Origin of the sequence: uncultured Algoriphagus sp. (assembly GCF_963974365.1) — a bacterium.
In the GTDB taxonomy this organism is placed as follows: Bacteria; Bacteroidota; Bacteroidia; order Cytophagales; family Cyclobacteriaceae; genus Algoriphagus.
On record NZ_CAXBBX010000001.1, the window covers coordinates 519,045 to 576,715 of the forward strand.

At 40.4% G+C, this 57,671-nt stretch carries 41 protein-coding genes (2 of these 41 cut by a window edge); 25 read left to right on the forward strand and 16 right to left on the reverse strand.

The window, feature by feature from the left end:
- Window positions 1-1,255, forward strand: the 3' portion of a protein-coding gene (locus AACZ87_RS02005) for a hypothetical protein (RefSeq protein WP_339864340.1). It extends 950 nt beyond the left edge of the window; the window shows 1,255 of its 2,205 coding nt (coding positions 951-2,205); its start codon lies beyond the left edge, outside the window; the stop codon is at window positions 1,253-1,255.
- A gap of 23 nt (window positions 1,256-1,278) precedes the next feature.
- Here AACZ87_RS02005 and AACZ87_RS02010 read toward each other — a convergent pair whose 3' ends face one another.
- Window positions 1,279-3,798, reverse strand: a complete 2,520-nt coding sequence (locus tag AACZ87_RS02010) for a DNA-binding transcriptional activator (protein ID WP_339864342.1) — start codon at window positions 3,796-3,798, stop codon at window positions 1,279-1,281.
- A 635-nt stretch (window positions 3,799-4,433) separates the two neighbouring features.
- Here AACZ87_RS02010 and AACZ87_RS02015 point away from each other — a divergent pair.
- The 11 genes from AACZ87_RS02015 to AACZ87_RS02065 all read left to right on the forward strand — a co-directional run bounded on the left by AACZ87_RS02015 (window position 4,434) and on the right by AACZ87_RS02065 (window position 20,319).
- Window positions 4,434-6,692, forward strand: a complete 2,259-nt coding sequence (locus AACZ87_RS02015) for a TonB-dependent receptor (protein WP_339864344.1) — start codon at window positions 4,434-4,436, stop codon at window positions 6,690-6,692.
- 107 nt (window positions 6,693-6,799) lie between these two features.
- On the forward strand, window positions 6,800-7,732 hold the full coding sequence (locus AACZ87_RS02020; protein WP_339864346.1) for a DUF4625 domain-containing protein: 933 nt from the start codon (window positions 6,800-6,802) through the stop codon (window positions 7,730-7,732).
- Window positions 7,733-7,782: 50 nt separating this feature from the next.
- Window positions 7,783-8,250 (forward strand): DUF4625 domain-containing protein, encoded by a 468-nt coding sequence (locus AACZ87_RS02025; protein WP_339864348.1) that lies wholly within the window; start codon window positions 7,783-7,785, stop codon window positions 8,248-8,250.
- Window positions 8,251-8,410: 160 nt separating this feature from the next.
- Window positions 8,411-9,118 (forward strand): hypothetical protein, encoded by a 708-nt coding sequence (locus AACZ87_RS02030; protein WP_339864350.1) that lies wholly within the window; start codon window positions 8,411-8,413, stop codon window positions 9,116-9,118.
- A 504-nt stretch (window positions 9,119-9,622) separates the two neighbouring features.
- Complete coding sequence (locus tag AACZ87_RS02035) at window positions 9,623-10,309, forward strand: sigma-70 family RNA polymerase sigma factor (RefSeq protein WP_339864352.1); 687 nt, start codon at window positions 9,623-9,625, stop codon at window positions 10,307-10,309.
- 298 nt (window positions 10,310-10,607) lie between these two features.
- A complete protein-coding gene (locus AACZ87_RS02040; RefSeq protein ID WP_339864354.1) occupies window positions 10,608-11,654 on the forward strand; it encodes a FecR domain-containing protein in 1,047 nt (348 codons plus the stop codon).
- Between the two features lie 42 nt (window positions 11,655-11,696).
- Entirely contained in the window at window positions 11,697-15,071 is a 3,375-nt protein-coding gene (locus AACZ87_RS02045; protein WP_339864356.1) for a TonB-dependent receptor, read from the forward strand.
- A gap of 13 nt (window positions 15,072-15,084) precedes the next feature.
- Window positions 15,085-16,716 carry a RagB/SusD family nutrient uptake outer membrane protein gene (locus AACZ87_RS02050; RefSeq protein WP_339864358.1) on the forward strand — a complete coding sequence of 544 codons (1,632 nt, stop codon included), beginning with the start codon at window positions 15,085-15,087 and terminating at the stop codon, window positions 16,714-16,716.
- A gap of 35 nt (window positions 16,717-16,751) precedes the next feature.
- Complete coding sequence (locus AACZ87_RS02055) at window positions 16,752-17,879, forward strand: SusE domain-containing protein (RefSeq protein WP_339864360.1); 1,128 nt, start codon at window positions 16,752-16,754, stop codon at window positions 17,877-17,879.
- 22 nt (window positions 17,880-17,901) lie between these two features.
- Window positions 17,902-19,056, forward strand: a complete 1,155-nt coding sequence (locus AACZ87_RS02060) for a glycoside hydrolase family 76 protein (RefSeq protein ID WP_339864361.1) — start codon at window positions 17,902-17,904, stop codon at window positions 19,054-19,056.
- 87 nt (window positions 19,057-19,143) lie between these two features.
- Complete coding sequence (locus AACZ87_RS02065) at window positions 19,144-20,319, forward strand: glycoside hydrolase family 76 protein (protein ID WP_339864363.1); 1,176 nt, start codon at window positions 19,144-19,146, stop codon at window positions 20,317-20,319.
- Window positions 20,320-20,502: 183 nt separating this feature from the next.
- On the opposite strand, the gene AACZ87_RS02070 is transcribed toward AACZ87_RS02065, so the two are convergent.
- Window positions 20,503-21,219, reverse strand: a complete 717-nt coding sequence (locus tag AACZ87_RS02070) for a TVP38/TMEM64 family protein (protein ID WP_339864364.1) — start codon at window positions 21,217-21,219, stop codon at window positions 20,503-20,505.
- A gap of 95 nt (window positions 21,220-21,314) precedes the next feature.
- Window positions 21,315-21,644 carry a carboxymuconolactone decarboxylase family protein gene (locus tag AACZ87_RS02075; RefSeq protein ID WP_339864366.1) on the reverse strand — a complete coding sequence of 110 codons (330 nt, stop codon included), beginning with the start codon at window positions 21,642-21,644 and terminating at the stop codon, window positions 21,315-21,317.
- A 436-nt stretch (window positions 21,645-22,080) separates the two neighbouring features.
- On the opposite strand from AACZ87_RS02075, the gene AACZ87_RS02080 reads away from it, so the two are divergent.
- From AACZ87_RS02080 to AACZ87_RS02100, 5 genes are all read left to right on the forward strand, one after another.
- Window positions 22,081-23,334: a YdcF family protein gene (locus tag AACZ87_RS02080; protein WP_339864368.1), complete on the forward strand. Its 1,254-nt coding sequence runs from the start codon at window positions 22,081-22,083 to the stop codon at window positions 23,332-23,334.
- A gap of 1 nt (window position 23,335) precedes the next feature.
- Window positions 23,336-24,193, forward strand: a complete 858-nt coding sequence (locus tag AACZ87_RS02085; protein ID WP_339864370.1) for a hypothetical protein — start codon at window positions 23,336-23,338, stop codon at window positions 24,191-24,193.
- Window positions 24,194-24,212: 19 nt separating this feature from the next.
- Window positions 24,213-27,476, forward strand: a complete 3,264-nt coding sequence (locus AACZ87_RS02090) for a TonB-dependent receptor (protein ID WP_339864372.1) — start codon at window positions 24,213-24,215, stop codon at window positions 27,474-27,476.
- Window positions 27,477-27,498: 22 nt separating this feature from the next.
- Complete coding sequence (locus AACZ87_RS02095) at window positions 27,499-29,037, forward strand: RagB/SusD family nutrient uptake outer membrane protein (protein WP_339864374.1); 1,539 nt, start codon at window positions 27,499-27,501, stop codon at window positions 29,035-29,037.
- Window positions 29,038-29,345: 308 nt separating this feature from the next.
- Window positions 29,346-29,699 carry a hypothetical protein gene (locus AACZ87_RS02100; RefSeq protein WP_339864376.1) on the forward strand — a complete coding sequence of 118 codons (354 nt, stop codon included), beginning with the start codon at window positions 29,346-29,348 and terminating at the stop codon, window positions 29,697-29,699.
- A 295-nt stretch (window positions 29,700-29,994) separates the two neighbouring features.
- Here the strand turns inward: AACZ87_RS02100 and AACZ87_RS02105 are convergent, their stop codons facing one another.
- The 3 genes from AACZ87_RS02105 to AACZ87_RS02115 form a co-directional block, all read right to left on the reverse strand.
- A complete protein-coding gene (locus AACZ87_RS02105) occupies window positions 29,995-31,830 on the reverse strand; it encodes a PQQ-binding-like beta-propeller repeat protein (RefSeq protein WP_339864378.1) in 1,836 nt (611 codons plus the stop codon).
- A gap of 88 nt (window positions 31,831-31,918) precedes the next feature.
- The gene (locus AACZ87_RS02110; RefSeq protein ID WP_339864379.1) at window positions 31,919-33,625 is read right to left on the reverse strand and encodes a RagB/SusD family nutrient uptake outer membrane protein; all 1,707 of its coding nucleotides are present in this window, start codon (window positions 33,623-33,625) and stop codon (window positions 31,919-31,921) included.
- A 12-nt stretch (window positions 33,626-33,637) separates the two neighbouring features.
- On the reverse strand, window positions 33,638-36,889 hold the full coding sequence (locus AACZ87_RS02115) for a TonB-dependent receptor (protein WP_339864381.1): 3,252 nt from the start codon (window positions 36,887-36,889) through the stop codon (window positions 33,638-33,640).
- Window positions 36,890-37,388: 499 nt separating this feature from the next.
- Here AACZ87_RS02115 and AACZ87_RS02120 point away from each other — a divergent pair, with 499 nt between their 5' ends.
- From AACZ87_RS02120 to AACZ87_RS02135, 4 genes are all read left to right on the forward strand, one after another.
- A complete protein-coding gene (locus AACZ87_RS02120) occupies window positions 37,389-38,024 on the forward strand; it encodes a response regulator transcription factor (protein WP_339864383.1) in 636 nt (211 codons plus the stop codon).
- A gap of 181 nt (window positions 38,025-38,205) precedes the next feature.
- Window positions 38,206-39,063, forward strand: coding sequence for an N-acetylglucosamine kinase (locus AACZ87_RS02125; RefSeq protein ID WP_339864385.1), 858 nt, complete (start codon window positions 38,206-38,208; stop codon window positions 39,061-39,063).
- A 27-nt stretch (window positions 39,064-39,090) separates the two neighbouring features.
- On the forward strand, window positions 39,091-39,903 hold the full coding sequence (murQ, locus tag AACZ87_RS02130; RefSeq protein ID WP_339864387.1) for an N-acetylmuramic acid 6-phosphate etherase: 813 nt from the start codon (window positions 39,091-39,093) through the stop codon (window positions 39,901-39,903).
- A gap of 120 nt (window positions 39,904-40,023) precedes the next feature.
- Entirely contained in the window at window positions 40,024-44,157 is a 4,134-nt protein-coding gene (locus tag AACZ87_RS02135) for an AAA family ATPase (RefSeq protein WP_339864389.1), read from the forward strand.
- 354 nt (window positions 44,158-44,511) lie between these two features.
- On the opposite strand, the gene fabF is transcribed toward AACZ87_RS02135, so the two are convergent.
- The 9 genes from fabF to AACZ87_RS02180 all read right to left on the reverse strand — a co-directional run bounded on the left by fabF (window position 44,512) and on the right by AACZ87_RS02180 (window position 52,926).
- Window positions 44,512-45,750, reverse strand: a complete 1,239-nt coding sequence (fabF, locus tag AACZ87_RS02140; protein WP_339864391.1) for a beta-ketoacyl-ACP synthase II — start codon at window positions 45,748-45,750, stop codon at window positions 44,512-44,514.
- Window positions 45,747-46,160, reverse strand: a complete 414-nt coding sequence (locus AACZ87_RS02145; protein WP_339864393.1) for a PaaI family thioesterase — start codon at window positions 46,158-46,160, stop codon at window positions 45,747-45,749. Before AACZ87_RS02145 ends, fabF begins: the two co-directional genes overlap by 4 nt.
- A gap of 14 nt (window positions 46,161-46,174) precedes the next feature.
- Complete coding sequence (locus tag AACZ87_RS02150; protein WP_339864395.1) at window positions 46,175-46,390, reverse strand: DUF2798 domain-containing protein; 216 nt, start codon at window positions 46,388-46,390, stop codon at window positions 46,175-46,177.
- A gap of 35 nt (window positions 46,391-46,425) precedes the next feature.
- On the reverse strand, window positions 46,426-47,172 hold the full coding sequence (locus AACZ87_RS02155) for an SDR family NAD(P)-dependent oxidoreductase (RefSeq protein ID WP_339864397.1): 747 nt from the start codon (window positions 47,170-47,172) through the stop codon (window positions 46,426-46,428).
- A 62-nt stretch (window positions 47,173-47,234) separates the two neighbouring features.
- A complete protein-coding gene (locus tag AACZ87_RS02160; protein ID WP_339864398.1) occupies window positions 47,235-47,828 on the reverse strand; it encodes a TetR/AcrR family transcriptional regulator in 594 nt (197 codons plus the stop codon).
- Between the two features lie 283 nt (window positions 47,829-48,111).
- A complete protein-coding gene (locus AACZ87_RS02165; RefSeq protein ID WP_339864400.1) occupies window positions 48,112-49,635 on the reverse strand; it encodes an NAD(P)/FAD-dependent oxidoreductase in 1,524 nt (507 codons plus the stop codon).
- Window positions 49,628-50,908 carry an AMP-binding protein gene (locus AACZ87_RS02170; RefSeq protein WP_339864401.1) on the reverse strand — a complete coding sequence of 427 codons (1,281 nt, stop codon included), beginning with the start codon at window positions 50,906-50,908 and terminating at the stop codon, window positions 49,628-49,630. Before AACZ87_RS02170 ends, AACZ87_RS02165 begins: the two co-directional genes overlap by 8 nt.
- 3 nt (window positions 50,909-50,911) lie before the next feature.
- A complete protein-coding gene (gene acpS, locus AACZ87_RS02175) occupies window positions 50,912-51,277 on the reverse strand; it encodes a holo-ACP synthase (RefSeq protein ID WP_339864403.1) in 366 nt (121 codons plus the stop codon).
- On the reverse strand, window positions 51,274-52,926 hold the full coding sequence (locus AACZ87_RS02180) for a C45 family peptidase (RefSeq protein ID WP_339864405.1): 1,653 nt from the start codon (window positions 52,924-52,926) through the stop codon (window positions 51,274-51,276). The genes acpS and AACZ87_RS02180 overlap by 4 nt, the downstream gene beginning before the upstream one ends.
- Window positions 52,927-53,000: 74 nt before the next feature.
- On the opposite strand from AACZ87_RS02180, the gene AACZ87_RS02185 reads away from it, so the two are divergent.
- The 4 genes from AACZ87_RS02185 (at window position 53,001) to AACZ87_RS02200 (ending at window position 56,762) form a co-directional block, all read left to right on the forward strand.
- Complete coding sequence (locus tag AACZ87_RS02185) at window positions 53,001-53,597, forward strand: hypothetical protein (protein ID WP_339864406.1); 597 nt, start codon at window positions 53,001-53,003, stop codon at window positions 53,595-53,597.
- A 67-nt stretch (window positions 53,598-53,664) separates the two neighbouring features.
- Window positions 53,665-54,945 (forward strand): NAD(P)/FAD-dependent oxidoreductase, encoded by a 1,281-nt coding sequence (locus AACZ87_RS02190; RefSeq protein WP_339864408.1) that lies wholly within the window; start codon window positions 53,665-53,667, stop codon window positions 54,943-54,945.
- Between the two features lie 823 nt (window positions 54,946-55,768).
- Window positions 55,769-56,236, forward strand: a complete 468-nt coding sequence (locus tag AACZ87_RS02195; protein ID WP_339864410.1) for an N-acetyltransferase — start codon at window positions 55,769-55,771, stop codon at window positions 56,234-56,236.
- Window positions 56,229-56,762, forward strand: coding sequence for a hypothetical protein (locus AACZ87_RS02200; RefSeq protein WP_339864412.1), 534 nt, complete (start codon window positions 56,229-56,231; stop codon window positions 56,760-56,762). Before AACZ87_RS02195 ends, AACZ87_RS02200 begins: the two co-directional genes overlap by 8 nt.
- 47 nt (window positions 56,763-56,809) lie before the next feature.
- Here AACZ87_RS02200 and AACZ87_RS02205 read toward each other — a convergent pair whose 3' ends face one another.
- Window positions 56,810-57,671: the 3' portion of a 1-acyl-sn-glycerol-3-phosphate acyltransferase gene (locus AACZ87_RS02205; protein ID WP_339864414.1), read on the reverse strand. The gene runs 2,942 nt beyond the window's last position; 862 of the gene's 3,804 nt are visible here — the last part of the coding sequence; its start codon lies beyond the right edge, outside the window; its stop codon occupies window positions 56,810-56,812.

Sequence of the window (57,671 nt, forward strand, 5' to 3'; positions counted from 1 at the left end):
GCCTAGGGATTGGGCGGATTACAAGAAGAACTATCAGGCCACATTTGCAGCACAATTACTTTATCCTATGGTAGCGGATTATGAAGTAATGCCTTGGCCAGATCGAATTTATGAGGGTTTATATAGGACTAGTGCTGACAGTGATGAGAAAGCACAGATTCCACGCTTTTATTCTACCCAGATGCAGGTAATGATCAACACACTTAATGATATGCCTCTTTCTGATAACAAAGTCAGCGGATCGCAGGGTATTGGGATTTTGATGTCCAACTCGCTAATGTTTCAGCGTTTCCCCACTCATCAGGGATATGATGATCCTCAGTTGTCAAATTTTTATGGGCAGGCTTTGCCTTTGTTGAAGAGAGGGGTTCCTGTAAAAACAGTTCATATAGAAAATGTCTCATTTTCAAAGACTCTCGAAGAAGTAAAGATTCTTATCATGTCTTACTCCAATATGAAACCCATGGAAAAAGACGCACACGTTCACTTAGCCGACTGGGTTAAAAATGGTGGTGTGCTTGTTTATATCGGAAAAGATAATGATCCTTTCCAAACTGTACAGGAATGGTGGAATACCAATGGGAATAATTTTAATGCTCCATCTGAGCATTTGTTCGGGGAACTTGGCTTGAAAGCACCTTTTCAGGAAGGGAAATATGCCTATGGCAAAGGAAAAGTGGTTATTATGCGCAACGATCCCAAAGAGTTTGTTTTAAAGGAAGATAATGACTTGACTTTTGTCAATACTATTAAGGAAATGTATGATTCGGGTGCGAAATCTGAAAAACTGGAATTTAAAAACCATTTTTCCTTAACTAGAGGACCATATGAAATCATCTCAGTAGTAAATGAGAACGAAGATCAAGCTCCTTTTATAGCAAAGGGAAAGTTTATTGATTTATTTGATCCTGAGATTCCAGTGTTGGATGAGAAACAGGTGAGTCCTGGTGAGCAGTCATTTCTTTTCAATATCCAACGGGTAAAGAATCCTCAAGTACCTCAGGTTTTGGCTACAGCGGCGAGAATTTATGAAGAGATATCTACTGAAAGTGAGTATTCCTTAGTAGCAAAGAGCCCGGAAAACACTACTAATGTGATGAGAGTACTTTTACCTCACAAGCCAGAAACTGTTGAAGTCATTGATCCTACAGGACAAGTTTTGACATCGGAAACTTCCTGGGATGAATCCAGCAAAACTTATTTCTTGAGTTTTGAGAATTATCCCGATGGAGTTAAGGTGAAATTTAGCTGGTGATTTGTAAGTGATTGAGTTGGTTCTTAAGAGGAAAGTCTGGCATAGGTTCTTTGAAACTCCTTGCCAGTGACTCTTTTATACTCAATTGCAAAAGTTCTGAAAGCTATTATTGATTCCTCCTGCATTTTGAGTTTCTGCATGGCTTTGATTTGGTAGACCAAAGCTGTTTCGTTTAATGGGTCGATATGGAAAAGGGCTTCACTCAAAGATATGGTGTTCTGATAGGACTCGATAGCGTAGTTTTTTTCTATTTCCAGAAGGAGTACTGGTTCGAGTTTGGTTTCAGCATCTTCCTTAAATGAATCAAAAAGAGGATCGTCAGACAGGTATAAAAATTTACCTTTTGAGACAATCTGGGTAAACTCATCTCTGTGTTCATTTATTTCATGCGAAGTAATGATCTGTAGGAAGCGAACATAATCGCAATAGGCTTCTTCATGGAAAATAAGTTTGTAATGCCCTTTTTCGTGGATTAATTCCAGTCCTTCCAGTTCGCTAAGCGTTTTGCGTAGGTTATTAATGGTGACACCACGGGAGTTTTTTACTTTGTCAGCAGGTCTATCTGGCCAAAGAAGATGACTCAGATGCTGAGAGGAAATACCATCTTCAGTAATGCTATATTGTAGAATTAGGCAAAACACCTGCTTAAGTTGGGTACTGAACATGTAGGTGATGTCCCTGTTTTTGCTGTCACGAACAGTGAAATTCCCGAAAAGCAAGATGGAATTTGGCTTGGATTTCGGTTCTATCTTTAGCGGGTGAGTATAGTGCTCAACTTCATCTGCAGTATCGATAGATTCTGATGATTTTGTTCGCAATTTCTTGTATAAAATGAAACCCAAAACTATCGCTCCTGCTCCAATGATAAGGGCGATGAAAGGGATTTCACTTTTTTGTTTCTCAGGAAAATTTGACAATTCACCTTTTGTAATTGCAGGAAAAGCCAGTGAATATACTTTAAGATCTGAGGAAATGTCATCTTCGAACTCCTGAACTATGGCATAAAGATTATTGAGGCCTTTATCAAAATAGAGATTGGCATTTGTGGTTATTTTGTCCGAACGGATTGGAATGGAATCCCCCAGGATTTCATAGCTGCCATCTTTTATAGAAAAACGATAAAGTCGAAGTGATGATTCTGAGAAATGTTCAGGGTAGCAAAGGGTGTATAAGCTGGAATCATTCAAAAGGACCATTCCTCTTACCGGCACTATATTGTCATTTTCCCAAGGAACTTCCCATAGCTTTGTAATCCTATTGTTGTTGAGGTCAACCTGGTGCAGGTCGTAGTAATATTTCCTTCCTACAGATTGTTCCCCAGACTCATTTCCCATCCCTCCAAGGATATATAGCTTATTTTGCTCAGGTTGGTAGCCTACTGAGGAAAAGTATCGAGGTGAAATCGCATCACCTGCAAATTCCTCTTCCAATGTCCAGGTTTTTTGGTTTAAATCGAAAGTGAAAAAGCTTTTACTATACTTCATATTTCCAAACCCTCCAAAAATCGTGTAGGTAGAATCGGTTTGATTTAGATAGGAGCCGTGATGATGAAGTTGTGTAGGAAGTTGCTCATAGCTTTCTTCATTCCATTCATAGGAATCAAGATCAAGACTGGCTACAGTAGGTTTAGAATTAGGGGTTTCATAATAGACCTCATATGAATACAGTTTATTTGAAACCGTATCAATAAAATTAGTACCCAAAATCAATTCAATAGGGCTTTTCTCTTCAAATACTTTCAACTCCGTCAGCCCGGATCGTACATTATAGGTCCAGATAGAATCTTCATTATAGTAATATATTTCCTTTTTTTTGGGGTTGTAATTTGCACCGGCAATTGCCTGAGATTTATAGGAAATTTGATGTTTCCAATGATAGGCATAATTTTTAAGCCAGTCAGGATTGTCGACCTGACCATAGGGTTTACCAGAGATGTCATGGACGACGGTGCCTTTGTCTTCAAGTAGTGGAAACCTATAGGTGTCTTTGCCGGACACGGATAGGTCTTTAATAGCAAATGAAGGGACATCTATTATATGATCGCTTTTGCCGAATAGAATAACTGGACTATAAGAGCTGGAAAGGCGTAAATTTTCGGCTGAGTAGGTTTTATTATCGATCGATAAAATGATGGAATTTTGAGCTAACCCAAACGCAATTTTAACATCAAACCATTGCTTGTTAAGCAATTGATCCCGGTCTAAATTCGCTTCTATGAGATTACTTTTGCCTTCTTCATTAAATTTGAAAATTAACTGATCTCCCTGTCCATCATAAAACAAATTGAAGATCCTGTCATTTTCTTTGTTTTTGATTCTTAAAATATATCCAATCTCTGTAGCGGGACTAAGCGAAAGATTAAAATCAATTTCAAAATGATCAGAGAATTCTACTTGATTGTTTCCAAAAACATCATAAGAGGTACGTTGATTGATTGCATGCTCACTTCCGTTGAATTTAAGTCCTCCAGTTTGAGTGGACTGCAAAAGAATTAAACCAAAAACTAATGGGAATAGGAAGTTAATTTTTGTGAGTATTGGCATTGAGATTTGTGAATCAAACTCCGCTAGGGGTTAATGATCGTTGGGTTTATAGTATAAGCTAAAGTTCACTTGCAATACAAGTGTAGTAATTCTTTATAGCATATTTTTTATTTCAATGAATTTAAGCAGGGGACAATTCAATTGGTATGTATTGAATCCTTCAATTCAAAAATAGCCTTTTCATAATTAATTTGAAGTGCTGAAATTCTAAAATTTGGGGCTTTAAACATTAATTGCGCACAGCTAATTGAAGGACTTTTATAAGAGTAATGTAAAATCATTTGTTTAAACCAGCTACCATATCCGAAATTGAAACCTTAACTAATAACAGACTAGCAAGGCCCAAGGAATCTGAATGGTTCTTGGTATTTTAACTTTTGATCATTTTATCCTAACCATAGAATTTTTTTTGCTTTACATATAATGGGGTGATTGTAGTCCTTCAGAATTATTCTTTTTTAGTTTGTGTATAAGTTTTTAGCTCATTCATTCGGTTTATGTTTTAAGGTGCAAAAGAGGGTTTTACACTGAAATCCGCACAATTTTCTTTTTTTGGCCAAGTATTTTTCAAATGCAACATTGTTTCATAAACGAGGGTTTGTATATTTGCAATATAGTTGCAATTACACATCCTTATGATTTTACTTCTACTCGCTTTTGCGGGCATTTTTGAATCTTACCTACTTATTAACTCAAATATTGCCTGTTTGAAATGTGGGCAAATTATTGATTTTGAGTTCATTGATTTATCTCATTATAAGCCAAATCTTGCTCAGGATACCATCCAGAAAGACACACTTTCCCAAATCCTTGACTTGGAAGAGTTTCTTATTGTAGACCAAGCGACCCAACTTCGGAGGGAGGAATCGAATAGTATCAACCTCATCAAACAGGAATTTATCCGGGAAAACAGAGGTGGGAGCCTCATGAAATCACTAGAGCGTATACCGGGAGTGAGTACAATAGGTATTGGTGCGGGAGCTTCCAAGCCTTTGATCCGTGGGCTGGGATTCAATCAGGTGTTGGTCGTGGAAAACGGTGTGAAGCACGAAGGGCAGCAATGGGGAGCAGATCATGGGCTGGAAGTGGACCAGTTTGCTGCAGATCAGGTGATCATTATCAAAGGTCCGGTTTCCTTCAAATACGGTTCGGATGCAATAGCCGGAGTCGTGGATATTCGAGAAAAACTTGTCCCTTCCGAGGATGGCTTCGGTGGTTCAGTAGATCTGGGAGTAAGGTCCAATAATGCCTGGCTCGGTGGATCTGTTCATTTATTTGCAAGGAAAAATAACTGGTTTGCTGATGGGAGACTTACCTATGCATCATATGGAGATTTCAAAGTGCCTTCTGATTCAGTTTTTGTATATGATTTTGGTGTGGCTCTTCATAATAATCAGGTAAGAAATACTGCAGGAAATGAGTTAAACTTCTCCGGTAGAGTAGGCTTTATAGGCAAAAAGTTACGCAATACTTTTTCAGTGAGCAGGGTAAGCACGAAATCAGGATTTTTTGCCAATGCACACGGTCTGGAACCACGTCAGGTGGATGCTGGCCTCCATGATCGCTCGAGTCGGGATTTTCTTTTGCCGTACCAGGAAGTTCATCATCTCAAACTCATCAATAAGCTCACTTATATTGCTGGTATTAACTTCCTTGAAGTTGACTTGGGCTACCAGCGAAATGATCGAAAAGAGTGGAGCCAATATGTCAACCACGGCTATATGCCTCCTGTTTATCCCTCGGAAATGGCCTTTCCTTCCTCCTTGGAAAGAGCTTTCGACAAGGAGGTGTTTTCAGGTAGCATAAAAGATGACTTGTTTTTTGATCAACATACCGTGTCCTTCGGGGCTAGCGTTGAGTCCCAACGTAATACTATCGGAGGGTGGGGGTTCCTCATTCCGGCCTTTCAGCAATTCAGCTATGGGCTATATGCTATTGAGAAGTATAAACTGAATGATCGTTGGCTTTTTACCGGAGCAATTCGCTATGATCATAGCAAAATTCAGGTGGAAGCATATCAGGATTGGTTTCAAAGTATAAAAGGTCCTGAGCACGGAACCGATGCGGATTATTTATATCGTGCCGAGGATTTCAATAGAGAGATTAACAGCGTGGTCTGGTCGGTGGGCTTTAATTTCGTTCCAGGGGATCTGAGTTTCAAAGGTAATTTGGGTACAAGTTTCAGAATTCCAATTGCTAAAGAACTGGCGGCAAATGGTGTGAATTATCACTATTTCCGCTATGAAAAAGGGAATGCGGACCTATCGCCGGAACGATCGTTTCAATTGGACTTAGGAACAGAATTAAGTAAAGATAGATGGAAAATGTCCTTCAGTCCCTTTCTGAATTATTTTCCAAATTATATCTATCTCAACCCTTCCTTCGAGCATGATTTTCTTTATGGTGCAGGCAACCAGGTATTCAATTATACCCAGAGTGAGGTGTTCAGGTATGGCGCCGAACTCAGTATTATTCACCAGCTGACCCAAACGATCAGCATGGAGTTGCTTTCAGAGTATGTCTATAGTCGTCAGCTTTCCGGAGACAAAAAAGGCTACTCATTGCCATTCTCTCCTCCACCATCCGTCTTGCTGAATGCTACCTACAAACCTTCAACTACGGGCTTTTTCAAATCTCCTTATTTAGCATTGGATTATAGATTGACTGCGAGACAGGAAACTATAGTCCCCCCTGAAAAAATAACAGCAGGATTTCAGTTGGTAAACCTCAGATTAGGATCGGAGCTTTTGCTTTTCAATCGAAACATACAGACAGATATCCAGGTCCAAAATGTCTTTAATACCCGCTATCTCAGCCACACAAGTTTTTACAGACTCATTGACCTGCCCGAAGCAGGCAGGAATTTGACACTTTCCATGCGATACCAATTTTAACTATAGTTCAATTACATGAAATCGAGCATGAGGAAGAACGTCACACAGAGAGATGATTATACCCTTGCGAGATTCCATATGGCCTTTAAAAAACCAATTATAATCATATGAAAACCAATATCAGCTACTCACTAATTTGTGTCCTTCTTATCCTATTTATAAGTTCCTGCGAAAAAGATCCCGAGCCCGTATTATCTAGTCCTTCCCTCAGCAATTTTGAAGTAGGTTCTGGAAATAACCAGATAGGCGTTATTGGCCGGGATTTTCACCTCAATGCAGATATAGTGGCAGGGGACAAGATTGATCTGGTTCAGGTCATTATAGCACCAATTGCCGGAGAATCTTATGCTGGCAGCTGGAGATTTGAGTTGTCTTGGGAGCAGTTTAAAGGGTTGAAGGACACCAACGTGCACCAACACTTTGATATACCATTAGATGCATTTGAAGGTAAGTATGAGTTTACAATTCGTGTGACAGATGAGAATGGGACTTTTTTGGAAGAGCGTGTGGAAATACAGCTTGTGGATCCTTCCAATCTTGAAGTAGACCCCAAACTATACCTTTGGATGATTACTACTGATCAGGGAGATTTTCACTATGTGAATGAATCCCTGGAGAACCCGGAAGAAGTGGAATTTTCCAAAGGCGAAATTCTAAACTCAGATGCAACGATAAAGCATGTGAAGGGAGACGGGAGAATTTACCTTTTACTCATTAAAAAAGATATTAACCACCTACCTGAATCGGTAGCGGATATTGATTTTTCTAAAGTTATAGTATACGATACCTATTCTCATACAAATCAAGAGGATGTCGATTCCTTCAGTAATGTAATCTATGATGGAGTTGGAGGGTATTTACGCGCTTCTCCTAAACTTACTATTGGTCAGAATACTGATAACAACACGCCAAGCAGTGATCTTACCCTTGGGGAACGTGCGTGGCAGTCCGGAGGATACTACTTCGGCGTGGTTTATACCAATTCCACTTTTGACATTAGCCTTCACCATTATTTGGAGGTAAAAGTGACAGGAATTTGAGCCTGCAGATCATTAACCCATCATTCCACTTATAATTGATTAAGATTCCTATGAAATTGAGAATTCTTCCTGTTGCCCTAGTAGCAACCTTACTCTTGTCCTGCAATGAAGATGAGACTCCTGCCATTGATCTGGAATATCCTGAAATTGTGGTTACGGAAAACTCCTTTCCAGTTCAATGTAGCATAGTGGAGCGAGGAGATATAATGCATTTTAAAGCGTTTTTTACAGATAATGCTGAGCTAGGAAGTTATAGTTTAGATATCCATCACAATTTTGATCATCATACACACAGTACAGAGGTGAATGATTGTGAAATGGATGCTGAGAAATCTCCAGTAAATCCCTGGTTATTGATTGATGGCTTTACCATTCCTGCAAATCAACAATCCTATACCGCCACAATGGATCTTAAAATACCTGAGGATGTAGACATCGGGGACTATCACTTTATGATTAAGTTGACTGATAAAGAAGGTTGGCAAACCATTCAGGGAATCAGTATTCAGATTGAATAAGATGGGTGAAAACCACTTTTCCACCCATCAGGATTATAGTTGTTCTCAATTTTTATTTGCAACATTATTGCATTAAATCATTTCGTTTATGCAACAATGTTGTATCTTTAGATATCAGATCTGAAGTATTTAATTCAAACATTTTACCAGTAAAGTATTTATGAAACAGTACAACACCAGATGGTTTCTACCTGTGCTATTTGCCGCTTCTTTAGTGACATTTTCTTGTTCGGATGATGATCCTGAACCAGTGCCGCTAGAGGGAATCGCAAAGTCCAGCCTTATTTTCACTCCGATAACTGGCGGTGAGGATTTGAGTGCGCATGGTGATCATTTTCATGGAATTACCACAGCTATTGAAGGCGAATCTTCCACGATAGAATTTGACGTAGATGGCAATGCCGTATCAGGGGGACATTTACACCTGGATCCTGATGGGATTTATAAAGTAGAATTGCAGGCCTGGGATTATAAAGGCAATAGAGTTGAGGGAGACTTTCTTAAGGATAAAGCGACTGCAGATCTATATAAAACTTTTCTTTTGGGAGGAAATCTTCTTTTGAATACAGAAACTGTGGATGAATCCGGTGCGATATTTCAGCCACGGGATTTAACTTATGGTGACGGAACTGAGGTTAATGGAAAATATGAAACTACGGGTGTGCTTAGTTATTTTACAATAGGTGAATCCAATGAAGGTGGTACTATCGTAGTTTCTTATGTGTTGAGGGAGTTTAGCAATCCAGAAACCAAAGGCACAGTTGAGAGAATTGATTGGAATGCAAGTGATTATTCAACGCGATTCCCAGGGGAAGATGTACTTAAGTTAAATTTCGAGATTCATGCTGAGGATGAGCATGATCATTAAAATAATTAATAGGAAAGTTGGTTAGAATAAAGAAAAGCTGTCTGGGATTCTCAGACAGCTTTTTGCATGAGGTAGTTTTTTCCTTTTAGTTGAATTGTTTCATCACTGATTAATTGTAAATAATAACTTTTTCAGCATCTGACGCTTTAAGGTGATCCAAGCGGTTAGTGCAAATCGGGCCAGCTACTTCACGGAAGGTTGGAAAATTATGGTGGTTTGATAAAAATAACATCATGTATTTTTGTCTCGATGTTGTCTTTAGCCTCTTTACTTAATTCACTCACAATTAGTAGCATCCACTGTAAGTTTTACTTTCTAATCTCATTGTAAGGATTGCGGTGACTGAGAATCAACAACTACGGTGTAGACTATTAGCGTTTATCCAGTAGTCCATTGGGGTGATTTGGCAATAGAATTAAAAATACTACTTTTGAAATAGACACTTTAGGTATCCATTGGTAGATTACATTCTGTGTATTCATAAATGCAATTTCCTATCCCAGCATGACTCATAAAAACCATTTTGATGATTTCTCTACTTCTGAGAGAAGTTCGAAAGAATCGGTGCAATTGCATGCTATGGAAACGGGGCAATCCCTGAAGGAAGAAGATTCGGATTCTACAATTTGGTCAGCGTTTGTTCAGGGAAGTGAGTATGCACTTTCTTTACTATTTGAAAGATACGCGGATAAACTTTTTAATTATGGTAAGCAATTTTCAAGTGATACGGGATTAGTTAACGATGCTATACAAGATGTTTTTTATCAATTAATAAAAACAAAAGACAGGTTGTCAAGTGCACAATCTGTCAAACATTATATCTTCAGTAGTTTTAGACGTAGACTTTTGAGGCTGTTAAAACAACGCAAGAATATTGTTTTTGATGAAAACATTGGATTAAGTGGGAAATTCCAACTTAGTTTCACTCCTGATTATCATAGCATAAGTACTCAGTTTACTGTGGATCAAAAAGTGCTGTTGGAAAATGCATGCAACCAACTTCCGGCAAGACAACGCGAAATTCTGGCTTTGTATTTTTTTGAGGGCTTGTCCTATAAGGAGATTGCTGATATTATGGAATTTTCTCAAGTTAAATCTGCCAGAAAATTGTTGTATCGGTCGTTAGAAGGTCTCAGCGAACTTCTCGGAAAGCACCGGGATTTATTGAGTTGTTTTTATTTTTTTATTTAGGGATGGACCTGTAGGAAGACTACATTTTTTGCCAGGTATTATTCGGAGATGACTTTTTTACTCTGCTCAAGCAACTTCAAATCTTTGCCTAATCTTGATTTTGAGATTTAGTTACCATCTAATCTTTTCTTTTGATTTTTTAAAGCGAGTAGTTTAAAAACATCAGTTGTTAAGGTTTTATCAAAACTAAATTCGTGAAATATCATATTTTTTTTAGCACTTGTGGGGTCATTTTATAAGAGCCTGTCTCTATATAGGTCACAGTCATAAATCAATAAAACCCCATCTTTTACAGGGAATGGAATTTAAACCTAAAAGTGAAGCAGATTTTTTGAAGCACCCATTATTCATGAAATGGGCAGTTAATCCGAATCCTGAACTTAATCGATATTGGTCCGAATGGGTCGAAGCGAACAGAGAAAGGAAGGAAATGTTGTTGCGTGCCAAGGAACTAACAAAGACGATTGAGTGGAAAGACAAGTATCATATGGATGAAAAGGATTTCAGCCAGATGCGGAATAAGTTATTGGAGTTTAATTCGAAATGGGAGAGTCAGAAGGAATTAAAGACTTTTTCAGGTAGGGGTAGAAAGAATTACTCGAAGTGGTGGCCTGTAGCTGCCTCCCTGCTGATTGCCGGAGTTCTTTTACTCAATTATATAGGTTCAGTTGACAATCGTAACATGGCTGAAAATGTTCAACCAGAATGGGTTGTAAAGTCAACTCAGAGGGGAATGAAAAAGGTTTTCCATTTGCCTGACGGCTCTACCGTTACCCTAAATTCAGCAAGTGAAATAAGATATTTAGATGATTTTTCCTCTAAACGAACAGTAGAACTTATTGGCCAAGCATTTTTTGAAGTGGAAAGGAATGAGCAATTACCCTTTACTGTCAAAAGTGGGGATTTAAGCACCACGGTTTTAGGGACCTCATTTGATGTAAGTGCTTATCCAGATGAAGATCAGCTTCATGTGGCAGTAGTAACAGGAAAAGTAAAGGTGGATACTGAAAATGGCGTGTCAGCTACCATACTCCCCAGCGAAGCAACTTACTACGATACCCAGAGCAAGTCTCTGAAAAAAGGCGGATATGATTACAATCACCTTCTAGGCTGGAGGCACCGCATCCTAAAGTTTGATGAGGAGCCTTATCCTCAAGTCTTTGAGCGCCTTTCCAGATGGTATAACGTAAGGTTTGAATTTTCTCCAAGTCTAGAATTGAATGGAAAATACAGTGGGGAATTTCAAGATGAAAGTTTGGAAAATGTCCTAAATGGTATGCAATATTCTCTGGGGATCTCCTATGAGATCAGAGATGGAACTGTGAGAATTTCTAAAAAAAAATAGCTCGTAAGAGCCCTCATATATAACCTAAACAATCCCAAAATAATGAAGCAAAAATTACAAAGCATGAGGGGAAAGCTGTTAGCCCGGTATTTACTCTGTCTATTTTTTATGACAGGGGTATTTACCGGTCCAATACAGTCCTTCGCCAGTCAACAAAATGACTTGAAAAGTGTCATTATCAGTATTTCGCTGACAGATGCAAGTCTTGAAAAAATTCTCAAGACCATTGAGAATAAAACAGAATTCAGATTTGCCTATGATATGAATCTGATTACTAATTCCTCAAGGGTGACACTGGATGTTCACGACCAAACATTACTCTCGGTTCTGGAGGAACTTTCAGTCAAAGCCAAACTGTCCTTCAAACAAATCAATAACACCATTCATATTTCGCGATCTCCGGTAGCTGAAGCAAAAGTCACTTCGGTAGAAGCAAAAGTGGGTGTTCAGGTGACAGGAAAAGTCGTGGATGAATCTGGTTTGCCATTACCTGGTGCATCCATAGTTATCGAGGGTCAATCGGTAATTGGTACCGTCACAGATTTAGACGGAAATTATTCCATTCAGGCAGAGCAAGGGGATGTACTGGTGTTTACGTTTGTGGGATATGAAACCCAGAAAGTTACCATTGGGACACAAACTGTGATAGATATTACCATGGGTGTAAACCTGTCTTCTCTGGATGAGGTGATTGTTGTAGGATATGGCACACGTAAAAAATTAGATTTAATAGGTGCTGTAGATCAGGTAGGTAAGGAAGCGCTGGAAGGAAGACCTGTAGCCACGATGAGTCAGGCACTGCAAGGTGTCTCAGCGAATCTCATTGTGCAACAGCGAAATTCAGAACCAGGTGCAGGAGTTAATTTAAACATACGAGGCATCAGTACTTTGGGGGACAATTCACCCCTGGTAGTAATCGATGGGGTAATTGGCGGGGACATTAATTTGCTAAATCCTTCGGATATTGAAAGTGTCTCTGTTTTAAAGGATGCGGGCAGCGCTGCCATTTATGGCTCTCGTGCCAATAATGGCGTTGTGTTGATTACTACAAAACAAGGACAAAGGAATTCCAGACCTGTGGTTACTTACAACGGTCTGGTAGGTGTAAATACCCCGCAGTTTTTTACCGAGCCTGTTCATGGCTATCAGAATGCAATGCTGAGAAATGAAGCTGCTTTCAACGCAGGAAGAAGTGAAGCTATATTCAGCCCTGAGGAGATCCGTCAAATTCAGGAAAATGGCGATACGGAATGGTTTGCCAAAGAAATTTTTGACAATGCACTTCAGCAAAATCATAATGTGACAGTATCCGGAGGAGGTGAGAACAGTACTTACCTAGTGTCCGCTGGATACACAGATCAGCAAAGCAACTATGTCGGACCGGCAAAAGGCTATAAACGTTTTAATTATAGAATGAACCTGACCAACGAATTTGGGAGGTTTAAACTTAGTTCCCGACTGGCGTATACCCGAAGGCTTATCACAGATCATTCTTCTTCAAGTGGCACATTGATGGCCGATGCCAACCGGGTACCGCTTTACTACACACAGAAAGATTCTCTTGGTAGTTATCTAACCAATGATGTACTACAGGAATTTAATCCTTTGGGGATTTTGGAAGAAGGTGGATTCAGGCAGCATATTGATGATAATGTATTTGGGAACCTCAGTGGTGAATTTCGTTTTACCGATCACTTGAAACTGCGTGGAGTATTTGGATTTAACATGTATTCAAATAACCAATATGGAAGGGTTATTCAGGTAGATTTTTATCCTAGAGGGGTCTATGGTGGCAATCGTAATACAAATGACGAGAGCAGAAAGGGAATGGATCTAAATACCCAGGTAATGTTGGATTACGGAAAGGTGTTCAATGAAGTCCATGACCTCAGCTTCCTGCTTGGTGCTTCTAATGAGAATCATACAGATAGGGGAATTGGGATATACAAAACCTTTACAGATCCGGATTTGGGAACTCCAGTTACAGAGACTATCATCAGCCCAGACTCTTATAATTCAAATCAGAGTTCTTCTGAAAACAGTCTTTATTCCGCATTTGGTGGCGCTTATTACAATTACAGCGAAAAATACTTCGTCGAATTTAGTTTTCGCTATGATGGTTCTTCCAAATTTAGAGAGGGTGAAAGGTGGGGATTCTTCCCTTCGGCATCTTTGGGCTATAGATTGTCCGAGGAGGCTTTCATGAGTGGGTATAAGGAAAGGTTCGGAGATTTTAAAATACGAAGTTCTTATGGAGTCCTTGGAAACCAGAATGTAGGTAACTATCAATATCAGACGACATTTTTTACCTATCAAAATGCGTATGGATTCAATAATTCGGTAGTCGGCGGAACTGGATTTAATTATGCGAATCCAAATATTCAATGGGAGCGGGCAGCAACTTTCAACATAGGAGCTGATCTTGATTTCCTGGATGGTGCATTGACCTTGAGCCTGGATTATTTCAATAAGGTAACCTCAGATATTCTAGTCCCTCCGGCTGTACCAGGAGTATTTGGAACTTCCTTGCCAGATTTTAACAGTGGAAAAGTAGGCAATAGAGGGTGGGAGGTTACTACTACCTATAGACATAGAGGACAGCATTTCAATCATTCCTTCACTTTTAACCTAGGTGATTCCAAAAACGAGGTGTTGGACTTCCAAGGTAACGAACGTTTAACAGGACTGGAGGAACTTCAAGTCCTCCTGAAAGAGGGATATCCTTTCAATTCCTATGTGGGTCTCAAGCGTGATGGTTATTTCCAAAATATTGATGAGGTAGAAAGTGGGCCGAAACCTGAAGGACTGAATGTCCAGCCAGGAGACAATCGATATGTGGATGTAGATGGCAACGGTATTATCAACGATGACGATAAATATGTTTTTGGCAATCCATTTCCGCGGTTGACTTTCGGTCTCACTTATAATGTCAAGGTGAAGGGATTTGATCTGAATATTTTTGCACAAGGTGTAGGAAGAAGAACGATGATGATTAGGGGCGAGGCCGTTGAGCCATTCCACTTCAACTATGGAATGACCATGTACACACATCAGTTGGATTACTGGACTCCACAAAATCCAGATGCCCGCTACCCAATTCTTGCGGAAAATGGTAGTCAATCAAATACAAACAATTTCCGAAGGGGTTCAGATATGTATCTTTTTGACGGAGCTTATGTTCGATTGAAAAATGTACAACTGGGCTATACACTCCCGGTTTCTCTTGCACAGCGAATTGGAATGCAGAATTGTCGTGCTTATATCTCGGGTCAGAATCTATTTACACTTTCCAAAGTGGATTTTGTGGATCCGGAATTGTCCGAATTTGACAATAGCTTGAGAAGTGGAGGCGCCAATAGTGCCAGAGCTTATCCAACTATGGTCTACTATGGATTTGGTTTGGACATCACCTTTTAACCCTACGCCCAAAATGAAAAATCTAAAAATACATACACTAATTCTGGCTGCATTGGTGAACACGATGTGGACAGGATGTAAGGAGCTGGATTTGGCACCTGAAAATACATTCACAGATCTTACTTATTGGAGTTCGGAAGCAAAGGCACAAAGTGTGCTCAATACTGCTTACTCACAGATGTTTGATAGCAACCGGTTTTTTTATAATGAAGCTACTTCAGATAATGCCTACAACGGTCGTGGAGACAATGCCGGTGCAGCATCACTCGCAGCAGGAACGTACGACCCTTCTCTGGGTAGGCTGCAAAGTGAGTGGAGTGGTAGATATACTGGAATAAAAACGTGTAATATCCTTCTGGAGAATATTGATCAGGTGCCGGATATGGATGAGGCGGTAAAAGAAAGAATGATCGCTGAAGCCCGATTCATCAGAGCCTTTTTACATTTTCAGTTGATGACTTGGTTTGGGGATATTCCACTGTTGCAAAAGGATGTAACCATAGAGGAAGCTCAAACTATAACCCGTGCTCCAAAGGCAGAGGTACTGAATTTCATACTGACTGAATTAGAAGAGGTAAGTATGGTTCTACCCACGCAGCAGGAACTTCCTGACGTAGAACAGGGCAGACTTACTTCAGGAGCTGCTATGGCATTGAAAGCTAGGGTTCATCTGTATGAAAGCCAGTGGAAGGAAGTGGTGCAGACTACCGAAAGATTGATTTCGGGAGATGGATTTGGAAACTATGCACTATTTCCTTCCTATGAAGGGTTGTTTTTGCCTGAAAACGAATTCAATTCCGAAGATATTCTCAGTTTACAATATGTGCCTCAGCTAAGAACTTGGGGTGAATTCTTTGATATGGCGCCGCTATCCACAGGAGCCAGGTTGAATGCTTTGGCACCAACTCAGGAATTGGTCGACAGCTATATCATGGAAAATGGGCTGACTATTGATAATGGGGATTCCGAATACGATGAAGAAAATCCGTATGCAAACCGCGATCCAAGACTCACAGCTACCATAGTATATCACCTGTATGATTGGGAAGAAAACGGCTCAAGCCGAACTATTTATATCAAGCCAGGTACTGACCCTGATTCCTCTGCTCCAGATGAATATGTGCCTGGTTCTTCCAGCACCACTACGGGGTATTATACCAGAAAATACTTTGATCCCACCCATATTACCCAATTTGCTTCTGGCCTTAATCTTATGTTGATACGCTATGCGGATGTGCTTTTGATGTATGCAGAAGCTAAGAATGAACTGGGAGAAATGGATGAAAATGTGTGGAATCAAACGATCCGGGCTCTGCGCGAAAGAGCAGGATTTGAAGCAGGTTCAGCGCTTTCTTTTGATGCAAGCCTTAATCAAGCGCAATACAGAGAGCTTATTCGCAATGAAAGAAGATCTGAACTCGCTATGGAGGGACTGCGGATCTTTGATATCCGGAGATGGAAAACAGCTGAAGATGTCCTGAATGGCTGGGCTCATGGCGCCAAGTTCGGTCCACCTTCCGAGGACAATGGCTATCTGAGAGTGAATTTGAGATCCTTTGATCCAGCAAAACACTACCTATGGCCAGTGCCACGTGATGAGCGAAATTTAAATCCAAACTTGACCCAAAATCCGGGTTGGGATTAATTCCAATCCATAGCTAAACTTTAAATAAATCAAAGATGAAAAATAACCTATATAAATTTCTTGGTGTTCTTACAGTACTCACCAGTCTGTTTTCCTGTGTGGAAGACGAGGAGCTGCACACTGAAGTGACTCCTGTAAATTCCCTCTATGCTCCGGAAAACAATGCGTATATGAACTTGGGAGCCCAGAGCTCCGCAATATTTGAATGGGAAGCGGCCAAAGCTGCGGATAATGGGGTAGTCCTTTATGAAGTGGTATTTGATGTAGAAGGTGGAGATTTTTCTGATCCGTTGTACTTATTGCCGTCTGATGGAAGGGGATTGCAGCGTAGTCTCACGTTGCCTTTTTCAGAATTGAACAAAATAGCTCAAATGGCAGGAATTCAGCCTGAAGGGGTAGGTAAGCTCCAATGGTCGGTTCAATCCTCCAAGGGGATAAATGTCCAACCTCTAAAGGAAATCCGGACAATTGAAGTAACCAGGCCGGCAGGTTTCCCTTCTCCAGATGAGCTTTTTCTGGTAGGATCAGCCACAGAAGCAGGAGATGAACTTTCTGAGGCAATTTTAATGAAGAAAACCAGCACAAATACTTTTGAAGCCTATACTTCACTAAAAAGTGGAGCCTATCATTTTGCGTCAAGAAATTCCGGCGAACCTGATACCTACTATATCGATGGTGAAAAGCTAAGAGCTGATGGTGAAACTGAATATTCCGGTGATGATCAGGTAGTAAGAATCCGGGTGGATTTCTCAAATGGAACAACCGAGATTACAGAGATTAATAAAGTGGAATTGTGGTTTGCTCCTGATGGCGTGTTTCTTACAGAACTCCCTTATGCTAAGAATGGTACATGGTCAGTAGCAGACTTTCCAATTGTGTTCAGACAGGAAAGCTGGGGTCGTGATGAGCGGTATAAATTTCGATTCACAACTACCGATGCAGAAGGAAATGAGGTAGGGGAATGGTTCGGCAGCACAAATGGTGACAACCAAAGACCAACAGAATCCACTGGTCCTGCTTATTGGTATATGGTTCCAGTATCGGATGACCGATGGAACAACAGCTTCAAGTTTGCCACTGAAGTGGATAATGCAAGTGCGGATATCAGTGTGATCTTTAATGCCGAGGTGTCAAATTACACTCATGTCATTACTGTAGATTAAAACATATCAGAATAAGAAAAACATGAAAAATATTATTTCAGTAGTTGTGCTTTTCCTGATGGGGATATCATTGGTCTCTTGTATTGACAAGGATTTGGGGCCTCTTCGGAAAGATTTTCAACAGGAAGAAGAGGTACAGTATGATTGGGGGGCGACTGCTGACTCCATGCAGAATTCCACTTACTCCCTATACGTTGCCGCGGATGGAAGCTTTAATTTCAATCCCGGAGGGTCTTTTGGGGGGTATTGGCCAAACGCACACGCGCTTCACGTATATGTGGATGCTTACACAAGGACGGGCAATGGAGCGTATTTGGATAGGATGAAGAAGCTGTTGCGTGCTATAAAATCAAATAACGGTGGAACCTACTCCAATGTATTCAATGATGATATGTTATGGCTTGGGAACTCCTGTGTTCGTGCCTATGAAGCTACAGAAGACGAGGAATATTTGGAGGTAGCTGAGTTCCTTTGGCATGATGTGTTAGAGAGTTACAGTGAAGTTTTCGGAGGGGGAATTACCTGGAAAAAAGATACTCCAAATCTAAAAAATGCGGTTTCCAATGGTCCGACCATAGTCTTGGCAACGAGATTATACAATGTCACTGAGAATGATTATTATCTGCAATGGGCAAAAGATCTCTACACTTGGCAAAAAGCCAATTTGGTAGATCCTGTAACCGGTTTGGTTTGGGATAATATTGAGTTGATTGAAGGAGTACCTACAGTCAAGAAAAACTGGATTTTCACCTATAATGCTGGTACTTGGATCGGTTCCGGTCTTCGCCTTTATCAAATTACAGGAGAAAATGGCTATTTATTAGACGCGGTTCAGACGGCAAAATCTTCTATGACCCGATCCGAAATTTCTACCGAAGGTATTCTTAAAGATGAAGGGCAGGGAGATGGCGGATTATTCAAAGGGGTCTTCGTAAGGTACTTTACTGAATTGATTCAAGAGCCGGCTATCAATGAAGCAGATAAGAAAAGCATGGTTGACTTCCTGAATTTCAATGCTACAACGTTTTACAAAAACGGATTAAACCGGCCAGATATGCTGTGCGGTCCTAACTGGCGACAGTTACCAACAGATGGTACAGATCTGACCACACAGTTATCCGGATTGATGTTGATGGAAGCTGCAGCGTTACTCCAGGAGGAAGAAATTTTTGATTAAGAAAGTTGACAAGAGATGCGTAAAATCAATATAATATTAGCGGTAGTTTCAATCTTTGTTTTTTCATTTTGCGGAAGTAAAAGTAAGATGAATAGTGAATTGGAGTCTGGGCAAGATCAGACTCAGGCAGATGAGAAAACTTCCTATAAAGATCAGGCTTATTGGGAAAAAATAGCTGAAGGAATGAGTAAAGCATTGGTTACTCATTTCTGGGGTGCAAACTTCAAAGGCTATGAGGATAGGTATTATTTTAATTATGGTAGTGACTTGTCTAATATGACAACAAACCATTATTGGCCTCAGGCACATGCGATGGATGTAGTCGTGGATGCATATAATCGCACATCGGATCAGTTCTATTTGGATTACTATCCACTCTGGTGGAAAGGAGCTCCTACATATAATTTTTCAGGAAGAGAAGAGGATCCTTGGTGGAATGTATTTGTGGACGACATGGAATGGATAGTGCTGGCCCAATTGAGAATGTATGAATCCACTGGCAACGAAGCATATTTCTCCAAAGCAAATCAGATGTATAAGGATTGGATATGGCCTCAATGGGGACCTGAAAATGAGGCTCCGTGGTATGGGGGGATAACCTGGAAAACTGATGTGGAAAAATCCAAAAATGCTTGCTCAAATGGCCCTGGGGCGCTAGTAGCAGCAAGAATTTACAGTATGTATGATCAGATAAAGGAACCTGGAGACAAGTCCAAAGAAGCTTATTTGGAAGAAGCGGTAAAAATATATTCTTGGCTAAGGGACAATCTCTATGAAGAAGCGGAAGGGAAAGTCTATGATAATATGAACCTGGCGGGCGAAATCAATCCTGCTATCTATACCTATAATCAGGGAACATTCATCGGTGCAGCTCACGAGCTATATAAGATCACTGGGAAAAAACACTACCTGGAAGACGCTATTAATGCTTCAAATTATGTGATTGATCACATGTCAGATAACAAGGGTGTCTTAGGAAATGCCACCAGTGGGGATGGCGGATTGTTCAATGGGATCTTCTTTAGATATTTTGTAAAGCTGGTAAATGAGCCAGATCTGGATGCTGACACACATAAGAAATTCCATGATTACATCACCAAGTGTGCGACTGTAATGGCAGAAAATGGATTGAACAAGAACACTATGCTTTTTGGTGGGGATTGGTGGAATGCTCCTGGTGATGATGATCCAGTGGCTTTGACGCCAATGTTGTCTGGATGCATGCTGGCAGAAGCCATGTGTATTCTTAAGCCATTGAAATGATTGTAAGGAATATTTACCCAGACACAAAACAGGCTTACAAAGGAGATTAGCATTTAGGGCAACTCCAATAATTGAAGCTTCTCAGGAACATGCTTATCTCTTGAAAACAAATCAATCCCGAGGTTGATTTGACCATTTAGGTGAGAGCATGTTTCTCTTTTTTATGCAGTGGGATCTTGCATATTAAAGAGCAGTTTTTCGATTACCCTTTATTCTTTTATCCCAGAAAATATATCCCATAAATATTACCAAGCAGGCAATGGATCCCCAAATCAAACCATTTTTGAGAGATTCCGTGTTTTTTCCAGTTATAGCAATCAGCAGGATTAGTGGAGTTATGCCTGTTAAGGTGGCAGCAATAAACTTCCAATAATCCATTTTTATTATTCCGGTAACAAAGCTGATAGCATCATTTGAAAGGAAAGGATTTATCCGTGTGATGGCCACAGCCCAAAAACCATAATCTTCTATAAATGAACTGACCTGTTTGAGTGTTTTGTCGCCCAAAAGTCGGGTGACAAATGATTTACCGACCAGCCTACCAATTGCATAACCTACAGAGGAAGCAAAGCAAACAGCAACTAGGCTTATTATAGCCCCCCAAATGGGGCCATAGGCAAGAATTGCAACAATCATTAATAAAAACGAGGGAATTACCAGTAGGAACATTTGAGCCACCATAGCCAAAATGATCAAAACGGGGCCAATCCATCCAAAGCCTTCCACCCAGGTTTTAATCCGCGCTTCGTCATCACTGGTAAGCACATTCCATGCTTCGGTGAGAAAGTTATTGAAAGAAGGGATGGTGAAGTAACATCCTGCCAATATTGCTAAAATTAATATGGAAAGGTAAAGTGGAATTCTGCTTTTCCTTTTGGAAGAAGATTTAGGTTCATTCATGGTAAGGTTTTAGACCCATGTTTTTTGGAAAACATGAGATAGGTAGGATGAGTTGGTTTTTAATCCTACGTTCTTCAGACAACTGTGTTTAGAATTTATATTTCATCAAAAATGCGCATTGCCATTAGCCCGTTTCCTACCGCTCCACCTGCCCTGATGGCTGAGGCAATAAAAACTGTTTCAGCAATTTCTTCTTTTGAAGCCCCGGCATTCTTAGCGTTTTGGATATGGGATTCTAAGCAATAGGCACATTGAGTGGTAAGCGCCACAGCGATGGACATGAGTTCCCGGTATTTCACAGGAATTACTCCGTCTTTTCTTTCTGCTGTGTGTTTGAGATTCATAAATGCAGCAGACTCTTTTGGAGCTGCATTTAGCAAATCATTGGTGTATTTTCTGTCCTTGGGATTTTGGTATTCATTCATGGTTCGTGAGAGTTTTTTTTGAATTTAACGAATACTGAAATACTATGCTGGAAAATCAAATTCTATCCAGTAAATGATTAAAACTCCTATTTCCATTCATCACAATTGTTGATTTTTTAATATCAACTAAGGATAACTGGTGGAAAAAGCTTGTGTTTAACATAGTATTAACAAGGAGAAAACTTTTTCACAAAAAGTCAACTTATTCTCTTCCTCCCATTTTTTGCAGCTATTTGCTTCAGATGTTTAACAATTCCCTAGTCTAAAAATTTTGCTCAGCTTTAATAGATTGATTTTAATCCATTTTTGCGGGTTTTATACTCCAACATTCACTTTCCTGTCAAGGCCTGACAAGGACCTTCACGTCACAATTTTTTCATTTTTTGATAACTGAAGCAGCGCTCTAAATCACTCAAATGCTTTCGTCCTTTGTGGCATGAAAAAGCCGCCTTTATTGCTCCTATTGCTGCTTTTGGTAAACGTTTGTTGGGGACAAAGTGATCCTCAGCCCAATTACCTTCCAGTCTTAGGTCAGCATCCAACTTTGTCGAAAAATGTCTATCTGCTCAGCTTGATTGAGGAGATGGCTGAAGTAAAAAGTCTCTTAGAAAAGGATAAAGCTCTGTTGGCAATTGCTTCCGCAAAATTTGATCTTTTGTCCGAATCGTTAAAGGACTGTGGAAAGGAAGCAACTTGTTATCCAGCTGCCTTCGGATTTACCGCACAGGAAATTGATTTGATAGCTGAACGCCTCCAACAGCTCGCGAATGAAAGTGTGTCACTGACTTCTATTGTGATCAAGCATCTGGCACCCTCCGGGATGTATCAGTTGAATTCATCTCAAGATCCAGCACTTTTTTTAGCCAACGCATGGAAGCAGGACGCCGCCACAATCAATCACATCATTGCGGTATATGGCCGGGGTGAGAAACCTAATTATCCTAAAATTGACTCATTGGGGATGAACCTGAATTCATCCACTTACCTCGCTAATATTCAGGCGTTAAGTGAACTGGCCTATGTGAAATATGAGGGTACAAAAATCTTTTATCAGTTGACTATGGGTTATGCCATGGATGCTTTGGCTATGGCCAGATTTGAGCGTGCAGGTGACTTCGAACCTATGATGGAGTATGAAAATAAAGCTGCTTTCGAAGCTGTTGAAGCTACCGATTGGAGCAAGTACGACTATCCCCTGATTTTAATTCCTGGAGCTGGAACGGACAATTACTTAGACAGCCTCAGCTCAGGAGGAGTATTGCGTTGCCAGCTTGCTTTTGACGCATATCAGAAAAAGAGGGCTCCATTTATTATGGTTTCCGGGGGGTATGTACATCCCTACAAAGTGCTTCACAATGAGGCAATAGAGATGAAACGATACCTGCTGAAACTGGGGGTTCCGGAATCAGCAATTCTGATTGATCCTCATGCAAGGCACACCACCACCAACATGAGAAATACTGCCAGAATCATGTTCCGCTACGGCTTTCCAACTGACAGACCATCAATTACGGTGACTACTCCAGCGCAAAGTTCCTACATCTATTCAGATGTAATGCATAATAGATGTATAAGTGAACTGGGCTACCATGCCTATTCCAATGGAAAGCGTCTATCAGCTACGACTGCTGAATTTTATCCACTGATTACCTCTCTTCAAATTGATACTGTTGAACCACTTGATCCTTAGAATGAAGAAGATTTTTGCCTCTACATTTCTTTTCAGCTTTGCTCTATTGCGATTGAGCGCTCAGGAAATGTCCATTACCCAGCTTCAAACCCTTCCAGAATTGGGAGCCGCCCAGGGTGTAGCCAACATAGATGATCGTATTTATATCTACGGTGACCGTGAGGTGGGGATGATGAGAAGGTTTTCATTTCAGGATTCTATCGCTTATTCCGGTGAAGAATACCTATTTACTGTGGATGGAAAGGATTTGATCAATCATCCCACAGGGATTGCTCATGTCCAAGGTTCTCCAACTTTCATAGGGAATTCCATTCGTCTGAATAAGGAAGGGACGCTATGGAAAGCCATGATCTATGCCATTGACTGGGATGGTTTTTTAAGGACAAAAACTTTGGACGGAAATCTTATTGCTACCATTGAGGACGATGCCTGCATTCAGGGTACACGCCCTGAATATGTCACCTATAATGGCAAAATGCTGGTTGCCACTTCCGACTACGGACCTTCCGGTAATGAAGTCCGCCTTTATGATCCTGAGAAACTGCTTGAAGCCCAGAAGACTTCCGAGCAGGGAGTTTTGGTAGGAAAATTCAGATGTTCTCCCTGGGTGCAAAATTTACACTGGATAGCCGGTGATGGTATTCTTGTGTTGATCCAAAACCAAATTGAAGGGCGGTTATGGCGTTTGACTTTTCTGGATTTGGACGCATCCCTTAAGGCTGGAAAAGAGGTGGTAATTGAACAGATAGACTTTGATAGAAAAGACGAGTTGGAAGGCTTTTGCCTGCTCAATCCATCCCTTGGTATAGCAGTATCCTCTTCCAGAACCCAGAATGCCGCCTTGATTCAAATCCCCTAATTCTTAAACTTTTAACTACATGATGAGAAAATTATTCAATGTGATCTTGTTATCACTTCTTTCCATGGGCTTTGCTTTTGCTCAAGGCACTGTAAGTGGTACGGTAACGGATCAGGATGGAAAACCACTGGATGGTGTTTCCATTCTGGAAAAAGGAACTAGTAATTACGATATTACTGATCCTGATGGTAGCTTTCAGCTGGATACCCAAGAAGGTGCTGTTTTGGTTTTTACCCTAATGGGATATAGCTCCAAAGAAGTACCGATTGGAAGCCAGACTATGGTCAACGTTCAGCTGGTATCCCAGGATCTTGATTTGGACGAAGTTGTGGTAATCGGTTACCAAAGTCTCCGCAAATCTGATCTTACAGGGGCCGTGTCCAACCTCAAAGCAAAGGATCTGAACTTGACCACCCCAACACTGGGACAAGCGCTAACCGGAAAAATTGCCGGTGTACAGGTATCTCAGGTTTCCGGGGCTCCTTACGAGACAACCAAAATAAGAGTGCGGGGCATAGGATCTATCAATGCCAGTTCATCTCCACTTTATGTAATAGATGGCTATCCTGCGGCCAATGATGTGTATATCAATCCGAATGATATAGAATCCATCGACATCCTTAAAGATGCTGCTTCTGCCGCAATCTACGGCTCCCGGGCCTCGGGTGGGGTAGTGTTGATTACCACCAAAAGAGGAACGGAAGGAAAAGCGCAGGTGGAATTTGACTATCAGTCAGGTCTTCAGCAGTTAGCCAAAAAAGTGGATCTTCTTAACTCCACAGAATTTGTTGATTTATTGATTGATGCGAGAAACAATAATTACAGAAACCTTATTGAGAATTCAGGAAGAACCTGGACTGATGCCATGTATTCGGATTCCAATGAAACCAGAGTTTCTAATGTTGGGAATGCAGGAGGGGTTAGTATCCCAACTGATTTTTATGATTTTGCCAATCAGCAGGCTATCGCACCGGAGTATGATACAGATTGGCAGGACGTACTTTATAGAAACGCACATACCCAGCGATACAACCTTTCTGTAAATGGTGGAAATGAGAAATCCCGATATTTTCTAAGTGGTGGATACCAGCATCAGCCAGGAATTATTGAGACTACAAATCAGGATAGATTTAATTTAAGGTTGAATGTAGATTCTAAAGTAAGTGAGCGATTTAGGGTAGGAGCGAACGTAGCTTTTACCAGCAATATTAACCGTGAGGTTCAGGAAGGTAGATTCAATCAGGGACCTATTTTGGGAGCTTTGATCTACATGCCGATCTTCAAGGCTTACAATGAAGATGGAACCTTGGCTAAGAACGAAGCTGCTTCACTTTCTTCAGCTTATGGGTTTCAGAGCATAGAAAACCCTCTTGCCTTGGCTAGTGAAACGATTATCAGTCGTCGTGGACAGCGAGGAACCTACAATGCCAATGCAAGCTATGATATTCTGAAAGGTTTGACTTTCAAAGCAAACTTGGGAATGCAGACTTATTTTGAAAAGTATGAATTCTACAAGCCAACCAGCTTGAGTAGCGGGGCCAACCCACCATATTCTGATCAGGCAAAGAACGCGGCTTATGCTACTGCGCAGACTTATGATCGTAGGGATAAGCTTGGGGAATTTACCCTGGCTTATCTGAAGGATTTCAATAAACATTCCATCAATGCTCTTGCCGGATATACAGTGCAGGCAACTGATACCGATGTGATTAGTGTAACATCCAATGGATTTGAGAATGATAATATTCCTGAAATCACCGGGAAAGGTGCTGATCCATCCAATTTCCAGATGAATGGTGGTACTGGCAAAACCCAGACCCGCTTACTTTCTTACTTGGCTAGGGTTGGATATAATTATGACAGCAGATATTACCTGACTGCTTCATTTAGACGGGATGGATCTTCCAGATTTGGACCGCTTAATAGATACGGTAATTTCCCTTCTGTATCAGCTGCCTGGAATATTTCCAATGAGGATTATTACAATGACTGGTTAGGAGAAGGTTCCTCCCTCAAGCTCCGGGCGAGCTGGGGACTTAGCGGAAACAATAACATAGGAGATTATAACTATGCCCAGGTAGTGTCTACCTCTCAACCTGTAGTTTTCGGAAATGGATCGGTAGAATCAGGTGTGTACCCGCTCAATATGAGAGATCAGTCTTTAGGATGGGAATCCACTAGTCAATTCAATGTAGGGGTAGATACTGAATTTTTGAATGGCAGGTTATCTGTGATTGCCAACGCTTACCTAAGTCGTTCCTTCAATTTATTGCTGAACAGACCTATCTCCGCAATTTCCGGTGCTACTTCTGTCCTCACTAACATGCCGGATTCCAAGGTGGAAAACAAAGGCTTTGATATTCAGATTGATGCGGCGGTTGTTTCCAAAAGCGACTTCAATCTGAATCTTAGTGGCAACATTTCCCTGAACCGTAACAAGGTGTTGGATCTAGGGGATGCCAGCACTATCCTTTCCCGGGGAGCTGAGCGTTCATACCTGACGCATATCACTACTACCGGTCAGCCTATAGGTATGTTCTATGGTTTCAAAGTGGCAGGTATGGTAAGACAAAGCGATATGGATAATATTGCCGCAGACGATGCCGCCTATAATTCATCTACGCAGTCTTTCCCGGAGGGCTATGAAATCAAAGGTCCTCCCAGGTCATTGGCTTCCAGCAATCCACTTCGTCCGGGTGACCTCTACTTTGAAGATGTAAATGGCGATGGTATTGTAAGTGATGAGGATAAGACAGTTATAGGGTCCCCTTATCCGGATTTCACTTACGGTCTTACGCTTAGCGGTAACTTTAAAAGTTTTGACTTCGCAGTATCGATGAACGGTTCTCAGGGAAATGAAGTCCTTGATGGTCAGGATTACTATCTGTTCAATATGGAAGCCTCCGGCAACCAATATGCAGTAGTGGATGATAGATACAGAAGTGAAAGTGATCCTGGCAATGGATGGGTGTACAAGGCTTCCAGAGGTGGTACACAAAGTAACAGTACACGTCTGTCCACTTTCTACATTCAGGATGGTTCCTTTCTAAGGATTACTAATATCACTGTGGGGTACAATGTGAAGCCTGAAGCCTTGCAGAAGATGAAGTTGTCAGCATTCCGAATATACATGGGCGTTGACAATGCGTTCACTTTTACCAAGTATTTAGGATATAATCCTGAAGTGGATTACAACGATGGGGCTAACCTGACTCCTGGGGTAGATTATGGTAAATATCCATTGATGAGATCATACAATCTTGGGGTTAAAGTCACTTTCTAATCGGATTACAAAATTGAAAATCATGAAAAAATACATCATCATATTTCTTATGTTCATCAGCACGTGCGCACTCTTTTCCTGTGGAGAAGACTTTCTGGATCTTTCGGATCCTAATGCAGTTCCGGCAGATGAATTCTTACAGGCTCCGGCAGATGTGGAAGCAGCTGTCAACGGAATCTATCAAGCTATTCGAAGTAACAATGCTCTGGGTGAAAGTAGCAGTGTTTATATAGATGAGCGAAGTGATGACATGGGGCGTAATGACAACCAATCGAGTGCAGGGGAGCCATTTCAGTTTACAGATTTCTCCCTCATTCCCAGCAACACCTATCTGAAAAGTCATTGGTCAGCATTATATACCATCGTATCCAGGGCTAATTATGTAATCAATAATATTGAAGCTGTCAGTTATACCGACGAAAGTTTGAAAAGTTCGCATCTTGCGCAGGCGACTTACCTGAGAGCTTTGGCTTATTATCATTTGGTTAGAAAATGGGGGGCAGTTCCTTTGGTAACGATAGAAGTGAAGACTCCTGATGAATTGGAGGCGGTTACTTTCAGGGAAGCAGAAGCCAATATATATGCTCAAATCATTGCTGATCTCGAATTGGCTACCGCAAGTTCTTTGCCGGATCATCAACCCATATCGGGCAAAGGCAGAGTGTCTAAAGTGGCAGCATTGGCTTTGCTGGGAGAGGTTTACCTTACTATGGGTAGTAATCAGATACCGGGAAAGAGTCCTAGTGAATATTTTACCTTATCAAAGCAAAACCTGGAGGCAGCCTACAGTAAAAGAATGTTTGGTGACCTCAAGGAAATCAGCTATGAATCAGTCTTCGATGTGGATCAAAAATCTACGAATCCTGAATTGATTTTCCAGATTGTTTACCGTCAGGGAGACCAGAATCTAAGTTCTGCTGTAGCCAGAAATAATCAGGCTTTGGGAGAAACTATCAATTCCCAGAGACCTGCTACAGGGAGCGGTACCCGCGTGAACCTTGATTTGGTAAACGAATACGAGGAAAATGATCCTAGAAAAACCTTCTCTGTGAATTATGCAGAAGACTCCAGGGTTCAGGAATACTTTATCTCTAAATACCGTGATGTAAGTGATGCAGCAGGTGTCAATGGATTTGGAGGCAATGACCATATCATGATGCGCTATGCAGATGTGATTTTATTGCTGGCGGAAGTGAATGAGCGACTAGGCAATGAAGCTGAAGCAATTGCTATGTTAAATCAGGTTAGAGATAGGGCAGGCCTTCCCTTGTATGAGCAGGCAATGCAAAACTCTGATTATGCAATGAAATACCCAACACTTAAACTGGCCATCCTACATGAGCGAAGAGTGGAATTGGCCTTTGAGCAAAAACGCTGGTATGACCTTCTTAGAGCTTTTACCATTCCGGAATTAGTTCAGTTTTTCAAAAACAAGGACCAGTCTGAATATGGGGTATCAAATCTTCAGAACTTCTCGGACAAGGATAGGTTTTACCCGATTCCGTTCGATGAATACCAACTTGACCCTGAGCGAATGTATCAGAATCCAGGGTATAACTAATCTCAGCAAATCATGTATGATAAAAAGGAGCCTCCAACAGGCTCTTTTTTTATAGTAATCTATGCCGCTCTGAAACAGAGTTAGACCAAATAAAGGAGTTAAATAGTAGGTGTTTAAATACATGTGGAGATATAGTATATCGCTATTCTGTTGATAAATTGTCTACCCGAATTGTGGTAGCAAATTCTCCACATGGAATTTATATCTCAATGGTTTCTGTCAAAAATGCGTATTGCTTCCAATTAGAAGGGGTAAGGAGATTTGCATAGGGATTGTGTTAAAAATGCTACAAGTAAGCTATGGAAATCATGATAAACTCAACTTCAATCCTTCATTTACAATCTCTTGGAAGATTTATACAATTCTTTATTAATCCAGCCAGTTTTCTTGCCTATGTTTCAAATAGCGGAATTGAGGCTTCAAATGCTGAAAAAGAAGAGAGTAAGCCAATTTCACCAAATGAAAATATTCCTTTGCCGAATGGGGATGAAATCAATCCAAACAAGGAGGTGCCAGAGGAAGAAGAGTATTTGCCAGATGAGCAGGAAGTTCCAGTTGAAGATCCACCAAAAGAAATAGAAGAAGATCCATATTTCCCAAGAAAGGGAGATGGGCTACCACCTGAAGAAGGAGAAGAGTTTCCAAAAACAGATCCGATATAGTAATTGATAAAGAAAATTCTTAATACAATAAAATGGAGATTTGCCACTGGATATCGGCTGTTAAGCTACTAATGGAGGTTCATTTATCTCTCTTGAATCAGTCAAAAGGTTAGGTCAATAAATTGTATAGAGTCTTTTCCTTCGCCAACGCTGAAATGTTATTTGGGTAATAAATTTTATCTCCACTGGGATATTTGAATTTCTGTAATATTAAGCTCTTGAAAAATGATGGAAATCTCCTCTCTATATCTATGACAGAATCTCTACCATTGAAGCCTCCGCTACGTTTGACTATTTAAAATTCTAGCCACTCCACCTTGCCATCCATTGTTGAGACCACAAGCGAGTGATCATCCACTACATTGACGGTGTTGGCCATAGAATTATCAATTTTATGTGCCCAGTTTATCGTCTGAGTGAGTGGATTTATACTATACACCGTGCTATTCTTGGTACCGAAATACAGCGCGTTGTTTTTTTCTATCAACATGGATGGTACGTGCTCATATCCAAATCCCGCATTTATTTTCCAAGCTATTTCAGCCTTAGAACGTCTTGTATGGAATGCTACGATTTCATCATTCATAGTTTTTCCATACACCAATTTTTTGTCTTCAGAGATTCCTATGGATTCTCGTACCGTGGCGTCATTGCTACGCCAAAGCTCCACTCCGGAATGGATGTCCAATGCAGTGATGTAACGGTCAGGTGCCACGATATACACCACTCCATCAGCAGTCACAGGAATACACATGGCCGGTGAATACATGCGGTTTGCTGAACCGTTATTCCAGTTCCAAGCTAGTTTCCCCGTTTTTTGATTTAATGCATAGAGATTTTTATCCCATGCCCCAAAGATCACTAAACCATCAGCCAGTAAAGGCTTGCTGACCACAGCACCCTCAAGGCCTTCAAACTCCCAGAGCACCATCCCATTTTTAGCCTGCAGAGCCCTGAATTTTCCATCACTACCCCCTACATACACGGTGCTTCCCTCAATAATTGGAGAACCTAGTACGGATGCTTCAGTGCTGGCTTTCCATGCCAGTGTTCCGTTAGTTGAATTTAAGGCATAAACATTCCCATCTCCAGAGCCAAAAATTAGTAGATCTTTATAGCTGGCAGGAGAAGAGAAAATGCCTCCTTCCGTTTGATATGACCAAATAACCTGCCCAGATTCAGTATCCAATGCTTCAAATTTGCCTAGGCTATTTCCAAAAAAGACTTTGTTTTCCAGTACTAATGGAGTAGAGATAACATTGGCATCTGAGTGGTAACTCCACTTCGCTGAGACCTGAGGGTATTTGCTATTAATGCTGTAATCTGGTCTAGGGTAGCCATCTAATAGCTCGTAATTTCTATTTTGTAAAGGAATTTTCCGCCATGGGTTTTGTGTGACCACTCCTGGAGTTCTCTCTGAAAACAAGGCGGTAGAATCAGAGATTTCTACTATTGTGTATCCTCCAATCTTATCCTTTGCACGGAGATTCGATCTTCCCATGGTGCCTGGAATTCCCTCAAAATCATAAGCCTTATTCGTATGTCCATGTCCACAGATGGTGAATTGTATATTGTGTCCTTTGAGACGATCAGTCATTTCAAACCAATTGTCCAGACTATTATCAAGAGGGTAATGGTTAGCATTAATGATGGGCTGATCTGCAGGAGTGGCATTAAGAACAGAATCTAACCAAACGACAGCATCTCTGGGAATATGGCCGTCCGACATACGTACATAGGGCCCGGAGGCTGTTCCTATGAATTTGAAACCCTTGTGTTCGAAGACAAACTTGTCATATCCAAATGTCTGGATGAAAGTGACACCTCCAGATTCAGACCAGCCAGTATCATGGTTTCCTGGGATCACATAATAGGGGATAGTAAGTTCATCAAGTATTTCCTTAGCTTTCTTAATCTCCTCATCTGTACCCATTTCAGTGATGTCCCCGGTGACCAAAGCAAAATCCAAATCTCCCAGTGAGTTGATATCCCCCACCGTCCGGTTTAGGTCTTCTTCCGCAACACCATTTGGAGAGCCTATGTGTGTATCCGTTACAAAGGCAAATTTGAAATCCTGGGCATGGACACTGCTAATTTTTATGAGGAAAAGAAGAAGGAGAAGCTTTTTCATGGTTTACTTATTAGAAATTGATCATTCAAAAAAATGTCCTTCTTTCTAAGATTGAAAGAAGGACATCTGGTAAAATTTTGTTTGCTACTTACCAGCCTGGATTTTGAGTCAAGGTGACTCCATGCTGGTTATACAAGGTGATTTGGTCGAGTGGAACCGGATCCAAGTATACTTTTGGGTCTTCAAACAATCGCTGGGAAACTGCTGCAGTCGCAGGGATAATGTAGCCTTCTTCTCCGTCAGTCAGTGTCACACTACTTTGTAATTCCGGATAATCAACTCTTCGTATCCATGCTCCACGGTTGATATCTGAATTTTCCTGAGTATCGGTATACTCCAGTTTCTCCCAGCGCATCAAGTCGTCCGTTCTGAAGCCTTCCATCATCAATTCAATTCTTCTTTCACGACGGATCTCCCAAATAAGGGAAGGAATACCCGGATCCCGTGCAGGATCATCATAAGCTACACCATTCACAGCAGCATCATCCCCAAGAACTTCCAGATGGGGTAGCATTACTCCTGGCCGGTCCCGAAGCACGTTGATAGACATGTCCAGATCAGATTGGGTAAGCGATGCGCCTCCCACTGTACCTAATTCTGCAGCAGCCTCCGCGTAATTCATTAAGACTTCCCCATATCTCATTACAGGAGAATCGGTATAGTTCAAGTTTGAACTTCCTTCAGGTTCGTCTTTGATCACTTCATTCAGGAATTTGTGCGTTGAATAACCAGTGGTGCTGTAATTAGAGGCTATGCCGTTCAATCTTAACTCATCTGTTACCAAGGTTTCATAAATACGTGGATCTCTGTTTGCCATTACCTTATCGATTCCTTGATCACCCTGATATAGGGGAGAAAGACCGATAGGTAGTCCGTCAGCTAGCAAGTAAGATTCTATCGCATCTTTGGATACACCTGTCTGCGGCTCCATGTTATTATAGGAATTCAGAGCGTGGGTCAAGATGCCTGGTTCATAATGTCTGAAGAGAATAACCTCCGGATTTCCTGTAAGATTCAGGGAGTTAAAAACTTCTCTATAATTACCCAGGGAGTACGCTCCGGAATTGATTAGCTCCATTGCAGCAGTTTTGGAAGCTTCCAGGTATTCCTTTGCTTTTTCAGTGTTATCATTATGATATTTTTGCCAGGTTCCTTCATAGAGAAATATTCTCGACATAAAGGCTAGAACTACAGCTCTGTTCACAGTCTGACCATCGTTTCCATCATCAATTCGGACATTTTCCATAGCAAACTCAAAGTCTTCCAATACTCTATCCATTACATATTCTCTGGAATCTCTAGGCTTGTATAGCGTCTCCTCATCGGTCTCGCTAAGTTCCTCATCATACCATGGGACTTCGCCAAACTGCTTCACTAAATCATGGTATTCCAAGGCACGAAAGAAGCGTGCCACGCCTGACCAGTGGAGTATGGCTTCTTCTTCCATAGGAACTGTCTGGATTCTGTTTAGGTAGATATTGGCTTTTCTCACGTAAGTGAAATTCCAGTAGGAGCTTGTAGCTGCTGTAGGAACTGTTCTTCTAAACTGCGTAGGACTGGCAGGTGCAAAATCGTCATTCAGGGTTTCTCCCGAAAAGAATTTCCCCCAAGTGTATCCGGAACCATATCCGCTGAAATAGGCAGTATAGAATCCCCATGAAAAACTTCTGACGTTACTTTCTGAAGTCCAGTAGGTTTCATCTGTTAGGCTATCCAAAGGTGGCTTTTCCAGGAATTCATCGCAGGCGGAAAGTGCAAGGAAGCTGAGAGCGAGTGCTTTTATTCTTAGTTTCATCGTGCTATCTATTTAAAATGTTACCTGTAAACCGAATGACAGGGTTCTGCTATAGGGATAAACTCTTCCGAAAGTGTTGGAATCATTATTACCCGCAGAGGTATAATCTACCTCAGGATCCAGTGGAAGATCGAGATTGTCAATTTCAAAGAGGTTTTCACCACTTACATAAAGTCTTACTTTGTCCAGACTTATTTTGGATAGCAGTGAGGTCGGAAGAGAGTATCCCAGAGTGATATTCTTCATTCTTACATAGGAAAGATCCAGCAAGTAGCGTGTTTGTGGCAGGAAGTTTCTTGAATTGTTTGATTGACCTGCATCCGTAGGACGTGGGTAGAAGGCATCAGGATTCTCTGGGCTCCAATAGTCTAACTGATGGGAGAACCATGCTTCCCCTGGTCTGTAGCCAGGAATCATGATCGGTCCATTGGCCCAGTAGTCTCTTTTGCCAACACCTTGGACAAAAAAGCTTAGGTCTATTCCTTTGAAATCCATTCCAAGGCGAACGCCATATTGATATCTAGGAGTTGAGTTTCCGATCACTTTTAGATCTCCATGATTCTCTTCTGTATTTTCACCAAAGGTGATAGCGCCATCTCCGTCCAAATCTTTGTATTTCACATCACCCGGTCCATAATAAAACCAGCCGCTCTCGTATAATTCCTGGGATGGAATTCCTTCGTTCATGACATACTTTCCATTGTCCAAGACAAATTCCCCGTTGGCGTCCTTCACAAAGTCATCTTCTGTGAAGAGCCTATCTGTCTCATAACCCCAGATATCACCGATTACCCGGCCAGGACGATTTGAATAAATACTTTTGTTGTCGGCAAATTCAGTGACGGTTTCTCTGTAATCAGAAAGAACTACCGTTGCATTTAGATTCAACCCATTGGAGAATCCATGATTGTAATCCAGAGCAAGTTCCCAACCTTTAGTTTCCAGCTCTCCGAAATTCTGTTTGGTAGCTGATGTGCCATAAGACGCCGGTAGTACTTCCCCTGCGCTATGCATATCACTGGTAGTTCTATTGTACCAATCAAATGCGATCCCGAATTTATCCTTGAAGAATCTCGCGTCAAAACCCAGATCCAGTGTAGTCACAGTCTCCCAAGTCAGTGAAGAAGGAAGTGCTCCTGGAGTTCCAAAGGTTAATTGATTGTTGGCTCCAAGTAACCAGCCAGAGGAATAAGAATTCATGATTCTGTAGATATCACTTAGGTAGGCATTCTGGTTTCCAATAGCTCCCCAAGATGCGCGAAGTTTCAGAAAGGACATGACATTGGTCACAGGCTCAAAGAATGATTCCTCTGATACCACATATCCGGCAGACATAGAAGGGAAGAATGCCCATCTTTCTGTAGGAGAAAGTCTGGAAGATCCGTCATATCTTCCGTTCAACTCCAGGAAGTATTTGCCTTTGTAGTTGTAATTGATTCGGCTGAATCCACCGGCAGTTGACCATTGGTTTCTTGCTCCATCTACAAATTGATCGCCGGACGCAAGGTCTAGTTCACCTCTGTCCAGGTCCATCAGATCTCTTCTCTGGGAACTATGGTACCAATATTCATAGGCTTCTATATCTCCACCCACCATTACTTTCAGGGAGTGGTCGCCGAGCATTTTTTCGTAGGTAGCAAATGCTTTCCCCACATTTCTATTGCTCCAGGAAGAAGCATATTGTACTCTGTTGTACGAGGCACTGGTGTAAGGAGCATATTGAAGATTAGCTCCAGTAGACCAGAAGTTATATGCCGACACTACACCACCTGTCTGATGGTCGTGGTAGTTCTGTGAGTCAAATGTGTAATTCGCTACAATCGACAAGCCCTCGATAGGCGTAATGGTCGTACCAAGGTTAAGTCTAGTCAAGGATGTGTTTTCCTCGTTCATCTTTGCTTGTTGGACTTCAGTCACTGCGCTACGGAAAGGATGCCCATCGTACGTTCCATAAGGATATGTTTTTGGCCATCTCAGGAGATAATACCATGGATCATAGGTCTCACTGGAAAAGTAGAAGGGTCTGGTGAATTTGGTGTTACTATACAGTACGCCACCTCTTACTTCCATCCAGTCAGTTGCTTGAGTGCTTAGACTTAAATCCATAGAATACCTATTGAATTCATCCGGATTTACCTTCAGTACCCCATTTTGACCTAGATAACCTACACCAAGTCTGTAAGTGGTTTTCTCAGTACCACCGGCTACAGATAAATCATGCTTCTGCTGAGGTGTCCAGTCTTTCATGAACATGTCGCCTGCTTCCCAAGGGCGGTAAAAGAAAAGGCGACCATCTCTGATTTCAAAATCCCTTCCCAAAACCATATCATTACCCAAGTCCTGTCCACCATACTGAGCTTCCCAATCACGCATTTTTTGAATGCTTAATTCGTCGAAATACATTCCTACTACACCGAATACATTGGTGGAAGGATTGGTTCGTTGCAATGCTTTGAACGCCATCTCAGCTCCATCAGCAGCATTTGCTATGGAAGGTGTGACGGTAGGTGTAGCCCAGGCAAAGTTGTTTGAATAGTTGATTTTAGGAGCTTCGCCTTTTTTACCTTTTTTGGTGGTAATCAAAATCACACCCCATGCTCCACGAGCTCCATAGATGGAGGAAGATGCAGCATCTTTTAGTACAGATATGGATTCTATGTCTTCAGGATTCACTAGCTGAAGATTTGGGATTTCTACGTTGTCTACTAAAATAAGTGGTTGGGCTCCTCCAGAATTACTTAAGGTACCTACTGAGCCTCTCAGTCTAATGGTAGGATTCTGGCCGATTTGCCCACTCGGCGTTGTGATGGTAAGACCTGGAGTAGTTCCTTGGAGACCCCTGGCCACATCCGTGATAGGTCTGGACTCCAGTACCTTGGTGTCTACAGAAGAAACGGCTCCTGTGAGATCGCTACGCTTCTGAGTACCATATCCGACCACCACTACTTCGTCCAATGACTGGGCATCTGGTTCTAGGATAATGTTTATAGTTCCACTTTCATTGATAGTCCGCTCTTGGCTGACCATACCTATAAAGCTAAATACCAGCGTTTGGCCTTTCTCTGCATCTATCTGGTAGGTTCCATCGATGTCAGACGTGACTCCTTTCGTGGTTCCTTTGACCAAAATGCTTGCTCCGGGTAGAGTCAATCCATCTTCGGCACTGGTAACGGTCCCGGACACTTGAACGGTCTGGGCACTTACCTGAAAATGAATGAGGAGAAAACACATCGCTACAAACGAACAATGTAAAAGTTTTTTCATGTTAAACATTTAATTAGTTGAGTTGAATAGTGTTTTATGAATAAAAAGAGGAGTTATAATAGAGCAGTAAAAACAAGGGTATGTTTATCCTTGAAATTTTTTTGTGTATAACCCACGATTATTTCATGTTCAAATCTTTCTAAAAAATGAGCCTATTCAATCCCTGAAAACAGGGATATTAATAAATCACTAGTGCTAAATAAGGATAAATTAGTTAACTTATGGGAAGTATGAAGTGGGGTTTTCAATAGTCAAATTTTCTACTTCATTAAACCTTAATACGTCAATAAATGCTATGGAAGTACTTTTGTCCTGCTTATTGAAAAATTATATGTAAAGTAATAGCAGATACAAGTATTCCAGACCACCTAATGAATAGGAGGGATCTTGTCTTATTGAGTATTCCGTTGGTGGAAATTAATTGTCTGATTCAATAAATACCGACTACTATTAGTCTCTTGAAAAAGAGGAATGGAGTTTACTGTTAAATTTTTACGTTATGATCAATGTGCTGATAGCGGACGACCATCAAATGTTTATTGATGGTTTAAAGGCCTTGTTGAAAGACCTGCCAGGAATTAAAGTAGTGGGTGAAGCCTGTAATGGGAAAGAAGCTATTCTTCATTGCAAGGAAAATCAGGTTGATCTGGTGATTATGGATGTGAATATGCCTGAAATGGATGGTGTGGAAGCAACAAAAGAGTTGAGTAAAACAAATAAGAAGCTTAAGATTCTTGGTCTTTCCATGCATAGAGACCGACACTTTATTTCCGATATGCTAAAAAGTGGAGCAAGTGGGTACATACTAAAAAATACCGGTAAAAAAGACCTGGTAGATGCCATTCACTCCATTCATAGCGGAGAAAGCTATGTCAGTGAAGAAGTGAGTAAAATACTTTTGACCAGTTTTTTAAAGGATTCTGCAAAATACGAGGTGAATGAACGCTTATCCGGAAGAGAAACCGAAGTGTTGGAATGCATTGCAATTGGACTTACTACGCTTGAAATAGGCGAGAAACTTTTTATCAGTAAGAATACGGTTGAAACTCATCGGAAAAACTTACTCTACAAGTTAAAGGCGAAAAACACGGCTGAATTAGTAAATAATGCCTACAAAAAAGGACTGATTAGTTAATAGGATACTAATTCATTTTTCTTGTACAATCTTTAGACAAGTATAGCTTAGCGAATAATTACCACTGGTGATTATGACAAATCCCTATTTTCAGGGATGGCAATCCTTGTTATTAAAAACATATTTGTACATCATGTTGCTTCGGTTATGCCCAGGCTCTTTCCTATTAAATTAATACTGAATGCTTTTATTGGCAGATAGTGGGTCTACTAAGACTGATTGGAGATTAATAGATAAATCAGGCGAATGCTTAGTATCACTTAAATCAAAAGGACTTAATCCTTATTTTCTGGCAGCAGATGAAATTAAAAAAGAACTTAGAAATAAGGTGCTTGACAAGGTTTCAGATGTGGATAGAGTTGTTTTTTACGGAGCAGGCTGTGGGCATCCTGCCAAAGCGGCTGAATTAGCATGCGTTCTGGACGAATTAATTCCTACCCAAGTTCCTGCTGAGGTAAACGGAGATATATTGGGAGCGGCAAGAAGTTTACTTCAGGGAGAAACAGGCATTGCATGTATTTTGGGAACAGGAGCAAACTCCTGTTTGTACGATGGAAAAGACATTATAGGTGGTGTCCCTTCTTTGGGTTTCATTCTGGGAGACTACGGAAGTGGTACAGTATTATGTAGGGATCTTATCCGTGAACTACTTCAGGGTAGTCTAGGGGATGACCTTCGGGAAGAATTCTTTGTAAAGTATGAACTGAATCAACGCATGATTCTGGATAAGATCTACAACCAGCCCCGAGCCAATCGATTTTTGGCTTCATTTACTCCCTTTCTACTCAAACATGCTTCCAACCAAGTCATACATTCAATTATTTACCAGAATTTCCGGCAGTTTTTTGAATATTATATTATGCCCTATAGAAAATCCCACAAATCTGTTCCCCTTGTATTTACAGGTTCTATAGCTTACCATTTTGCTTTCCACCTGAAGGCTGTTGCTGATGAGTTTGGAGAATCCATCCAAAAAATAGAGCAGAGCCCTATGGATGGTCTGGTAAATTATCATTGCCATACCTTCGCTAATTATTAAAGAAATCCCTTCCACTCCCTGATATCAATGAATCTTGCTACCGAATCACCTTCTTCCTACGATAATTTAGAATCCATGCCTTTAGGGGAGTTGTTGGAATCTATTAATCAAGAAGATCAAAAAGTAGCATTCGCTGTTCAGCAGGTAATTCCTCAAATTGAAAAACTTGTAGCCAATCTGGTTGAAAATTTCAATGCTGGAGGGAGACTTTTTTACATAGGCGCAGGAACCTCCGGAAGATTGGGCGTGCTGGATGCATCTGAGATTCCACCAACATTTGGAGCTTCCCCGGAATTGATCGTTGGGTTGATTGCCGGAGGCGATAAAGCTATAAGGACTGCTGTCGAAGGAGCAGAAGATGATGTAAATCAAGCTTGGATTGATCTTTCCAAGTATAAATTGAATCAGAATGATGCGGTAATAGGAATTGCTGCATCCGGCAAAACGCCTTATGTACTTGGTGGACTTAAAGTAGCACAGAAGCATGGGATTTTGACAGCAAGTATTTCATGTAATTCCAACGCACCAATTTCTGCCTATGCAACCCACCCGATAGAAGTAGAAGTTGGAGCTGAGTTTGTCACAGGTAGCACTAGAATGAAGTCCGGAACTGCGCAGAAAATGATTCTGAACATGATCAGTACCAGTCTTATGATTCGCTTAGGCAAAGTGAAAGGCAATAAGATGGTTCATATGCAGCTCAGTAATACCAAACTTGTTGATAGAGGAGTACGGATGATTGTATCAGAAATACCTTCCATATCTTATGAAGAGGCTGCAGCATTATTGGAGACCCATGGCTCCGTGAATAAGGTGATTACCGCATATTCCGAAGGCTAATAGCTAGTTCTGTTAGATTCTAACTGACGGGGATTATAAATCTGTCTAAAAATAGACCAATTCCGTGTTTTGCTTCTTAGTTTAGCACTAGGTGTATTTCTTAATTTCCATTTTGTTTAGATGCAAAGCTCAATCATAAATAGCGCTTCGGAAGAGCTATCCATTCATAATCTTTTATTGGATCAGCTAGATGGATATTTGAAGAGGATGCTTCATCCTTCGAATACCTTATGGAACGGGGCAGTAATTATCGGTAAAACCGGTGCCGGTAAGACTTTTTTAATTGAAAAATACCTGCAAAACTCAAGCTTTGATGTTTTGATCAGCAGTCAATCTCCCCAACTTCAGCATGTTCCCTATGCAGGCTTGAAATTGGCAATTGGAAATTACTTAAGAACCAAGTTCAGGGAGATGGATCCAGAGACGTTTATTTCTTTTTCGGAAGGTTTAAACGTTGCATTGGGCGAAAATTTCGCTTTGATGTGTGAATATATTCCTGAACTGATGATGCTGGGGACCAATGGTGGTAAGCAAGAGATTTCCAATACTCCCAAAATGGAAAATCAGCTGTATTACTTATTTAAGGTGCTTTTTGAATATTTCAGTGATTTTTCAGAACGGGTATTGATTCTTTTCTCAGATGATTTGCAATGGATTGACGGTTCCAGTGCAAACTTACTGCAGTACCTGCTTACTCATATACCTCCATCCAAATTGCTTTGGTTAGGTGCAGTTCGTGATTCGGAGGAAGATATGGGGCAAGTTGATCAATTGATTGGATCACTCGGCTTTGACCAAAAACATATTCAAAGGATAGAATTGGGAGAATTTACCCTGGATCAGAGCAGGCTTTTTATAGAGCAGCTGTTGGGAGGTAAATGTGAGTCAACTACAAGTCAGCTGATTCATCAATTAGGGAAAGGGAACCCGGCACTATTGACCACATTAGTAGATGCGCTTATTCAGGAAAAACTTTTGGAGAAAGACAAAGAGGAGTGGAGAGGCAATGTTCCAAAGATAAAAGCTCGATTTCAGGGTGTTAACTCTACTCAATTTTACCAGGAGCGGCTAAATTCCCTTTCTGATTCGGCAAAAAAAATAGTAGGATTGAATGCCTGTGCAGAGCGGCTTTCCGAAAATGATCTTAAACTCCTTTGTTCTGATATTCCGGATGCCCAAAGTGCTTTAGCTCATCTTAATTCTGATGGAGTATTAGTCCTTCAGCATGGCAAATATGTGTTTTCTGAAAGCTATTTTCGGGAATTTATTTATTCCAGACTCACAAATAAAGAGAAATCACTTTACCACTTTCAGCTGGCAAAAGTTTTACTCAGGGATAACTTTAGTCTGTTGAGTAACTCTGATAAGGTAATAATTGCTCAGTATTTACAGTTGGCATCTGACAGTATTACTAGTACTGGAGAGAAAGTACATGCTGCAACCATCTTATTGGAAGTAGCGATGATCCAGAAAGATGAAAATGCATATTCCCAGGCAAAGGTTTTTCTAAAAGCTTCGCTTGATCTCTTGAAAGGACTACGATGGGATGAAGTAAATGAAATTCTTTTTCAGGCGCATATAGAAAGTGCTAAAATCGAATACCTGCTCGGTGAATATGATTTGGCTGAAATCAAACTGGATTTTTTGATTGAGCATCTAAGTATTCAAAAGCATAGAGCAGAGGCTTTTGAATTGAAGATTGTGATAAATAACCACTTGGGCCGATATCGGAAGGCTGTGGTTATTCTTCAGGAAATATTAGGGGAACTCGGTATTGAATTACCTTTAAATGAGCGGGAATTAAAAAAGCAAATCCGGGTCTTTCAAAAACATGTCTCCCTGCAAAATTCAAAAATAGATACGCTTTTTAAACAAGAAGAGGAAGAAAGGCAATCTTCTATTCTTCGATTATTATACATAGGAGGTATGGCTATGCACCATACTTCGGAAGCTCTGATGACCTGGGCTGCACTACAGCTTATTTTGCGATCGCGATACTTTAAACTCCCTAACGTAAGTACCATTGGCTATGTGAGTTATGGAAGAATGCGGATTATTGCGGGGGATCTTACTGAGGGATTTGAATTTGGGAAAATGGGGCTTGAGATTAATACAGCTCTAGGAGATCTTCAATACAGATGTAGGGTATTGGGTGTTTTCGCATTTTATATCCAGCCATGGAAAAGGGCCTTTGATGAGAGTACCATACTTTTGCAGGAAGGAATGGAAGTAGGTAGAAAGTCAGGCGATCTTATAGGCTTATACATTCTGAAAACGCACCTCTTTAACCTTCACTTTTTGAGTGGAAAGCCAATTTCTGGACTTTTATCTTTTGATTTCAGGGAATCCTACCCTGGAATGGAATTGACCTACTACATCACGCATTATCAAAAGGAGCTGATTCGATATTTGACTACTGAAAGTCCCTTTCTATCCCTTCCTAAACAGCATCCAGGTGGCCTGGCGGCAAGGTTGACTTTACAGGAGGAGCGATTCTACAGGAACTATGTGCTGGCAAGATATTTTTTCCTTTTTGGATACTACGACCAGGCAAAAGCTTGCGCCGAGGAAGCGAATCAAAACAAGAAATTACAAGAAGCCTCACCCTTAGTTCCTGCAAATATTCTAATTCTGAGTTTGTCTATAACTCAGAACTGGGGTAACCTAAAGGAGGAAGAAAAGCAGGGAAATCTAGTTTGGCTGAAAGGGGTGTTTGTAGATTTAAGTACTTGGTATAATCATGCACCAGATAATTATGCTTCTGACTATTGGTTGCTCAAAGCAGAAATTGGGAGAGTATCCGACGCAAATGAATTACAGATTGAACAGGATTATAAACATGCATGCCAATTTGCCGGAAGTAATCTTTATCAAGCTGCCCTAGCCAATGAATTGACCGGAAAATATTACCTGGCAAAGAAAGACTATGACTCAGCAAAGCTTTATTTCCTGGAATCTGTAAATAATTATGAATTATGGGAGGCAAAAAGGAAAGTTAGGCAGCTGGTAAGGCAATTTTCATTTTTGTTTGATTCTAAGATCAAAGAAGAAAATCCTTTGGATATAGAAAATATCCTTAGAGAACTTGGTGGTGAAATGGACGCAGAGCTTCTCTCAAAGAAACTATTGACTATTCTGCTTAGGATTTCTGCATCCAGTGGTGCCGCTATTCAATTAATAGAGGGAAAAGGACAATTTGGTCAAAAGGGAGAGATGCAGCTCCTCAATAAACCTTTAAGAAAGCGTGAAATTTTTGGCGCAATTGATTTGTCGGGAATTTTTCTAATGTCATACAGGACAAAGTCTCCCTTGATTTTTGATGAATTGGGGGTTGACAACGGATTTCCGCAACTTCGTCTGCTAAGTGAGGCTGGGATAAAATCCTGCATGATTTTCCCTGTAGGGATTTCAGATAGCCTCTCTATGATCATTTATTTGGAAAGTAGTTTTTGTAGTGCTAATTACTCAAATGAAATTATCCGGTGGGTTCGAATTCTAGCAAGTCAAGGCGGAATAATTCTAGAAAATGTCAGGATCTATGAAAAGAGTTTGTTGCTCAATCAGGAGATTAAATTGGAAGTAGAACAAAAGCAGGAGCTAATGACTTTAATTGAGAAACAGAAAAATGTTCATATTAAAGATTTGCTGAAAGTACAGGAATATGAGCGGGAGAGGATAGCTGGTGAGTTGCACGACAGCTTGGGATCGCAACTTTCTACCATAAAAATTCGCTTGGCAAACATGTTTGATAAATACACAGAAAATCAACTGCAACAGGAGGGAATAGAAACCTTGGATAAACTGGATGCTGCCATAGGAGAGGTGCGGAAAATTGCGCACCATATGTCTCCGGTATCTTTAAGGAGGTTTGGCCTTCCATCTGCATTGCAGTCACTGGTAGAGGATATAAATGAATCGACGCCAATTATTGCGGAACTACAGGTTCTAGGGTTTGAAAGAAGGTTGGAAGATCAAATTGAGTTGACTGTTTATAGGATCTGTCAGGAGCTTATACAGAATGTTTTGAAACATGCTTCGGCAAAACATCTCCGGGTTCAATTAATAAATCATGAGGATACTTTAAATATCACCGTTGAAGACGATGGAATTGGTATTCAGAAAGATCGAAAAAACTGGGGGATGGGCTTAGTTGGGATTGAAGCAAAAGTCCAAATGCTTAAAGGCACATTTGCCATTGAAAATCAACCAAATCAGGGGTGTTTATTGGTTATTGACTTGCCTGTCAATGCTTAATTTCTGCTTCGATCTAATTGAATAATTATTAAATACGTGGTTTTTGGAAGTGCATAAATCAATTGGAACCACCGACATCACCGCTCTTGGAAGTATACCGGCAGTCCTTCTGACCTATGCAGGCTATGCAATCAAAACAAGTAAAGTGCTAGTTAGCATCGCCCATCTCACTATAAATGAAGAAATGCTGAAAGAGAATTTAATAAGCTCTTTGAACTAGCTTAGTTAGTCTTTAATAAAATAACCCAGGCAAAAATGCTTGGGTTATTTTTTATCAAATTTTCAAAACCGGTATTATTTTTTGATGTTCCAAAAGTATAAATAGCTAAATCTTAAGGTAAAGAAATCATGTGGTTAGACTTCACGAAATAGGACTGAGGCATTATGACCTCCAAACCCAAAAGCATTGCTCATGGCAGTTTTTACCTTTTTTTCTAAGGGTTGATTCAGCACAATCTGGGTTCCTTCTGGGATTTCAGGATCTAAATTCTCATTGTTTATTGTCGGAACTATGATGTTTTCATTGATGGATTTGATGGCCAAAATAGCTTCAATAGCTCCGGCAGCCCCCATTAAATGTCCGGTAATGGATTTGGTAGCACTTAGCCAAAGATTTTTTGACCCTCCGAATGTGCTATACACTGCTTTTAATTCTGCAATGTCTCCAACCGGAGTAGAGGTAGCGTGCATGTTTAGATAGTCTAGATCCGAGGTATTGATTTTTGCCTCTTTCAGGGCTAATTGCATGGCTTTCTTCGCTCCTAAACCTTCTGGATGGGGTGAGGTAATGTGGTAAGCATCGGCAGTCATTGATGCCCCCACCAGTTCAGCATAAATTTTGGCTCCTCTTTTTTTCGCATGATTATATTCCTCCAAAACCAATGCTCCAGCCCCTTCACCTATTACAAATCCGTCACGGTCCCTATCAAAAGGACGGCTAGCACTTAAAGGATCTTCGTTTCTTGTAGACATGGCTTTCATGGCAGAAAATCCTCCTACAGAAGTGGGAGTGATTGGTGCCTCCGAACCACCAGATATAAATACTTTTGCCTTACCCATTCTGATGTAATTAAAAGCATCCATAAATGCTGTGTTTGAAGTTGCACAGGCAGAAACTGAAGTATAGTTAATTCCTTGCAAGCCAAATTTCATGGAAATCATACCAGATGCCATGTTGACTATCAAGCGTGGAATTAAGAAAGGACTGAAACGCGGAACATAATTTCCCGATACATAATTTTCAACCTCATTTTCGAAGGTTTCCATTCCTCCCTGACCCACTCCCCAAATCACTCCGATGTCAAAAGGGTCTAGCTTATCAATCTCCAATCCTGAGTCTTCTAATGCCTGAGAGGCACTGTATAAGGCATATTGGGTAAAAAGATCGCTGCGCTTAATCTCATTTTTATCCAGATATTTTTCCGGATGGAAATCCTTTATTTCAGATGCGATCTGCGTTCGGAATTTTGATGCGTCAAATCGGGTAATGGGACTCACATTGCTTTTTCCCAAAAGGCTGTTGTTCCAAAATTCAGATACATCTTTTCCCAAAGGATTGATGGTTCCCATGCCGGTTACTACTACTCTTTTCATTTTATTACTTCGGTTTTGAATAAATTGGAATATCCCTTGGCAATCAGCCTGGTGTGGTTTGAATTCCAGATCTCACATTCGGCATTGACAAATTGCTTTCCTTTTTTGAGGATTTTAGTTTTCGCCACGATGGTTTCTCCCAACTTGGCGGCAGAGAAATAATCAATCACGTTGTTGATCGTGGAATAGAAAAAGGGCTCATTAAAGGTAAACATGGTGGCACCCAGGATATCGTCTATGATCGCCGCAGTCACTCCTCCGTGTAGATTTCCAACAGGGTTTAGCCATTCACGGCGGATTTCATATTCAAATTCCAATGCTCCCTGTTCAGCACTTTTAACAGTTGGTTTTAACCAATGCATAAAAGGAGAAGGCGAGTCAGAGAATCCTTTCCCTATTTGGTCTTTCATTAATTCTAAAGGATTCATTTTTTTGGCAGTAAGATGTGTACCAATTTTTCAATTAATGGACCTATCAAAAGGATGGCGGGAATCACAATTAAATAGGCAATACACCATGATTTTAACCAGATTCCCAAATGAAGATGAGGCCAGCCTAAATTGATCCCGATCAATACAAAAGATATAATACCAGTCGTGACAATTCCCATTACAAGGGCAAATGCAATTTTCTGTTTCATCACTATTGCTTGTCTGAATAGGATGATTTCCTCAATTATGCTTTAGAACCATTCATTGCAAGAAGTGCATCATCAGGGGAGGAAAGATAAAGGCGGTAGATGTCTTCGGTATTTCCCACACGGATTTCATAATTATCGCTTTCGAAAGCTTCAAGAAACTGTTCTGCCACAACCGTAGGGGAGATTCCGTTTTTTCCACCAATCGGTGCAGAAAAGTCTGTGTCAACCAAAGGAGGCATCAATTCAAATACCTTTACAGAGCTATCTTCATTTAATGCCAATCGTAAAGCTTGGGTATAGGAGTGCAAAGCTGCTTTACTTGCGGAATAGGTGGCTAATTTGCCGGGAACAAAAGCAACAATAGAGGACACATTGACAATCGCAGCGGTTTCCTGTTTTTTAAGTAAAGGCAATAGTTTTTCATTCAATCGGATTACCGACAGGTAATTGGTTAACATCTCGTCCGCAGCAATTTCAGCTGCATTTACATTTTCAGTTGTCAAGTCATAAAGTACTGCATGTCCTGCATTGTTAATAACCATATTGAGTTGGGGGAATTCTGACTTAATCTGTGCAACTAGACTATTTGTATCCTCGGAATCAGAAACATCTGAAACAATAGCAGTTACATTTTTAAGTCGAGCTGCTGCTTGTTTTAAGCGCTCAGGGTTTCTTCCTGTGATAATAATACTGTTTCCCTTTTCGGAAAGTAGTTTGGCAAGTTCAAATCCAATTCCGGCGCTACCACCTGTAATCAAAATAGTGTTTTGTGAAGTGTTCATAAGGTTAATAATTAACGGTTTATAATTAATATACCAAACGGTATATTTTTGATTAAATTTTTTTATGCAAGTAGTTCTGCTGTAATGATTTTTTGTACCCTGTCCAATGCCTGGTTCAAATGTTGGCGATTTTCTAAGGTTTTAGATACTAAAATCCCTCCTTCAATAAGCATAATAAACAATGAAGCGAGTTGGGCACTGTTTACATCTTGTTTGAATTCTCCATGTTCTTTTCCCAATTCAATGGTTTTTTCGATTCTTGAGCTGAGCTTAGTGAACGAATGCTGCACGGTTGGTTTCATAAATGGGAGAGCATCATCCATTTCTGTTGCAGAATTTAGTAGGGGACAACCACCTTTTTCTAACAAGGAATCCCAGTTGTTTCTATAGAAATCGGTGAAGGCAAGAAGCTTTCTATAACAGCTGCTCTCTGCATTCATAGCTGCTTCCATTTTCTTGGCCAACTGACCTGAGTTGTGCTTAAAAACTTCAATTGCTACTTCTTCCTTGTTCTTGAAATTCCCGTAAATACTTCCTTTGGTAAGCCCGGTTGCTTTGGTCATGTCAGATAAAGACGTTCCTGCAAATCCATTTTTATTAAAAAGACTTGCCGTACTTTCTATAATAAACTGCCTTGTTTGTTCTGCCTTTGACATGATTCGAATTTCTTTTTGAATAAGTCTCTCAAAGATATATTTTTTATACCAAACGGTATATTTTTTAAAAAGGTTTAATCATCGGGAGATTTTTTTTTGGTTTTACACCACTAAATGGTTTAAGCTTGATTTAAATAATTTAAACTCACTAAAGTAAATTGTTGGAATGTTTGACAGGGAAACTGAAAAACACAGTGTATTTAAAACTCAATTGCACAATTCTTTCGTGCTAATAATAAAAAATGAGTTCTTGGAATTAGAGAAGATTAATGAAAATAACTCATCAAACAAATGCCTTTATCTTATCTAACATATACTTTTTACCCAGCATAAACTGACAGGTAACCATTGCACTGATGGTAACGCCTAGCACACCGTGAAGCACAATGTTTTGACCAGTGAGGAAAAGATTATCAAGTTTGGTGTTGGCACTAATGAATGACTTTACCGGGGCATTGTAATCTTTCTTTATCCCATATAGTCCACCTTCAATAGCTCCAATATAATCCCGCTGAGTCAAGGGTGTGGCAGTATAGTAATTCTCGATACAATCGGAAAAACCTGGGTACAATTTAGACAAGGCATTTATTAATTCCTCAGCCTTTTCTTTCTTGAATCTGACATACTCTTCTGACCTTTCATTTTCGCTAAGTGTGGTGTTGAAGCTATCCTCCCATTTCTTTACATCTTCATAATTCATATAGGCAATGGCAGTAAGCGTATGTGCATACGATGTATCATTGTTGGGTCTAGAGTTGAAAATTGCTAAACCTTTCACCCAGTTTTCTGAATCGTAATTGTGGGCACTCCAAACGTCCTGATCAATGAAATGATAGCGGTTGTAATTGGAGAATTTGAAAGTGTCTGGCTTTAGTTTGATGTAAAGGATAAAAGAAGAAGTTGTATTTTCTAATTGCAGCATGCGGTTGACATTGACTTTTCTTAAACCATCTGTATTGAGAAGCCTAAAAGTCTGTGTTGGGTGCATGTTAGATATAAATTGCTTTCCTCTTACATGTTGCCCATTCGAAAGTGTTACATGTTCAACTAATTTGCTGGAATTCTCAATTTTGATTACCTCTGAGTTGATGAAGATTTCACCTCCCATTTTCTTAATGTCCTTGCGAAGCTGCTTAGAAATTTGATCACTGTGCTTTAGTTTGTAAGCACTGCCTATATAGGAATCTATGATCAATGCATGTATATAAAAAGGGGAAGTGTCGCCATCCCCGGCATAAAGCAAATTAGATCCTGCAAGAACTTGTTGAAGCTTTTGGTTGCTGGTACAGGATTCTATGACCTCTTTGGCGCTTAGGCCAAAAACACTCATTTCATCTGTTTCAGTATAATCTATATCCAGATTGTACCACTCGAATTTTTCGCATATTCTTTTAATTTCTTCACAATATTTCCGCAATCCCTCTTCCTCATGTGGGAAATACTTCAGCAATTGCTTGACGAAATTATCGTATCCTTGCCCATGTGGATAAAGGATTTCATCATTTTCAAAGGAAATTATATCGTACCCATCTTGGTCCAAAAGCTCTTTTTCTACATTGTCCAAGAGATTGAAATATTTGAAAAATGGGTAAAGCGCCTGACCCTTTTCCAGTCCACCGATGTAATGTACACCTGAGTCGAACTTCACTTTGTCCCGTTTGAAAGTTTGGAGATTTCCGCCTATCTGGGCATTTTTCTCCAAAATACATACTGATTTTCCCTCCTGGGCGAGTACATAGCCGCAGAGTAAACCTCCTAATCCTGAGCCTATAATGACAACGTCGTATTCTTCTTTGATCCTAGGCATTTCTGTTGTCAATTATCTTTTTTGGCTTCCTGCTATTTTCCCGGAAAAGCAGTTTTTGGATGGCTGAAATGGAAGATTTTTTCAAAGTGGGCTTCACTCGAAGCTTTGCTTGCAAGCTTATAATCAACGTAGCGGAATCTTCCATGGTACAGGAATCTGGTAGGATAATACTTACAGAATCTAAACCGTTTTCATCCTGATCTATCTCTATAAGATAAGGGCTTGCACATGGGTGTAGATGAAGCACTTCTTCGATCTGAGTTGGATAAATAGTCGTTCCTTTCAATTTGATCATCTGAGACAAGCGACCTTCGATTGGTCCAAGCCGAGGTGTATTTCTTCCGCAGGCACAAGGTTGCGTATGTTTTCTGGCCAGATCCCCTGTCTGGAATCTTACTAGAGGCATCGCTTCAATCCCCAATGGGGTAACAGTCACTTCTCCGATTTCTCCGTCAGCGACTTCGTTTCCATTTTCATCCAAGATTTCCAAAATGATCAATTCAGGAAGTAAATGCCCGCCTTTCTTCTCCTGACATTCAGTAAAAGCTGTAGCCATTTCAGTAGAAGCATAGGTAGATCTTAGATCCATATTCCAGTGATTTGCAATATTTTTTGTCAACTGATTATCGCTGAAATCAGCATATCTCAAAGGTTCTCCTATGCACAGGGCTTTGGTGATTTGGTGTGGAATAGATCTTGAATTTGCCCCCAATTTCTGAAGAAATGAAGGTACAGCGATCAGGGCAGTGGGATTGATTTGCTTGATCATTTCCCAGTGGAATTCGGGAGTTCCTTGCCCGGCACGCAAAACTGCCGCACCTATTTTTGTCAAACCTAAATAATAGGCCATTCCCGCCATAAAGCATTTGTCCAGCGTAGTGGTGATTTGAACGGTGTCGTCTGGAGTGAAATCAGCTATTTCCAGTGAACGGGCTTCATTATAAGCCAATCTTTCCAAGTCATTTTTGCTGAGTGCTATGCTCAATGGCTTTCCAGTAGTTCCTGAAGTGGTGACATATTCTACCACTTCTCTCGGAGCAATACTTAAAAAATCGGAATTGCAGTCAGCTAAGTCCTTCTTTGAAGTTCTGATGAATTTGGATAAATCTGAAAGTTTGGAGATTCCTTTAATATCGTCTTCGGAAAACTTGTCTTTGTAAAACGGTGAGTTGGCCAAGGTATAGCGAAGATGCTTCTTGAGAAGCTCCACCTGTAAGTTTTCCAGCTCGTCAGTTGGTAAATAATCAATGCTTTTGTCTGAAGTGAATTTCATTTTTCAAACTACAATTACAACTGCCACGGCAGTTTGTGATGTGTGACTAAGTGTCAAAAGTATATCTGAATAGCCCGCCTTTTCAAAATGAAGCTTTGTATTTCCATGCAATCTAAGTTTCGGCTGTCCAGATTCAAGTTTTGTAACTTCAATCTCATGGAATTGCGCATCATTTGTCCAGCCCAGGCTAACTGCTTTCATATAAGCCTCCTTCGCAGCAAATCTCGCTGCAAAGCATTGGGCAGCATTACCCTGCGCTTGGCAGTACTTTTTTTCTTCAGCCGTAAAAACCAAGTCCACAAAATCCTGCTTTTGGCATTTCTTTGTCATCCTGTCCACCTCTACTATATCAATGCCTATTCCCCTCATTTGATTTTAGCTAAGTTTTCGCTGATATGCGTACTGATCCCAAGGTATGGTATTGCTTTGCTTTGAGCTTGCTGGTAGTATTTTTTTGCTTTCGCAAAATCATCCTGCTCAAAATAAAAGTCTGCGAGCAGTAAGTAAAGTTCGTAATACTCAGGATTTGTAGTGATCCACTTTTCGGGGAAACCGTTTTCATCTATTTTTTGCTTAGGATTTTCCTTGAATTCAGCTCTTAGAAGCTTGTATTCGCCATAATTTGAAAATCCCTGACTGTTGTAAAATGAATCTTGAGCCAATCGCAAGGAGTCTATTTCAGGAGAGTTTTTTGGATCAAAAGTCCCCAAGTTTTTGATTGAATTGACGTCATAGGCATTGAATACATTTTCTTGAAAAGGAGCTGCAGAAATGTAGGCTATCCCTTTCAAAGGCTCAAAAATCACTGAATGATGCGCCAGCAATTGATTGATCGCCATGGGATTTCCTGCTCCTAGCTCCTGATTATTGACGCCTTTCTGGTCGCGGATATAACGAAGTGTGTTTTCTACCGAAATGATAGTATCTTCTTCCGTTAGTTGTTTCATTCGTTCAAAACGTGGCATGGACTCTGAATCCCGAATATGATCTAAATTGATTTCTAAATCCTTATAGAAATCACTTTGGAAGTGATTTGCTACGATAAGCTCATTGCCTTCAGGATAGAAAATCGCCGTTTTCTCTGGAGTTTTTTCTATGACAGCAGCCTTTTTGTCTATGGCTGAAGCAATGGTAAAAGACTCCGATACAAAGACCTCATACTTGGAAATAATTGCATACGCTTCTTCAATCGTGGAAGCGTATTGGATCACATCCCGCGCAATAATCGAAACGGGCGTGGAGCTTTTGGTGGGAAGCTCTGATGGAAGTGCATTAAGCGTGACAGTTAGACCTTTTTCATTCATTCCTGAAACGACTCCGCTGAAACCTCCCCAGGTCACAGAGACGAAGTCGTAACCTTCGCTAGGATTGACGAACAGAACGATTTTATCCTTGGCAAACTCGTCTCCGAAGTAAAAATCAAAATTCCTTCCCAAGACCATTTGTGCTTCCTCTTGCTCAAAATCCCATTGAACTACAGCCGTGCAGGCTACCAAATTCATGTTTTGAACCATGTGTCCGATGTCATGGGCGGCGTGATAATTCAAAACCCGATTGTATTTGGGGCCTACGTAAGAATATTTGTCCGAGAAGCTCTGTGATGCCATGTAGATTTCCTGTAGGTATTCCTCAGGAATATCCTCATCCAGATTTCGATTGAACCAGCCGATTCCGAGCTGCATAATTGTCCGCATGATTCGGGAAGGAAGCATCTTTTCGATTTCACCTACAAAAGCATCTTCCTGACTTTGGATTAGTTCTTTGTGCAGAATTCCCAATGCAATGCCTCGTTCATATGGCGTGCCTTCTATATAGCTTTCCCAATTTCCAGATTCGTTTTTGCGAAGCCAATTGTTTTTGTAGCGAAAAGTGGTGGCATTAATAGTTTCCCGTTCTGGATTCTGAGCATGAACTTCTGGTAGTTTCGGGGCAGGATAAACCGTGATTTTAATAAAAACTATGGGTAGAATGATCAACAGAGATATAACTCCGGCAATAATGAGTTTTTTCTTCTGCAATTCTAGTCTAATTTTAGGAGCCTGATTTTTTGGGAAAAGAACAGGTGTTTTTACATTATTTAATCATCAAAGTTATGAATTTATTTTACTCCCTTATTCTTACGTTTCTTGCATTTTTTCCAAGTTTTGAAAATGAGCACTTGGCGAAAAATAATGATCCGATTACCTGGATTGGCATTGATTATTCTGTTGCCAAATTTGTAGGAGCAGCAGGATTTACTGATGCAGAAGAATTGCCAAAGTACTTACTTGCCTGGAACGATTTTGTGATCACTGAGCCTGATAAATACGATGTAAAAAAGGCATTAGGCGTTCCTTCCGTTACGATTGATCTGGCTTATACCTATGCGACAAATAAAGAAGTAGACACTAAAGCTATGATTCAGGAAGAGGCTTATGAGATTTCTCAAGAGCAGGCAGAAGCTGTAGCCAAGTCTTATGATTTGTCTAAGATTGAAGGGACTGTGGCGCTTTTAGTTGCAGAGTGCTATAATAAAAAGGTGACAAAAGGATCGCATTGGTTGGTAATGATCGATGCGCAATCCTCCGAGATTTTATCAGCTGAGCGATTTGTAGAAAAGCCCGGGGGATTTGGGCTGAGAAATTACTGGGCACGTACGATCTATGAACTGCTAGGATCTAAAGAGAAGGAAGTCAGAAAGAATAAATAGAATTCCTAAATCTTCTCCCAATAAAGTGAAGTTGGTATATAGTAGAACTGTTCTGTAAAGGTTTAGTATGAAGAAAATAGTAGTGATAGGAGCAGGGCCAGCTGGAGCAGTTGCCTCAAGTTACCTTGCAAAGCAGGGTTTTGAGGTGATTGTACTAGAGAAGGAAGGTTTTCCAAGGTTTGTAATTGGGGAAAGTTTACTCCCAAAATGCATGGATGCACTGGAAGAATCCGGCCTGATCACGCCATTACTTGAGAAAGGTTTCCAAAAGAAGATGGGGGCTTCCTATTTTAATAGAGCTAATCAAACCTGTAATTTCCTATTTAGTCAGCAATTCTCTAAATCATGGGATTGGACTTGGAATGTGCAAAGGATCAATTTCGATCAGGCTTTGGTGGATGCTGCCTGTGCCAATGGGGTTAAGTTTGTCTTTGGGAGTACTGTAACCGCTGTAGAGATAGAAGGAGAAAATCGATCAGTAACCTTTCAGTCTCAGGATGGTGAGGAAACTAAAATTGATGCGGCTTTTGTATTGGATGCTAGTGGCTATGGTCGCGTGTTGTCGAGGTTGTTTGGCTTGGACACCCCTTCGGTTCAGAAGCCGAGAGGAGCTGTTTTTGCGCATTTTGTGGATCAAAAGAGAACCGGAAGAGAGGGCGATGATATTTTTATTTATCCATTTGATGAGAAGAATTCCTGGATTTGGGTGATTCCATTTTCAGACGGGACAGCCAGTGTGGGCATTGTGTCTGACACAGAAGACACCAAAGCGTACTCAGCGGATGACTTTGCAGCATATTTGAAGTTTGTGCAAAGTTTCGAGTTGCTCAATGGAAGATTCACCGAAGCTACTTATCAGCGTGATCCCACGATGATTTTGGGTTATTCTGTAGGTGTGAAAAGCATGTTTGGTGAGGGTTTTGTGCTCTGCGGAAATTCCACTGAATTCTTAGACCCTGTATTTTCCTCCGGCGTTACCTTGGCCACAGTTTCAGGTTTGAAAGCCGCCAAAATGGTGGAAAAGGAATTAAATGGGGAATCAGTAAATTGGCAAAAAGACTATGAGGAAAAGATTAGGTATGGTATCGAAGTGTTCAGATCCTATGTCGATGGCTGGTACAACGGCGAACTCCAGACAATTTTCTTCAATCCAAAGATCAACCCCCAAATCAAAGCTCAGATCTGCTCTGTCTTAGCTGGTCATGTTTGGGATGTCTCCAATCCATTTGTGAAAAAGCATAAAACAATACTTTCTACGCTTGCGAAAGTAATTCAGATCGAGAATAAGGGGACGGAGGAGGAATCTGGAAGAGGTTTGGGTGATTGTGGTGAAGTGGAGATAGGGTAGTGGGATTTATATTTATAGAAGTGTTAGCGTATATTGAAAAAGAAGATGATAATTGGTAGTAGAAAAAATATCTCATTCGAATTGACAGGAATTAATCCATCTGTATAACTATCGAATCTGAACTTTTATTTGGGAAATAAATTGATTTCTAACGAACCAATTTATCTACCGACCTACATTTCATCTTTCCAAAATTTTCTTGATGATATAAAGAACAAACGATTTAGGAACATCAAATTTGAAGATTTATCATCCAAACAAGTGTATAAAACTCTATTGAAAGAACGGGATTCAGACGAACCCCAATTTTTCAGACATTTATTTCAACTTGATGAAACTATCGATCAATATACAATTTTCGGTTTTCAGGCGAACGAGATGACAAGGTTTGTATGGACTTGCTGGGACGAAAACAATTGTAATTCAGAACATGAACTGAATGAGGTTTACTCTGTTGAATTACCTACTAAAGAACTGATTTCAACAGTGGATGAACTAACAGAAAGATTAAATAAACAACTCGTTAACAATATATAAATGCATTAAAACACATTTTTACATTTAACGTTATCATTAATTAAACCTAAAATGCATATAAGATTTTCCTTAAAGGGATTGGAATTGATATATTCTTTCTAATTCCACTCCGACGATTTTTTATATTCCATTTTTCAATTTGAGGAAATGGATAACACAAACTTCGTGCAATGGCAGCTTTAAACAGGTATCTATAATTTTATCCAAAATTTCTATCGTTTCCGATTAGAGTAAACTCGGTTTGGTTTGTTTCCGTTTTTCGGAAACTTTTACTTAAATTGGTCGTATGCATGTAATAGAAACCTCTTCGGGGTCTAAGCACCAAATTGAAATAATCCCTTTAGAAGACGGTGACTATAAGTCTTTAACAAAAACCCGATATTTCTTTGATTGGAAAACCGAACAGGGATATGAGGTGTATAAATTACGGATTGCTGGGTCATTTGACGTTTTGGGTATCATTTCTCTAGAAAGAATTCCTCAAGAGTGGAGAGTACACATTAGACTTTTGACCGTGTCAATAGAAAACAAAGGAGAAGGCAAACAGTATGATATGATTGCAGGAAATATGATAGCATTTGCTGCAAAAATTGCTGTTAGAGAATATGCGGAATATGCTTGTGTATCCTTAAAACCAAAGAGTCAAATTGCCCAACATTACATTGACAGGTATCAAATGAGGATAACGGGGATGACGTTAAGTATTGAAGTGCCGGAAATATTGGATTTAATTAAATCATATGACAATGAATAGTAATAAAGATAATGTTCTTATTGAGGATGCTGAATATGGGTTAGATTCATTATATAATTCAGATAAAGAATATGAATCAGAGGCTACTTTGTTAATGGAAGCGCGGTTAAAGAGGATGAAAAATTTGTCTAAGGATCAAATTATTCGCGCTAAACTAATGCAGTTAAAACTTAGAATGGAAGAATATCTTAAAGAACCTATTTATGATAATCAAAACCATTTTTCTGATTTCTTAAAAGTATACGTTGATACAATTTATTCAACGAGAAGTATGTTTGCAAAAGATATTAATATTACTCCAATTAGACTTAGTCAAGTTATTAATAATCACCGAGAACCAAAGGAGGAGTTCATTATGAAGCTAATGATTCATTCTGATAAGGTTTACCAAAATATATGTGATTTTCAGATGGAAACTTGGTATCAAGTCTATTTTCATGAAAAAATTTGTGATACCATGTCAAGTCAAGATAAGTGGAAACCTAAACTTGCCAAGGATATCAAGTTGAGTGAATCATTAAAATAAAATATAGGTAACAAAAAGGTTTTAGTTGCGTTCGTTGGACAAAAAAATCACCCCGTCCTTTTGATCGCCATCAAGGTATTGCTGGAATCTTTCGACTCCGATAGAATTTTCATTTCTAGCTGATTATCTGCAACCCAATTCTCGATATAAGCCAGGTCAAAAAAGGATAGCTCATCGGTCACCTTATTGAATTTCATCAATTTGGTGCTCCATTTTTCTGACTTGATCGTCCACTTGTGTTTGTCGGAGTCGCTCAGCAGACCATCTTTTATAATCAGAATCCCTTCTGGACTTAGTGCTTCGAGGCAGTTGTCCAAGACTCTGTTCTTTTTCTCCGGACTCAAATAATGCAACACATCCATCAGGATAATTGCATCTGCCGGCTCCATAGCCATCGCTGAAATGTCCTCGGAGTAAAACTTCATACTTCCGTCATTGAGATAGCTATTTTCCGCCACAGCGATCTTGTCGTCATCGTAGTCTACCCCGATAATTTCTCTGTCTACATTTTTTAATTTGAGGAAATAGCTCAAAAATCCATTGCCACATCCTAAATCATAAATTTTGTTTTTGGCAAGGAGTTCTTGGTGAATCAGCTCGTAATTATGCTTTTCGTGGCTATACTTTATTTTGAAATACCATTCCAGAATTGGGCCCTTGTAGAGGTAGCCGTAGTTCAATGGGCTGAATAGATAGTCCGCGTCTTCTCTTTCCAAAGTAAACTTTGCGTGCTCTTCTTTGTAATACTTTGTAATGCTTTTGGCTCGCAGACTGTATCCTACACCGAATCGTGGGTCTGAATTGGAGATTCTGGGAAGAACTTTCATATTCAAATAACCACTCTTGACATAATAATCGTTTTTCGGGAGGCTATAATGTAGGCCATGCAATAGCACAGGAGTAATGTCT

Excerpts from the sequence above, each read along its gene's own strand:
- fabF (WP_339864391.1), bottom strand. The coding sequence starts at position 45,750 with ATGAAAAGAGTAGTAGTAACCGGCATGGGAACCATCAATCCTTTGGGA.
- AACZ87_RS02165 (WP_339864400.1), bottom strand. The coding sequence starts at position 49,635 with ATGCCTAGGATCAAAGAAGAATACGACGTTGTCATTATAGGCTCAGGA.
- AACZ87_RS02160 (WP_339864398.1), bottom strand. The coding sequence starts at position 47,828 with ATGTCAAAGGCAGAACAAACAAGGCAGTTTATTATAGAAAGTACGGCA.
- AACZ87_RS02010 (WP_339864342.1), bottom strand. The coding sequence starts at position 3,798 with ATGCCAATACTCACAAAAATTAACTTCCTATTCCCATTAGTTTTTGGT.
- AACZ87_RS02065 (WP_339864363.1), top strand. The coding sequence starts at position 19,144 with ATGAATAGTGAATTGGAGTCTGGGCAAGATCAGACTCAGGCAGATGAG.
- AACZ87_RS02055 (WP_339864360.1), top strand. The coding sequence starts at position 16,752 with ATGAAAAATAACCTATATAAATTTCTTGGTGTTCTTACAGTACTCACC.
- AACZ87_RS02070 (WP_339864364.1), bottom strand. The coding sequence starts at position 21,219 with ATGAATGAACCTAAATCTTCTTCCAAAAGGAAAAGCAGAATTCCACTT.
- murQ (WP_339864387.1), top strand. The coding sequence starts at position 39,091 with ATGAATCTTGCTACCGAATCACCTTCTTCCTACGATAATTTAGAATCC.
- AACZ87_RS02155 (WP_339864397.1), bottom strand. The coding sequence starts at position 47,172 with ATGAACACTTCACAAAACACTATTTTGATTACAGGTGGTAGCGCCGGA.
- AACZ87_RS02115 (WP_339864381.1), bottom strand. The coding sequence starts at position 36,889 with ATGAAAAAACTTTTACATTGTTCGTTTGTAGCGATGTGTTTTCTCCTC.
- AACZ87_RS02135 (WP_339864389.1), top strand. The coding sequence starts at position 40,024 with ATGCAAAGCTCAATCATAAATAGCGCTTCGGAAGAGCTATCCATTCAT.
- AACZ87_RS02195 (WP_339864410.1), top strand. The coding sequence starts at position 55,769 with ATGCATGTAATAGAAACCTCTTCGGGGTCTAAGCACCAAATTGAAATA.
- acpS (WP_339864403.1), bottom strand. The coding sequence starts at position 51,277 with ATGAGGGGAATAGGCATTGATATAGTAGAGGTGGACAGGATGACAAAG.
- AACZ87_RS02020 (WP_339864346.1), top strand. The coding sequence starts at position 6,800 with ATGAAAACCAATATCAGCTACTCACTAATTTGTGTCCTTCTTATCCTA.
- AACZ87_RS02075 (WP_339864366.1), bottom strand. The coding sequence starts at position 21,644 with ATGAATGAATACCAAAATCCCAAGGACAGAAAATACACCAATGATTTG.
- AACZ87_RS02025 (WP_339864348.1), top strand. The coding sequence starts at position 7,783 with ATGAAATTGAGAATTCTTCCTGTTGCCCTAGTAGCAACCTTACTCTTG.
- AACZ87_RS02110 (WP_339864379.1), bottom strand. The coding sequence starts at position 33,625 with ATGAAACTAAGAATAAAAGCACTCGCTCTCAGCTTCCTTGCACTTTCC.
- AACZ87_RS02015 (WP_339864344.1), top strand. The coding sequence starts at position 4,434 with ATGATTTTACTTCTACTCGCTTTTGCGGGCATTTTTGAATCTTACCTA.
- AACZ87_RS02150 (WP_339864395.1), bottom strand. The coding sequence starts at position 46,390 with ATGAAACAGAAAATTGCATTTGCCCTTGTAATGGGAATTGTCACGACT.
- AACZ87_RS02030 (WP_339864350.1), top strand. The coding sequence starts at position 8,411 with ATGAAACAGTACAACACCAGATGGTTTCTACCTGTGCTATTTGCCGCT.
- AACZ87_RS02040 (WP_339864354.1), top strand. The coding sequence starts at position 10,608 with ATGGAATTTAAACCTAAAAGTGAAGCAGATTTTTTGAAGCACCCATTA.
- AACZ87_RS02060 (WP_339864361.1), top strand. The coding sequence starts at position 17,902 with ATGAAAAATATTATTTCAGTAGTTGTGCTTTTCCTGATGGGGATATCA.
- AACZ87_RS02080 (WP_339864368.1), top strand. The coding sequence starts at position 22,081 with ATGAAAAAGCCGCCTTTATTGCTCCTATTGCTGCTTTTGGTAAACGTT.
- AACZ87_RS02090 (WP_339864372.1), top strand. The coding sequence starts at position 24,213 with ATGATGAGAAAATTATTCAATGTGATCTTGTTATCACTTCTTTCCATG.
- AACZ87_RS02200 (WP_339864412.1), top strand. The coding sequence starts at position 56,229 with ATGAATAGTAATAAAGATAATGTTCTTATTGAGGATGCTGAATATGGG.
- AACZ87_RS02145 (WP_339864393.1), bottom strand. The coding sequence starts at position 46,160 with ATGAAAGACCAAATAGGGAAAGGATTCTCTGACTCGCCTTCTCCTTTT.
- AACZ87_RS02050 (WP_339864358.1), top strand. The coding sequence starts at position 15,085 with ATGAAAAATCTAAAAATACATACACTAATTCTGGCTGCATTGGTGAAC.
- AACZ87_RS02105 (WP_339864378.1), bottom strand. The coding sequence starts at position 31,830 with ATGAAAAAGCTTCTCCTTCTTCTTTTCCTCATAAAAATTAGCAGTGTC.
- AACZ87_RS02190 (WP_339864408.1), top strand. The coding sequence starts at position 53,665 with ATGAAGAAAATAGTAGTGATAGGAGCAGGGCCAGCTGGAGCAGTTGCC.
- AACZ87_RS02125 (WP_339864385.1), top strand. The coding sequence starts at position 38,206 with ATGCTTTTATTGGCAGATAGTGGGTCTACTAAGACTGATTGGAGATTA.
- AACZ87_RS02035 (WP_339864352.1), top strand. The coding sequence starts at position 9,623 with ATGACTCATAAAAACCATTTTGATGATTTCTCTACTTCTGAGAGAAGT.
- AACZ87_RS02100 (WP_339864376.1), top strand. The coding sequence starts at position 29,346 with ATGATAAACTCAACTTCAATCCTTCATTTACAATCTCTTGGAAGATTT.
- AACZ87_RS02170 (WP_339864401.1), bottom strand. The coding sequence starts at position 50,908 with ATGAAATTCACTTCAGACAAAAGCATTGATTATTTACCAACTGACGAG.
- AACZ87_RS02085 (WP_339864370.1), top strand. The coding sequence starts at position 23,336 with ATGAAGAAGATTTTTGCCTCTACATTTCTTTTCAGCTTTGCTCTATTG.
- AACZ87_RS02185 (WP_339864406.1), top strand. The coding sequence starts at position 53,001 with ATGAATTTATTTTACTCCCTTATTCTTACGTTTCTTGCATTTTTTCCA.
- AACZ87_RS02095 (WP_339864374.1), top strand. The coding sequence starts at position 27,499 with ATGAAAAAATACATCATCATATTTCTTATGTTCATCAGCACGTGCGCA.
- AACZ87_RS02120 (WP_339864383.1), top strand. The coding sequence starts at position 37,389 with ATGATCAATGTGCTGATAGCGGACGACCATCAAATGTTTATTGATGGT.
- AACZ87_RS02045 (WP_339864356.1), top strand. The coding sequence starts at position 11,697 with ATGAAGCAAAAATTACAAAGCATGAGGGGAAAGCTGTTAGCCCGGTAT.